The following is a 57296-nucleotide window of genomic DNA, read 5'->3' on the forward strand; positions in this document are numbered from 1 at the left end:
TCAGGTGCTCTTTCTGCCGCGCAGAAGAGCGGCGCGGATCTGTTCGTTCTTGCTGAGCACGGGCGTGGGAACCGGCGCCGGCTCGGGCGCCTCGACCTTGGCGCTCTGTTTGAGGCTCAGGAAGCGCTTCTGCGCGACCAGCCGGTCTTCGGCCGACAAGGGTTCGACCGGTTCGCCGTCGATGTTGTGGCGCATGGAATCGGGCTGGGCGCTGGCGAAATAATAGCGCCGGCAATGGACAAAGGCAGCGGTCGCGCGCCGGAGCGTCGTTACACCGGCCTCGGGCTTCAAGAGCGGACGCAGCTCGTTGAAGAGGCCGACGGCGAAGGGAAGAACGGGATCGCCGGGCTTGGTCGGAAGCACGCCGACCGGCCGGATCAACATGCCGTTGATCGCGTTTGCCTTCTCCACATCGAGCTCGGTCGCCGCAATCGGCCCGCGGCTGATCTTCCAGGGTTTGTCCATGCATCCTCCATAACGGCCGACTATGATGGTATCTTGACGGATAGGGGCAATAGCGGTGCGGCCTGCATATTGCTAGCCCCGCTGCAAGCCTGCGACGAGACGCCGTGTCCCGCGGATATAGGCCCGCTTTTCTCGGCCGGCCATTCTCTATTCAATCAATTTTATCGCCGATTATGCATTGACCTCCAGCATCGATTACACTTCTTATCCGCGCCCAAGATCAGTGCCGGCCGCGGGGGAGGATATATGCGGGTTTTCTCGAGCATCGATGAGCTGCGCCACACGCTCGATGCGCTCAAACGCCAGGGGCGCAATGTCGGCCTCGTGCCGACGATGGGGTATCTTCATGCCGGTCATATGGAGCTCGTCGCGCGCGCTCGGGCCGAAAACGACATCGTCGTCGTCTCTATTTTCGTCAACCCGTTGCAGTTCGGCCCGGCCGAAGACCTCAGCAAATACCCGCGCGATCTGGAACGGGATGCCGCCATGCTCAAACAGGCCGGCGTCAATTTCCTCTTCGCCCCCGGCGTCGAGGACATGTATCGGCGCCCCATGAAAACCGTCGTCGACGTTCCCGATCTCGGCCGCGAGCTAGAAGGCGCGGTTCGCCCGGGGCATTTCGCCGGCGTTGCCACCGTCGTCTCCAAGCTATTCAACATCGTGCAGCCGCAGACAGCCTATTTCGGCCAAAAGGACTACCAGCAGGTCGTCATCATTAAGCGCATGGTGGAGGATCTCGCCGTGCCGGTGCGGGTGATATCGGTGCCGACCGTCCGGGATGCAGACGGCCTGGCATTGTCGTCGCGCAATGTCTATCTCAGTCCGGAGGAGCGGCGCGCGGCGGTGATCGTCCCGCAGACACTCGACGAGGCGGAACGTCTGATTGGCGATGGTCTAACGGATGCCAAGACATTGGAAGCCAAGCTCACGGAATTTCTCGGACGCGAGCCTCTGGCGAAGCCCGAGGTCGTCGCCGTCAGGGATGCCGCGACCCTTGAGCCGGTCACCTCAATCGGCGGGTCGGTCGTCGTGGCGCTCTTTGTCCGGGTCGGCTCGACGCGCCTTCTCGATAACCGGGTGATCGGCGACAACAGAACTATCGGCGGGCGAAACCAGTCGGGAAAGGGAGTGACGAAATGAGCGCCATCGGATCGCAGAAGCGCCTGACGCCGCCCCGCATCTCAGCCATGAAGGGCGGCAAACCGATTGTCTGCCTGACCGCCTACACCACGCCGATGGCGCGGCTGCTCGATGAGCATTGCGACCTGCTGCTGGTCGGGGACTCGCTCGGCATGGTCCTCTATGGCATGGAGACCACCATCGGCGTCACACTCGATATGATGATCGCCCACGGCAAGGCCGTGATGCGCGGAGTCGCGAAGGCCTGTGTCGTCGTCGACATGCCGTTCGGCAGTTACCAGGAATCGAAAGAGGTTGCCTTCCGAAACGCCGTGCGCATCCTGCAGGAAACCGGCTGCGACGCCGTCAAGCTGGAAGGCGGCGAGGAGATGGCCGAGACGATTGCCTTTCTGACGAAGCGCGGGATCCCGGTCATGGGGCACATCGGGCTGATGCCGCAGCAGGTTCAAACCGCTGGCGGCTATCGTTCCGTCGGGCACTCAGAACACGAGACGTCGAAAATCCGGCGCGACGCCCATGCCATCGGCGGCTCGGGAGCCTTCGCCGTCGTCATTGAGGGCACCGTGGAACCGCTCGCGCGCGAGGTGACTGCAGCCATGCACATACCGACCATCGGCATCGGCGCCTCTGCCGCTTGCGACGGCCAAGTCCTAGTCTCTGACGATATTCTGGGGCTCTTCAACGATTTCACGCCGCGTTTCGTCAAGCGTTACGACGAACTCGGCAAGAGGGTCGCGGATGCCGTCGCCGCCTATGCAGAGGACGTGCGCTCGCGAAAGTTCCCGGCAGCCGACCATACGTTCAAGCGACGGCCGTAAGACGAAGGCTCTGGCCGCTTATCGCTCCTCAACCCTTTCCAGCAAGGGAAGGTCTCGGGGCGCCAACGGGGACAGCCAAGTCCGTCACCCGCCGCCATACTGCTCGCGCATCGTCTCCGCCGACCGGCGCACCGCCTCGCCAACCTCCTGCAACTGCTTGGCCATCGGCGTGGAATTGCGCCACACCATGCCGATGGTTCGCGACGGCTGCGGCGACGGAAAACGGGAGATCGAGACGTGGGCCGAGCGCGTTTCGACGGGAACGGCCATTTCCGGGATCAGGGTGACGCCGATGCCGGCGCCGACCATCTGGACGAGCGTGGAGAGCGAACTGCCTTCCATGATTTCCCGCGGGCGGGCAGGCCCGACTTTGCAGAATGACAGAGCCTGGTCGCGGAAGCAGTGCCCCTCTTCGAGCAGCAGCAGCCGCATTTCGCGCAGCGCCTCGCGCTCGGGCACTGGCTTGTCGCCGTCCTCGTGGCGCCGGACCAGCACGAACTCTTCCCTGAACAGCTCGAGTTCGGTCAGCGAAGGTTCAGACACCGGCAGCGCGACGATCGCCATATCGAGCTGGCCCTGCGCCAGTTCATGAACCAGCTTGCCCGTCTGCGTTTCGCGCACCTCGATCTGAATTCCGGCGAAGCTTTTGTTAAGATCGTTTATAACAGTAGGCAGCAGATAGGGCGCAATCGTCGGGATGATGCCGATGCGCAGACGCGTGAGGAAACTGTCGCGCGAGGCGCGGGCAAACTCGCCGAGCTCGTCGACGGCGCGCAGGATGTCGCGAACGCGCAGCGCAAAGGTCTGGCCGAAGGGAGTGAGCTTCACCTCGCGGGCGCTGCGCTCGAAGAGCTCACTGCCCAACTCCTGCTCAAGTTCTTTGATCTGCATGGAGAGCGCCGGCTGGGAGATGGCGCAGGCATCGGCGGCACGGCGAAATCGGCCGTCTCTTGCCAAAGCTTCAAAATACCGCAGCTGTTTCAGGGTAAGATTTTTCATAAGCCCAGCTTATCGCAGCAATCAGTAAATCCAACTTAAATTTATTAAACGGTTCCGATATGAAGACTGCAAGGGAGAGAGTGGGGCGCTAGCTCGGCTCATCTTTTTGAACCGCAGACAGATCACACAATGAAGGAGACGATCATGGACAACCCCACTGACACCGCAGGCAAATGTCCTGTGGCCCATGGCAATACGCCGCGCGGCCGAGCCAACCGTGACTGGTGGCCGAACCAGCTGAACGTGCAGATTCTTCATCACAATTCCGGCCGCGCCGATCCGCTCGGCAAGGACTTCGATTATGCCGAAGAGTTCAAGAAGCTCGATCTCGACGCGCTGAAGAAGGATCTTCACGCGCTGATGACGGATTCGCAGGACTGGTGGCCGGCCGACTTCGGTCATTACGGCGGCCTCTTCATCCGCATGGCCTGGCACAGCGCCGGCACCTATCGCATCACCGACGGGCGCGGCGGCGCCGGGCAGGGTCAGCAGCGTTTCGCGCCGCTGAACAGCTGGCCGGACAATGCCAACCTTGATAAGGCCCGCCGTCTGCTCTGGCCGGTCAAGCAGAAATACGGCAACCGCATCTCCTGGGCCGACCTTCTGATTCTCACCGGCAACGTCGCGCTCGAATCGATGGGCTTCAAGACCTTCGGCTTCGCCGGCGGCCGCGCCGACGTCTGGGAGCCGGAAGAGCTCTACTGGGGTCCTGAAGGCACCTGGCTCGGCGACGAGCGCTATAGCGGCGAACGCCAGCTGGCCGAACCGCTTGGCGCCGTGCAGATGGGCCTCATCTACGTCAATCCCGAAGGCCCGAACGGCAATCCTGACCCGGTCGCTGCAGCGCGCGACATTCGCGAAACCTTCGCCCGCATGGCGATGAACGACGAGGAAACCGTGGCACTGATCGCCGGCGGTCATACCTTCGGCAAGACGCATGGCGCCGGCGATCCGTCCTTCATCGGCGCCGAGCCGGAAGGCGGCGCGATCGAGGACCAGGGCCTCGGGTGGAAGAGCTCTTTCGGCACGGGCGTCGGCAAGGACGCCATTACCGCCGGCCTCGAGGTTACCTGGTCGCAGACGCCGACCAAGTGGAGCAACTACTTCTTCGAAAACCTTTTTGCTTACGAGTGGGAGCTGACGAAGAGCCCGGCCGGGGCGCATCAGTGGCGGGCCAAGAACGCCGAAGCCTCAATTCCGGATGCCTATGAGCCGGGGAAGAAGCATGTCCCGACGATGCTGACCACGGATCTTTCGCTTCGCTTCGATCCGATCTACGAAAAAATCTCACGCCGCTTCCTGGAGAATCCGGATCAGTTCGTCGACGCTTTCGCGCGCGCCTGGTTCAAGCTGACCCACCGCGACATGGGACCGAAGGTGCGTTACCTCGGCCCTGAAGTTCCGGCAGAAGACCTGATCTGGCAGGACGTAATCCCGGCCGTCGACCATCCCCTCGTCGACGACAAGGACATTGCCGAACTCAAGGCAAAGGTTCTGGCAACCGGCCTCACCGTGCAGGAACTGGTCTCGACCGCCTGGGCCTCGGCCTCGACCTTCCGCGGCTCCGACAAGCGCGGCGGCGCCAATGGCGCGCGCATCCGCCTTGCTCCGCAGAAGGATTGGGAGGCCAACCAGCCGGCCCAGCTCGCCAAGGTGCTCGGCGTTCTCGAAGGCATCCAGAAGGACTTCAACGCCGCCCAGACGGGGGCTAAGAAGATCTCGCTCGCCGACCTGATCGTTCTCGCCGGTGCCGCCGGTGTCGAGAAGGCGGCGGCAGCCGGCGGCAACGCCGTCAGCGTGCCCTTCACGCCGGGCCGCATGGACGCGTCCGAAGCCCAGACCGACGCGCATTCCTTCGCCCCGCTCGAGCCGCGCATCGACGGCTTCCGCAACTATGTGAACGGCAAGCGCCTGCAGTTCATGAAGCCGGAAGAAGCGCTCGTCGACCGCGCCCAGCTCTTGACGCTGACCGGACCCGAGATGACCGTCCTCGTCGGCGGCCTGCGCGTGCTGAAGGCCGGCAACCCCGAGCATGGCGTGTTCACCTCGCGTCCAGAAACGCTGACGAACGACTTCTTTGTCAACCTGCTCGACATGGCGACGCAGTGGGTTCCGGCCGCCGGAAAGGAAGGCGTCTATGAGGGCCGCGACCGCAAGACGGGTGCCGCCAAATGGACCGGCACCCGCGTCGACCTGATCTTCGGCTCGCACTCGCAGCTGCGCGCCTTCGCCGAAGTCTACGGCCAGGCCGACGCCAAGCAGATGTTCGTCAAGGACTTCGTCGCCGCCTGGAACAAGGTCATGAACGCCGACCGCTTCGACCTCGTCTGATCGGTTCCGCCAATTTTGCCCGGGCGCGGCTTCGGCCGCGCCCGGTCTTTTTGCGATTCCTCGGGGTGGCGACGACCGTCGAAGCTTCCGATCCTCCCGCACCTGTTGGTGCGGCGCGGGCACCACCTCAATTAACCAGTTTACGAGTGACTGGTGAGGAGTGCGGGGTTGGCCTCCGCCATTCTCTCCAGCACCGAAGTTTCCCGGCGCCAGCTCCCGATCGTTCAGGCCGTCGATGCAGCATCGCAGACTTCTAGCCACGACCGACCTCACATGCGATAGGTAATGGATACATTTGGAGGAGTGGACATGAACGGTTTGCAAGGCAAAGTCGCGGCCATTACCGGAGCTGCCTCGGGCATTGGATTGGCGTCGACAGAAGCGATCATCGCGGCGGGCGGTACCGTCGTGATGATAGACCGGGACGAGGCGGCGCTGGACGCGGCCTGCGGCCGGCTGGAGAAAGGGCGATCGCGCTGCCGCTCGACCTTCTCAAACCCGAGGATTGCGCCGGCCTGCTTGACGGCATTCTCGCCAAGGTCGGTCAGCTCGACATCTTCCACGCCAATGCCGGCACCTATATCGGCGGAGATCTGGTGGATGCCAACCTCGATGCGATCGACCGCATGCTCAATCTGAACGTGAACGTGGTCATCAAGAACGTCCGCACGGTCATGCCCCACATGATCGAGAGAGGGACGGGAGACATCATAGTGACCAGTTCGGTGGCGGGCCAAGCCGCGGTTCCATGGGAGCCGGTCTATTCGCCTTCGAAATGGGCGATGCATTGCTTCGTCCAGACCATGCGGCGGCAGCTCCTGAAAAATGGAATCCGCGTCGGATCCGTCTCGCCAGGCCCAGTCAGCAGCGCGCTGCTGAAAGACTGGCCGGAGGAAAACCTGCGCAAGGCAAAAGAGGCGGGCGCGTTGATCGAACCGCGAGACGTCGCCGAAGCCGTGCTCTTCATGCTGACCCGACCACGCAACGTGACGATCCGCGACATGGTGATCCTGCCGAGCTCCTTCGACATTTAGCTTGAGCGGGAGGCAGAGCGCACTCCTTCCGCATAAGCTGACTGCGGGAGGATGTGGACAGGGCGTGCCGTGTGGGTGCCACACGGCACCGTATCCACTTTATCCTGAAGTCCGAAAGCGGAGTCTCGAAGAACACGCCGAAACGCCGCTGAAGCTCTCTTGGACCCTTGGCCGCCAATGCGGCGCGGATCTCCCCGGCTGCCAGCGCATCCTCGCGCTCGCAACCGACGGCTGGGAAATCCGCCCTGTATATACGCGACACGCGCGACGCTTCTGCAAGAAGCCTTTCCACTAACGAGGTACAATACCGAAAGGCGAGAGCGTCAGCAGATCGGGATCATCAGTCGCCGTCGCCTTCGCCACCTGGGCATGGCTCATGCTGTAGCCGTAGGCAAGGACGCGCACACCGTCGATCATGAAGAACTGCGCCTGGTCCAGGCCGGGCCGCAGCGCGCCCGTCACGGTGACGGTCTCGTACATTCTCTCGAGATGCAAAGGTTCCTGCGGAACGACACGCACCAGCTGGTTCGGTGGAGGGGAGGGCATGTGGCTGCAGGCTCCAGCCCAGGGCACCAGCATGAATTCGTAGACAAGGTCGCCGTCCTGGTCGATCGGCAGGACGAAGCCCGTCAAGTCGACCGGATGTCTCTCATCATGCCAGGCAAGTGTTTCGCCCTGCGGAGCGCTGACCGCCTTGCCCGACAGCGGCACTGTCGCCTTGGCCTGATCGGCCGGACGCAAAGCGCTCCAGAAAATGGGCCGCGCTGCAGCGAAGGTGTCGCAAACCGGCCATGCGAAACCGAATGCCAGCATCGCGAACGTCAGGAAAAACGGTCTCAGCTTCATCATCGCATCTCCTCGGGCCGGTCGCTTGACCGCCCGCCACTGCCGCACGGATGCTACTCCCGATCCCGCTCGCCCATCCATCCGCCGAGCTCCCTATGCCTGTTCGCTGTAGGCGATTGCCGGCCGAGCAGCTCGGCGGCGATCGGCGGCAGCGAGGCGGTCTCCGTAAACCCGGTGGACCCAAGACGATTGCGAGCGGCTTTGACGGCCTCTCGCCGCCGAGAATAGTCTGCCAGCCTATTCATGTCATGCACTTAACAACGATTCGCACCGTCATGTCTGGCTCACGGATTGGCCCATCGCGAATTGGAGAGGGCGCCGATTTCGTCATAGCTGAACAGGGCTCTTCGGTTGTCCTGCTGGCGCAATTGAAACCAGTCCAGCGTCCGGGCGCGAAAACTCAGGACGCCAAAACGCGCCTTCCCCTCCGCTTCGTCGCGAGGCTCCGGCAATTCGCCCATGGTTTCGAAGGCGCATTCATCTCCCGGCGGCCCGCCGGTATAAGTCATCCGCGTCCGGTTGGGCAGCTTTTCCCAAGCTGCCCCGGCGCTTTCGCTTCCGGGGCCATGGCGTTCGACCGTGCCTTGAAGCCGAAGCTGCAGCCGGGCCTGCGGGCAGAAGCCGAGCACCGTAACTTGAGGATTTACCGAAAGCTCCAGCCATTTCGGGCTACGCGTATCGGTATGAAATTCAAGGCTGCGCGTCGCTCTGTCCGCCCCCCGCAATACCACCATGCGTGCCTGCGGCCTATCTTCGACGTCGACCGAGCAGAGGTTCACATAGCGGAAACCCGACTGTGGACCTGCCTCAGCCGTTTCGAGTTCCGCCCATGCCGAGGCGTCGATGTCAGTGAGATCCACCGGCGGGCCTCGCTCAGACGGAACGGGCGATGCCGCCGTCGACGCGGATGTTCTGGCCGGTGATGTAGCCCGCACCCTCCGATAGGAGGAAGGCGATGGTGGCGGCGATTTCCTCGCTCGTGCCATAACGGCCCATTGGAACGCTGTCGCGCCGCTCGTCGGCGGCGGGCAGGCTGTCGATCCAGCCGGGCAGGACGTTGTTCATGCGGATGTTCTTGGGCGCGTAGCTGTCGGCGAAGATCTTGGTGAAGCTCGCCAGGCCCGCACGGGCGACCGCTGACGTCGGGAACATCGGCGAAGGCTCGAAGGCCCATGCCGTCGAAATGTTGACGATCGCGCCGCCGCCCTGCGCTTCCATGATCGGCGTCACCAGCCGGGTCGGCCGCACGGCGCTCAGGAAATAGACCTCCATGCCCTTGTGCCAGTCCTCATCCGAAATTTCGAGGATTGGCGCGCGCGGACCGTGACCGGCGGAATTGACCAGCGCATCGATCCGGCCCCATCTTTCCATCGCCAGAGCGACGAGTCGCTTCAGGTCGTCGTTCGACTGGTTCGAGCCGGTGACGCCGACGCCGCCGAGTTCGTCGGCCAGCGCCTCTCCCTTGCCGGAGGAGGAGAGAACGGCGACGCGATAGCCGTCGGCTGCAAGCCTCCTTGCGGCTGCAGCGCCCATGCCGGACCCGCCGGCGGTGATGAGAGCGACTTTTCCTTCAGACACTGAGAACCTCCGATAGCTGATTTTGCACAGCATTATGACAGATGCCGGCGGGACTTTCGCGCGAGAAAGAAAGCTGCCAGACTGTAGAAAATCTACTGGATATGCCGATGACCCAATCCCGCCGCATGCTGCCGCCTCTGAATGCCCTGCGCGCCTTCGAGGCCTCGGGACGCAGGCTGAATTTCCGCGCCGCCGCCGAAGAGCTGGGCGTCACGCAAGGAGCGGTCGCGCAGCAGGTTCGGGCGCTGGAAGACCAGCTCGGCCTCAGACTGTTTCAACGCCTTGCCCGCGGCCTTGCGCTGACGCCCTACGGCACGGCCTATCTGGCGGACTTGAGCCGCGCCTTCGATACGCTTGCCGAAGCGACCGGGCGGCTTCTGGACCGGCCGGAGACGGTGACGATCAGCGCCACCCCCACGGTCGCTACCAGGCTGTTGATCCCGCGGCTCGCCGAGCTCTCTGCCGCTCTTCCCGACATCGATCTGAGGACGGTCGCGACCGAGGCGCTCGCCGATTTCGACCGCGACCAGGTGGATATCGCGGTGCGCCTCACCCGCCCGCCTTTTCCGGCAAACCTGCAGGCGCAGATGCTGTTTCGCCAGGAGCTGGTCGCGGTCGCAAGCCCGCATCTGGTCAAGGGCCTGACCTTGCCGTTAAGCGTCGAAGAACTTCGCAAACTGCCGCTTCTGCATGACTCGCACGATCACTGGCCGGTATTCCTGCGCACACGCGAGATGCTGCCCGGAGCGGCCTTCAACCATACGACACTGGCGCTCGACGCCGCGCTTGCCGGCCAGGGCGTGGTCCTCGCCTGTCGGGCCTTCGTCATGGCCGATCTCGAAGCAGGGCGGCTGGTGCGGGCGACGGATGCGACGGCGACCATCGGACCCGATTACTTCCTCGTACGCAAACGCTCGTCATCGCCGCGAAAGGCCGTCGATGCCGTCTGGGACTGGTGTGCGGCGCAGTTGTCGCTGCCGCCGGCTTCGTCGTCGGGTAGAGAGCACCATGGACGATGATATCGAAGACTTGAAACGCATTTACGACCGCTTCAATGCACGGGATATTGATGGCGTGTTGACCTTGCTTGCCGAGGACGTCGCCTGGGCCAACGGGATGGAGGGCGGTCACGTCCACGGGCACGAAGCGGTTCGCGCCTATTGGACCCGCCAGTGGGCGCTGATCAATCCCCACGTTGAACCGGCGGGCTTTCACCGGAGTGCTGACGGCGCGATCGTCGCTGACGTTCACCAACTGGTCCGCGATCTCCAGGGCACGCTTCTTCAGGACAAGATGGTCGGACATGTCTTCCGCTTCCGGGAAGGCAAGATTGCTCGCTTCGACATCCAGGACGTCTCCTGACGGACGGGGCTGAGTCATTAAATCGCAAGGGGGAGTAACAGTCGGGCGCGGCAGACCGGAAAGCCAATGAAGCTATGCCGGCATCTGCTCAGCGGTATCAGTTTAAACTGCCAGGTGCGGCACGCCCTGTTGTCACGCCAGCAACACCTTGCCACCCGTGCGGAAAGGCAGGGCGGAGCGCAGCGCCTCGCCGATCTTTTCCAAGGGAAACACCTCCCGCACCTCGGTCGCGATCGCCGTGGAGGCGATCTGCGCCGCGACCTCGGAATACGCGCGCTGAACGTCGCCCATCGCCTCGGAATGGACCCACTCCCTGAGGTGGCAGAACGAAAAGACAATGTCGGGATGGGAGGCCCAGAACGACGGCGGGATGCTCTCACCCGAAAGCAGACCATAATGCAGGAAATGCCCGCCGGGTCTCAACGCATCGGCGAGAACCGAAGCGCGCGCGCCGCCGACGCAGTCGAGCACTGCGTCGAGCCCATGCCGGTCGGCCAGGCCGGTGACGAGATCGCCGTCCGCTCTGTCGACGATGATGGCCTCGGGCCGGCCACGCAGACGCGCGAGAGATTCTTCGCTACGGACGATTGCGATCGGTTCCACGCCAACCGCATTCGCCATGCCGATCAGGATCGATCCGATCGAAGAGGCGGCGGCGTTAATGGCGATGCGCATGCCGGGTCTCAGCCCGATCTTCTTATGCAGCATCAGCCAGCCAGTCATCGGGTTGACGTAGCTGGTCGCGGCCTCGAAGTCGGAAAGCGCATCGGGTACGCGAAGGCACCAGCTCGGATCGGTATCCTTGAATTCCTGCCACCCGCCGGCGCTGCGCACCGGCAGCACGCGCGCTCCCGGCACAAGTCCGTGCACTTCCTCGCCGCACGCCTCGACCACCCCGAAGGCTTCGAAGCCGGGGATGAAGGGCAAGGTCGTGCGGCCCTTATAGGCGCCTGAGATGGTGATGATATCGGAGGGATTGATCGAGCGCGCCAGCAGGCGGACGCGAACCTGGTCGCGCCGCAGCGGCGCCAGTTCGGCCTGTTCGATCCCGACGACCTCCTCGGCCGGCCCGAATTTTCGCACGACCGCCTGATATTGCATTTGCATCCCCCACACAGTCGGTTAGAACACGCCGTCGAAATTTCGGTGATCGAATGAGCGTTGACGACAGACCTTTAGCATCGTTCCGGGTCTCGATGCGAGACATCGACATTTATGGTCATGTCCACAACTCGGTTTATCTCGATTATTGCGAGGATGCGGTCGTCGAGTTCCTGCGCCACCGGGAGATCCTCAGCCACTTCCGCCACACCACCTCGGGTGTGGCTTATCATGTGAAGAAGGCGGAGATCACCTTTCACAGCCCGATCGATGTCGACGATATCGTCGAGGCGAAGGTCAAGGTCGAGAAGATCGGACGGTCGAGCCTTTCCTTTACGATCGAGCTCTATCGCCAGCGCGACGGCGCCCATTGCGCCTCGGCCGGCCTCGTCTGGGTCTGCGTCGGCCTCTCCGACAGCCGCCCGACGCCGATCCCGGAGGCGACCAGGGCCGCCTTGTCGCGGGGCTGACCATGCCGATCCATAGAGAGCTGTTTCGACACGCCACGGAGAGACCGGAAAAGCCGGCGGTCGTGATCGACGGCCGATCGCTGAGCTATGGCGAACTCTATAGCCGCGCCGGCGCGATCTACCGGTTTATCCAAGCGCTTCCGCGCTCGAACCACCGTTCATTCGATCTGCCCGGCGTCGAGAAGCTTGTGGCGGTCAGCCTCGGCAATCACATCGGCTTTGCCGAATATTTCGTCGCCGCCACCGCGCTGGCGAATGCCTGCGCTGTCATCGATCCGATGATGCCGGCCGAAAGGATCGAGCGCATCGTCGAGCGGCTGGCGCCTGACCTGCTCGTCGTCGACGATGCCGCGAGCCCGAGCGCCGAGATCGGCCGCAGTCTCGGTATTCCTGTGATCGTCGCCGGCGCGGAGCCCTTTGGCCTCGCTGCGACGGGAGACCGCCTTCCGGCCGATGCCGACGGCATCTTCCTGATCGGTTTTACCTCGGGCACGACAGCCGAGCCGAAGGCCTATTACCGCTCGTGCGAGCAGTGGCGCCGGAGCCTTGAGCGGGGGCGTCTCGTTTTCGAACTCCAGGACGCACCCTCGACGCTGTGCCCGGGAGCGCTCGCGCATGGGCTCGCGCTTTATGCACTCGTCGAGGCGCTCGATGCCGGAGCGACCTTCCATTCGGTGGGGAAATGGGATGCCGGAGCGGTCGCGCAGATTCTGTCTTCCGGGATCGAACGGCTGGTCGCCGTGCCCACCCATGTAGCAGGCATCGCCCGGGCATGGGCGGGCGAGCCGATGGAGTCCTTACGCGACGTGCTGACCGCCGGCTCCAAGCTGAACCTCAGCGAGGTCGAATCCATGCGCCGCCTTTTTCCGAAGGCGCGCATCCGGGAATATTACGGCGCCTCTGAGATCGGCTTCATGACCGTCTCGACGCTTGCCGGCGGCGCGACGGATTTTCCGATCGACCGAGTCGGGCAGGCCTATCCCGGCGTCGAAATCTCCATCCGCGACCCTGAGGAAAACGACGTCGGCGCCGATGTGCCCGGCACCATCTTCGTCAACAGCGACCTGATTGCGAACGGCTATCTCTGGGGCGACGACGGTCAGGCGTTCCGCGTTACCCCGGTTGGCGCGACGGTCGGCGATCTCGGCGAGATCGATGAAAACGGCATGCTGCGGGTGATCGGCCGGGCAGGCGGCATGATGATCACGGGCGGCAACAACGTCTATCCCGCCGAGGTCGAGAGTGCGCTGAAAACCTGCCCCGGCGTCGAAGATGCCGTCGTCTTCGGGCTGCCGGACGCCTATTACGGCCAAAGAATCGTCGCCGTCGTCTCGGGCGAGACGACGGATGCGAAAATGCTCGCCGAGCATTGCGCAGGCAGGCTTGCAAGGTTCAAGATCCCCAGGCAGTTCCACCATATCGGCTCCTGGCCGATGACGAGCAGCGGCAAGATCGCGCGCGGGCAGGTGGAGGCATCGGTGATTTCGGGAGATGGTCTTGTCCTACGCCTATCAGCCTGACGAGGATTGGCAGCCGGTCGTGGTCGCCGCCTACCGCACGCCGATCGGCCGGGCCTTCGGCTCGCTTTCGACGGTTGCGGCCGAAGATCTGCTTGCCCCGATCATTCGCCGGATCGTCGCGGAAACGGGCGTTGCGCCCGATGCCATCGACGACGTGCTGGTCGGCAATGCCGCCGGCGGCGGCGGCAATATCGGCCGGCTGGCGGCGCTCAACGCCGGCCTGCCGATGGCCGTCCCCGGTGTCGCCATCGATCGGCAATGCGGTTCCGGCCTAGAAGCGATCATCCTGGCCGCCCGGCTGATTCAGGCGAAGGCGGGTGCCTGTTTCCTCGCCGGCGGCGTCGAAAGCGTCAGCACCGCCCCATGGCGCGTCGAAAGGCCGAAAGCCAATTGCGCCCTGCCGCGCTTTTACGGACGCGCGCGCTTCTCCCCCGAAACGATCGGCGATCCCGAGATGGGCGTCGCCGCCGAAAATGTCGCTCGTCAATTCGGCATCTCGCGCCAGCGGCAGGATGAATTCGCCCTGCGTAGCCACAGGCTGGCCGTCAAGACGGCCGAGGCCGGCCTCTTCCGGCCGGAGATCGTCGAGATCGCCACCGCCGGCGGCTTGGTGGAGCGGGACGAATGTCCGCGCCCGACTACCTCGCTTGAGGCCCTCGCAAACCTGAAGCCGGTCTTCCTCGTCAATGGCTCCGTGACAGCAGGCAATGCTTGCCCTGTGAATGACGGCGCCTGCCTGGTGCTCGTCATGAGCCGCGACATGGCCAGAAGCCTCGGCATCGAAAAAGGCCTCGCTTTCATCGACAGCGCCGCCGCCGGCGTTGATCCCAACCTCCTCGGCATCGGCCCGGTCGCCTCGACGGATAAGCTTCTGCAGCGCCAGCCCCACCTCTTGCTCTCGAAGATCGACGCCATCGAATTCAATGAGGCTTTCGCGGCGCAGGTTCTGGCGTCGCTCGATCAGCTGGATATATCAGCCGACGCGGTCAACAAGGAGGGCGGCGCCATGGCGCTCGGCCATCCCTTCGGCGCCTCCGGCGCGATCCTGGTCACCCGGCTCTACAGCCAGCTCATCCGCGGGGATGGCCGGAGGCCCGCCGCCACCGGCCTCGCCATGATCGGCATTGGTGGCGGCATCGGGCTCACTGCGCTTTTCGAGGCTGTCCGCCTTTTCTGAGAAGAGGCTGTCAGGCACGTGCGCTGCCGGCTTCAATCCTCTTGTGAGCTGGCTCGGTCGATATTGGAAACCACGGCGGCTCCGGCGCGGCGAGGGCGCCCGCGATCTGATCCCGAAGCCACACGCTCCCGGGGTCGCGATCGAAACGACGAAGCCAATACATGGTGACATCCATTTTCGGCGATTCCATCGGGGGCATGAACACGTCGAGCATCAGCCGGCCGGTCAACATGCGGGCGAAATGAACCGGAATGCTTCCGAGCATCTCGCTCGCTTCAACGGCAAGAGCGACCGCGTGAAAATGCGGCACCGTGACCATGACGCGCCTGGCAAGACCCAGGCGTGCGAGGGCGGGATCGATCGTCCCCATCCTGCTGCCATCGGCCGAGCGCAGGACGTGGGGAACAGCGCAGAAGACGTCCGCCGGTATGGTGTCTCCTGGAGAAACGCCATGGCTGGCAAGGAGCGGATGTCCTCGCTTGGCAATGCATACCAGCCATGATTGGAACAGCTTACGGCTCATAATCCATTCAGGCGGTTCGAGCGAGCGATCAATAACGATATCAGCGCGGCCGTCACGCAGCATCTCGAAGACTTCCGACGAAGCATGATCGATCATCTGCAGGGTGATGGAGGGCGCCGCTTTGGCCACGCGTGCAGCAAGCGGCGGCATCAACAGCGAGGAGAAGTAGTCCGATCCGATCAGCGTGAAGGATCGGGTTGAGGTAGCGGGGTCGAAGGCAGCATTCGTCGCCAATGCCTCTTCCATGCCGGCCAATGCTTGTCTTATCGGTTCACGCAGCTCAAGCGCCCGCGCGGTCGGCATCATCTGATTGCCTTCCCGGACAAACAATTCGTCATCCAGCAGCGCACGCAGTCTCCCCAACGCCGAACTCACGGCCGGCTGGGACAAGCCGACACGCTCGCCGGCCCGCACCGTCGAGAGCTCCGCCATCATGGCGTCGAATACACGCAGCAGATTGAGATCGAGGGCTGAGAAATTCACGGACTCAATATCCCTTATATGATCATTCAATTTCCGTGCATCTGCTTCCGGCGATAGTTTTGGACAGCAGTATAAAACTCTATTCCATTCAACCTCGGAAGGAAATTGCGATGAACATCGCTGGGGGCATCGGGCGGACCGTAAGCTGGATGGACACGGCCTACACCATACATGTGGGGCGATTTGAGAGCGGCGGAATTGTCGGCGTTTTTGAAGGCACCGTGCCTGCCGGCGGCGGGCCGCCCGTCCACATCCATCACAATGAGGACGAGGTGATCCATGTGATCGAAGGCGATTACGAGTTCTGGCTGAACGGCGAGATCGTTCGGGTTCCTGCGGGCAGATCAATTTTCCTACCGCGTGGCGTGCCGCACACATTTCGGGTGGCAAGCGCGTGTCCCGGACGCAACCTCACCATTCTGACGCCGGGCGGCATGGAAGAATTCTTCATCGAGGCCGCTGTGCAGGCTCCACGTCTGCCGGAGCACATGGATCGGTTGCTCCAGCTTGCTGAACGTTATGGCATCGAATTTCGCGGGCCGCCGGATTGGGACACCACACGGGCCCCGTGACGACGACATCCTGCATCAATGATTGCAAAATGCGCCGGATCGCCTCTCCGGCCTGCCCTACCGAAGCCAACGCTTGAGCGCCTCCGTCTTCGTCGCGACGGCACCGAAGGCCGCGGGCTTGCGCGATCGTGATGACATCGTCGGCTTCGGTTATCTCCGCCCACGGCACGTCCGGCCGATGCCGGATGACATCAGCCTTCTCCACTCCGGCGGCACACCTCGACCGCAGATGAGTTGCGCTACTGCCTTGGCATAGGACGACAGCGACCGAGAGAGAATGGTTCGAGCTCCCGATCCGGCGCATTCTCTTGGCCGTCGGCTGTGGTCGGCCGCGCCGGAAATCCGCGTGGCGATTGTCCTCATGTCGATTAGTCGCCTGCCCTGCTGAACAGGCGGTTTGCGACCCATCTTAAAATCAACAGAGGACATTCCTCGTAAAGGACAAGGGAGATTACCATGAAGATCGTCGTTATCGGCGGGACCGGCCTCATCGGCTCGAAGACGGTGGAAAGGTTGCGCAGGAAGGGACACGACGTTTTGGCGGCCTCGCCCAATTCCGGCGTCGACACGATCACCGGCAAAGGCGTCGCCGAAGCACTTGCCGGCGCGCAGGTGGTGCTCGACCTCGCCAACTCGCCTTCGTTCGAAGATCAGGCCGTGCTCGAATTCTTCCAGACTTCGGGCCGCAACCTGCTCAAGGCGGGGGCTGCGGCCGGCGTGAAGCACCACATCGCGCTGTCGATCGTCGGCATGGAGCGGCTGCAGGGCAGCGGTTACATGCGCGCCAAGATGGCCCAGGAACAGCTGATCAAGAGCTCCGGCATTCCCTATACCATCGTGCACTCCACCCAGTTCCATGAATTCATGGCCGGCATCGCCCAGTCGAACACGGTCGGCCAGACCGTGCATCTGTCGCCGGCATATCTTCAGCCGATCGCCTCGGACGATGTCGCCGATGTCATGGCGGACGTGGCGCTCGCAGCACCGGTTAACGGCACGATCGAAATCGGCGGCCCCGAGAAAATCCGCCTGACCGATATCGTCACGCGCCTCTTCAAGGCGACGAACGATCCGCGCCAGGTGATGACGGATCCGCACGCCCGCTATTTCGGCGTCGAGCTCGATGACACTTCGCTGGTAACCGGTCCCGATGCCCGGCTCGGCAAGATCCGCTTCGACGACTGGCTGCGCCAGCAGCCGCCCCAGAAAAAGAGCGCGTGATATCGACCCGGCGCTTGTCCACCCACTCCTGGAGCGGCTCAGCTTTCACGCAGCGGAGAGCCGCCCTCAGCAATTGATTTCAGAAATTCCAGACGAGACCGCTCGCACTTTCCTGGAATTACCCTAGCAACCGAGGAGACCAGACATGCTCAGGAAAATCATCTCGGCGGCGGCCTTTGCGCTTGTCCTTGCCGCCGGCACTCAGGCTGACGCCGCTGGCGGCAAAGCCAAGGTGACCGTCGTCTTTGACCAGAAGCTGCCCAATGTTTCCGGCAAGAGCATGAAGGCCGTGCTGGTGGAATATGAGCCGGGGGGCCAGTCGCCCGGCCATACGCACCCGAAGTCGGCCTTCATCTACGCCACCGTTCTCGAAGGGGCGATCACCAGCAAGGTGAATGACGGGCCGGAGAAGATCTACAAGGCCGGCGAGAGCTTTCCCGAATTTCCCGGCGATCATCACGCCGTCAGCAAGAACGCCAGCAAGACAAAGCCGGCGCGCCTGCTTGCGGTTTTCGTGCTCAATACCGACGAGACGGAACTGACGACCGACGACAAGTAACCTCGTCCTCGATGCCCGGTGCCGCCGGGCATCGATTCCGTGCGCCGCGTCAAACAGCCTGCAGCGCCAGCTCCAGATCGGCGATCAGATCATCCGGATGCTCGATGCCGATCGATAGCCGGATTGTCGATTCCAGCACGCCAATGCGCTCCCTGACATCGGCCGGCACGCCGGAATGCGTCATGGCGGCGGGGTGGCTTGCGAGCGACTCCGTGCCACCGAGGCTGACGGCGAGCTTGAAGACCTGCAGCGCGTTCAGGAATTTGAAGGAGGCCGGCTGGCCGCCGCGGATATCGAAGGAGAAGGTCGAGCCGGCGCCGGTGCATTGGGCGGCGAAGGTGCGGCCGGAGGGCGAGTCCGGGTCGTGATAGGGAAGATAATGGACCTGCTCGACCTTCGGATGATCACGCAGGAAATCGGCCACCGCCCGCGCATTGCTGTTCGCCCGCTCCATGCGGAGCTGCAGTGTTTCGAGCGACCGGCCGAGCATCCAGCAGGAATGCGGATCAAGCTGCGTACCGATCGCGCCGCGCAGCGCCTTGACCTGCTTGATGACAGCCTTGCGCCCGAGGACAGCGCCGGCGATCAGATCGGAATGGCCGCCGACATATTTGGTCAGCGAATAAAGCGAGATATCGGCGCCATGCTCGATCGGCCGCTGGAAGACCGGCCCGAGCAGCGTATTGTCGCAGACGACGACCGGCACGTGCCCCTGCCTTGCGCCGATCGCATCGGCCATCCGCCGGATCATCGCGACGTCGACGAGACCGTTGGTCGGATTGGCGGGCGTCTCGATGAGGATGACGGAAACGCGGCCCTTGCCGACCGCCTCATCCGCCGCCTTCTGCACCGATGCCTCGCTTACGCCATCGGCAAAACCGACCGCGGCGACGCCGAAATTGTGGAAAGTCTTTGCCAGCAAGGTTTCCGTGCCGCCATAAAGCGGCTGCGAATGCAGGATCGCATCTCCCGGCCGGACGAAGGCGAACAGGGTCGTGGCGATCGCCGCCATGCCTGAGGAAAACAGCGCACCGCTTTCCGTCCGCTCATAAACAGCGAGCCTGTCTTCGACGATCTCGCTATTCGGATGATTGAAGCGGGAATAGACGAGGCCGGCGCCCTTGCCCGCCGGCGGCTCGCGGCGGCCGGAGACATAATCGAAGAAATCCTTGCCATCCTCGGCGGAGTTGAAGACGAAGGTGGAGGTCAGAAACACCGGCGGCTTGACCGCCCCTTCCGAAAGTTCGGGATCGTAGCCGTAGTTCAGCATCTGCGTTTCGGGATGCAGCGCATGATTGCCGATATGGGTTTTGGAAGGATGCGGGGCGGTCATGATCGTCTCCTCTGTCGAACCTGCCGAAGGACAGGATACATCAAATCGAGGAGCAGTCATCGAGACTGCTCAATTAAGAGTGGAGCATAATGTCGTACCAAGAACCGCTCACACTTTTCGGCCTCGTGCTCAGACGCTCAACTCACGATCTCGCCTAAGGTATCGGCGACATAGGCGCCGCGCGCACCCATCGGCAGCGGGTGGCCCGTCGTCGTGTCCCGCGCCGTCTGATGCTCCAGCTCGGCATTGAGCTCCGCTCCGACGATGAGAATAACCACGGAAAGCCAGATCCAGATGAGGAAACCGATCAGCGCGCCGAGCGTACCGTAGGTCGCGTCGTAATTGGCGAAATGCTCGAGATAGAAGGAGAAGCCGAGCGACATGCCGGCGCAGGCGAGCGCGGTCAGAACCGCACCCCAGGTCATCCACCGGACTCGCGCGGGCTCGCGGCTCGGACCGAAGCGGTAGACCAAGGTTACGGCGACGACGATGACAAGCAGAAGCAGCGGCCATCTCAAGAGAAGCGCCATATGTTCCTTGAACTGATCAAGCCAGAGATAGGAGAGTACGACAGGCATCACGCCCATGAGCGCTACCACGACGACCGCGAAGACCACGGCGCAGAGGGTGAAGCAGAGGCCGATCAGGTTCAGCCGCACCAGGCTGCGCTTCTCCGTCTCCTCATAAGCGACGTTCATCGCATCGAAGATCGCCAGGGTGCCGCTATGGGTGCTCCACAGCGCAATGCCGAGACCGACGAAGAAGGTGATGCCGAGCGTGCTGTCGCGTTTCTCCACAAGCGCCTTGAGCTGATCGGCAAGAAGATCGAAGGCCCCGGGCGGCAGGAGGATGGCGAGCTCGCGAAGATGTTCGGAAATGGTGATCGGATCGGCCACCAGGCCATACAGCGAGACCAAGGCCGTCAGGGCCGGGAACAGCGCCAGGAGCAGATAGAAAGTTACGCCTGCGGCAATGAGGGTGACCCGGTCGTCGAGGACCTCATGGAAGACGCGCCAGAACACATCGCGAAGGCCGCTCATCGGAATGGCCTCGGGCGTCGCCGCACTGCGCCCATGATCGTCACCCGACAAGGCGACCGCGGCAGAAGGCGCCTGCGAATTGCGCTGCCTTGCCTGCAGCAACACAAACGCGCCCACAGCAGCCGCCATCATCGCCGCAGCGAGCGGATATCCCTTGAGGCGGAGCACATCAGCCATTACCCTATCCTCCGATTTGCTTCGGGGATAACGCCGGGTGCCGCTAAAGGATGCAAGCTGTTGCTTTCTTGCGGAGATTTCCGGTGAGGGGAGGGGGCCGCTGCGGCCAAGAGCGCCGCGACGGCGATGCCTGGCTCCAACTCCCGATATTATAAACAGATGATTTTATTAAATTTTAATCAGCCTACGGAAGCAAAACCGGCTTTTGGTTTCGCTACCGCAGCACAGGGCTATTTTGGGACTGTCGCGGGCATGGCGACTTCGCGGCGCCGGAAGCGGCAGATTCGGCCGCCAGACGCCCCATCGAAAGCGATTTCGTTCCCCGAATTCGCCGCCGTCTTCGCACTGGCGCTTCCTGGAGACCGGCAGAAGCATTCGCGGAACCGCCTGAACGACAAACCTACCGATGCATTTGCCCTGTCTCACCCATAGCGCCGACGGCAATGGCCGACAATAGCCACCCCCGTTGTCCACGGCAAAGATTGGCCCCGGTCGGCATCGGCCGGCTTTCTCATTCAGAACGCTGTACGATCGCACAGCGTCCGTACCCGGGCGCCAGTCCGCCTTCCCGCTCCATCCACACACCCGGATGCAACGCTGCGAAGGGAGAAATGGGCACCGCCTCTGGAGACCGGCGATCAGAACGCGGCGCCGATTTGCTGCCGACACTCCCGACCGCCACTGATGGCTCGGACCACCATTCACTGCGGGCGGCAGATGCCGCCAGGCGTATCGCCGGCTTTCCCCGTAAGTTCAGCGGCGGACAGACCGGCTAATCAGCATTGGCAGCCGTAGGCCTCCTGCGCATTCGTATCATCTGCCCGACATCGTCATCATATCGATCATCCGGGAACTCGACGCTCCAGACGAGACGGCGCAGCGACTCAGGAGAGATGCCGCTATACCCAAGCTCCTCCAGACGAAGCAGAAGCAACAAGTGGTCGACAACGACGATTAGCCTGGCGTAGGCGCCGAGCTGATACAACACGGGACGCATCGCGGCATAGGATTTGAAGCCGAAAGACGCGGCGATCGCCTCATCAAGATGGGATGACTTGATATTGGGATATTGACCCCGCAAGGCTTTCTTGAAAGTGGCGACGTTCGAAGGCGAGAACCTGACAGATGGGTTCAGCATATGACGATCCAATGTTCCGGCCGAAGTCTGCCGATTACACTTCGACCTTGGTGAACATGGTCGTCGAGAAACTCTGCACGCCCTTCAACCCGGCAGCAGGTTCGGATGGGCTTCCTAGCCGAGACATTAACCTGCGGACGCTTCTTGCTCAAGACATGGATCGACCTGTGGATCGCGTTGCCATTGGCGGCGGCTGCATGGCTTCGCGGACTGGCATATCGCTGTCCGTTGTCCGCGGACAACCAGCCGATCGGGCCTGGATTGTGCCAGCTCATGCCGTGTCCGAATTAAGACTCTGCCTCAGAATGAGCCGACATGGCGGCACTTTCAATGCGCGGTCCCGCCGCCCTCGTCTTCCGCATAGGCAATTACGATGTCGCTCAGTTTCGAAGTTTAGCTCAGAGGCAGCTAGCGACTGCGCCGAAAGGGGCAGCCGAGGTAAAGTCGCACTTGAGCGAATAGAGCGTGCTCTTCGACCGGCTCTATTGTGTGGACTTCATCCCAAGCGATCGCGAGTTGGAGATCCTGGAATTGCAGCCAGAGCACACGATGTCGTTTGATGCCGTCATAGCAATAGTCGGAAACTCGTCTCTCCTGATCGAACACCTGCGACGGAAGCGAGCATTGATCAGGCATAACCTCGAGCAACTGCCATATGAGGATCTCTCCAAATGGTTTCGATTTTGGTTCGGTCCGGAGGATGAACGGCATGACCCAACCGCGGAGCTGTCCGAAGCAATCCATTCGCCGCCGCTCCTCCCGACGCCTTCTGAGTTCTGCAGGCACTCGAACAAGCCGGAACCAGCAGGTCGAGAGCCGAAGCGAATAACTCGTCTGACGGGTTCATCACCTAAGCCCGCATGCGGACCTCCTTCGCACGACGCCATTCAAATTGGAGCCCGCGCCAAAAAGCACATGTCGCTACGTTGTCCGCGGACAACGCCGCGCCCAAGTAGACAGGGAGCTGCGCCGCACCACTCTCCCGTCCGCAACATCACCTGTGCGATATTGGCGCAGCCTTCGGCTTGAATTCGCCGCATTGCGGCACTACCTCGTAACGGCCGAAGCGCTGCCCCTCCTAGCTGCTTTGGTCCGATGGACAGCACTCCTCCTCCCATGCTGTCGGTCACTATCGAAGCCCGGCGCACTCTCCCGCGCCGGGCTTCTGCCAGATGGATATCGCACCCGTCAGCCCTTCGAGGTCTCGCCGGGGCGCATCAGGGTGAGGCTCTCGTGGGCGCCGCGAAACCCTCCAATGCCTCTCGTCGACCGCGGCACTCACCAACGGACGTCGGCCGCGGCATCCTCCACCATCCATCATGCTGAGGTGCGCAGCCCGCAGGGCGGAGCCTCGAAGCACACGCCGCAACGCCGCTCCTTGCATCTACTCGACGCGACACCCACCCTACGCCCCCTTTGAGGACGCTTGAGCGCCGGCGCGATAGTCTCACTTCTCATGAGACGCAGCGCCCTAACCGACAACGAACAAGATGAGCAAAAAGCAACCGAGGTGACGAATGAACAGGCTTGCGCAATGCCATTGCGGATCACTCCGCGCAGAGACATCAGGCGATCCGCTCACGGTGAGCATCTGCCACTGCCGCGATTGTCAGCGCAGAACGGGCGCCGTGGCCGGAAGCGGTGCGATCTTCGCGAAGGCCGAAGTGATGATCGAGGGAGATCGCAGGATCTTCGAGCGGGACGCCGCGCAAGGGCGCAAAGTGCGTTTCCACTTCTGCCCGAACTGCGGCACGTCCGTGTATTGGGAGGGCGATTTCAATCCCGACCTCTGCGTCGTCGCCGTCGGCGCCTTCGCCGACCCGGCATTTCCACCGCCACTGGTTTCCGTCTACGAGGAGTCCAGGCATGATTGGCTTCAGCTTCCCGATGGGATGAAGCACGCGCAACGCGGGCTGGTTTCGGCAGCGGCTGCGGACAAGGAGCAGGGCAGCGGCTAGCGGCCTTGGTGGCCGTGCGCAACGCGGGCAGCTCCTCCTCGGCAGCCCGTGCGGAGCGTGCGGCAACACCGCTCCTTGTCATCTGACACCTGCGCACCCGCCCAGCCCTTCGAGGCGCCTCAGGGAGAGACTCTCTACGGTGCCGGTCTCCGCACAAAATCATCGGGCGCCCGCCATCGGCTACGGCCCTACCCAAAGCCCTCCAAGGCGCGGCATCCCCCCGCCGAAGGCCGACGCCTCGAAGGACACGCCGAAGCGCCGCTCCTTGCGTTCAATCAACGCCGGCGCCCTCGCTGCTCTCCTGAGTAACAGTCGATATGCCCGATGATTTTTTACAGCAGCCGCCGCTCATCTCAGTCCATGGGAGAGTTCCTCGTCGCCCCACACAAAAGTGACAATAACTGCATGTCGTGAGAGGGCGGAGAAGTAAAGGAACTAAACCGTAACATTACTTCCATTTTGATATCAAAGCTGAACAAATCAAGGTGTTAGTCCTCAACACCAGCGCAAGCCTCTTGCCGCTCAGCCGGCATCACCACCCCCGTCCCCCCGCATTAAACTCAAGAAAATCCGCTTCGATGCCATCTCTGAAGATGACGCCGTGTTCAGGCATTTCGGAAAACGCTGGTCAGCGGCTGATCCTGGGAGACGATGCCGGCGGCAAGGCGGTTACCAACATGGCAACGTTTGACGATCCTTTGAGACAACCAAAGGAAGCGACGGCTTTTCGAAACCGCGCTACTCTTTATGATCTCGTGACACCGACCAAATCGGCACCGCCTCTTAATCATCCACTGCAGTGACTGCGAGGTTCGAGAAGTCAGCTGTGAATAGGGAAGACAGCCCGATGAAGCTATTCATTCTCCTCTTGGGCTTTCCCGGCGTCGGAAAGCTGACGATCGCGAGAGAACTAAGTCCGCTCCTGACTGCAAAGGTTATTGATAACCATTGGTTCAACAACCCGATACTGCGTCTGCTTGACGATGACGGAACCACGCCTCTCCCGAATGGAATATGGGAATATACCGGAAGAGTTCGCCAAGCCGTCCTGGATGCGATCGTCGCCTATGGTCCTCCTTCGGCGAATTTCATTTTCACGCATGCCGGCATAGAAGGTGATGAGCGCAGCAATCGCACGTTCCAGCAGATTGCCTGCGCGGCCCGAGAATGCGAGGCGCTGCTGGTCCCCGTGAGGTTGCTCTGCGACGAGGAGGAGTTGGCACGTCGCGTTGCCACACCGGCGCGTCGCGATCGGTTGAAGTCGATTGATGCACAGGCATCGAGGGAGAAAAGCAGAAGAGCCCAGGTCCTCGCTCCCCAACACCCGTTTACGCTGAATTTGGATGTCACCTCAAAGACGGCGGAAGCAAGTGCAGCAGCCATTCACTCCCATATCTTAAGGATGACAACCACCGATCTCGGTTCGCTCTAGGGCAGCGGTGTCGTTGCCCCGCCATAACCACCAATCCTCAACATCCCTCACACCACCAACCTCCCCTGCCGCTCAGCCAACGTCACCTCCGCCCGCGTCCCGGCATTGAACTCCAGAAAATCCGCCTCGATGCCGTCGCTGAAGATCACCCCGTGCTCCGGCATTTCGGAGACGATGGTGAGCGGCTGGTCCTTAGAGACGATGCCTGCGACAATGGTGGTGCCGGTGGTGCGGCTGGGGAAGGGTTCGCGGACGAAGTAGCGCAGGTAATCCGCATCCCAGGCGAAGGACATGTCGATCGTCCGGTCGGCTGGCTCGAAACCCAGCGCGCTCGCTGCTCCGAGCCAACCTGAATAGAGGCTCTTCAGCCAGCCCGTGGAGCCCATGCCTGTCGAGACGATGATGCCGCTCGAGGATTGGTGTTCCCAGCGCTCCTCGGCCTGCAGGATATAACGCGCGGAGACATGGCTTTGCGGGCCGATGAAGAGATCATTGACCGCGTGGATGACGGCGCCGGTGTTGAGCGTCGCCTTGGCCATGCTGACATGTTTGATCGGCCGCTTATTTTTCAGCGCCTCGCCGATCACTCTCGGAAGGCTCTTCGGGTTGAAGGGCAGCAGCGGGCCGTCCCAGCGCTTGGGGTCGGGGTTGACGCCGAGGACCGGCTGCCCGTCGAGATATTTGAGCGTGTTGGCGACCAATCCGTCCTGGCCGAGCACGACGACGACATCGTCGGGAGCGAAGATGAAGCTCGAGAGGTACCGGCGGTCGAGACGCTGGACTCGGGCGACGGCACGCAGGCTTGCTTCCACCTCGTCGATGGCCGTTTCGTATTGTTTCTTCTCGGCGAGATAATCGCTGAAGTCGGCGCCGAGATGCTCGACATAGAACTGCGCCTGCTGCACGGTGTTGAACCGGGCGATGAGTTCGTCGAGCCGGGTCGGCCTGACGACCAGGATGATCTTGCGTTCGTCAGAGACCGGCACGGTCCTTGCCCTCCTGCGGCTGCAAGATCTCCCTGAGAAGATCGGGCGAGACGTTCAGCTGGCCAATCTTCGTCGCATTGTCTGCAAGGTCGCGGAAGGCGAGCGCCATCAGCTGGCCCGGCTGCATGCCGACCGAGGCGAGCGCCTGCAACACTTTCGGATCGGCCTGTTCGAAGGATTTCATCATCGCCGTCAGCGCATAGGCCTGGGCGTCGGCCTCGGCCCGCGCATTGGTCGCCGCCAGCGTCACCAGGTCACGGTTCTGCTCTTCGAGCGCGATCTTGCCGGCCATTTCTTCCCGGCGGATCTGCAGCTGCCGTTCCTGCACGGCGCGTTCGGCCTCCATCTGGGCTTCGCGCACCTGCCGTCTCTTGTTCTCCAACGTGATCTCGGTGGCGATCTCGTTTTCCTTGATCGTCCGCTCCTGCTCGATCGCGGCGTTGCGCCTGCTATAGATGGCTTCGTCGGCCTGCCGCAGCAGGGCTTCACGGGCATGTGCTTCCAGCGCCTTTGATGTCTCGGCCTTCGGCATGACGGCAAGCAGCGACAGGCCCAGAATCTCCAAGCCAAGCGCCTCGATCGTCGGATGCACCTTGAGGGCGTCGGCCACGCCGGCGACGAGCGCCTCGCCCGAAGCCAGAACCTCCTTCAGCGACAGCGTCTGCACCTCGGCGCGCATCGCCACCTGAACGCGGTCGATCACGCGGGTCGAAAGCTTCTGCGGGTCCTCCGAGACATAGTGGCCCCTGCGGTCGAGCGTGAAATTCAAAAGTGCCGCCGTGCGGCGCGGCTCGGCGATGCGGTAGGTGATCTGCCCCTGCACCGTCACCTCCTGGAAGTCTGATGTCACCAGAGGAAAGATGAAAGGATCGTTGACGCTGGCCGTCGGGACGAGCACGAGGGAGCTCGAAGGGGAAAAATGCCAGAAGGCAAGGCCGGCGCCCTCGCGAACGGCCTTGCCGTTCTGATATTGGATGACGTATTGCGTGGGTTCCGTCTTGATAAAGCGCAGTCCGAACATATCCGTTTTCCTGTTCCTGGCGCGAGCCCCTCGCTCGTGTCGAAAAAGAGAAAACATAACTTAGTGACAAATGTCAACTAACTTAGTTGAAGATTTACACTAAGGCTGAGGCATGCTATCTTCCCACCATGACAACACGCGACAATGACGCCTTCAAACCGATCGCGACCGTCGATCTCGCCATTTTCTCCCTGGCGCCGGCTGGCCTCTCCGTGCTGCTCGTGCGCAGGACAAGCGTCCCCTTTGCCGGCGACTGGGCTTTGCCCGGCGGCTGGATCCATATTGATGAAGATGCGGATCTGGAGGCTGCGGCGCGGCGGGTTCTGAAGGAAAAGACCGGCGTCGAAACGCCCTATCTCGAACAGCTGCAAACGACGGGAAGCCGCGATCGAGACCCAAGAGGCTGGAGCATCAGCATCGTTTACATCGCGCTGCTTTCGGCCGATGATGTCGCAAAGCGGCAGGATGCGCTGGCCGAGAAGGCCGAATGGCGACCGATCGAAGGCGAGGGCGTCGGCTTGTCCCTTGCTTTCGACCATGCGTCCCTCCTCAAGGAGGCGCTCGGCCGCATCCGGAGCAAGGTCGAATATTCGAGCCTGCCCGGCCATCTGCTGCCTGTCCGTTTCACATTGAGCGAGCTGCAATCGGTCTATGAGAGCCTTCTCGGCCGTAAGCTCGACAAATCGGCCTTTCGAAAGCGCATGGCGGAAGCCGATTTCCTGGAGCCCGTCGAAGGCGAGATGCGCCGGGCGAGCAATCGGCCCGCCCAGGTCTTCCGCTTGAAGGACACCCGGTCGCTGGTGCTCTTCGACCGCAGAATTTGATCTCTGCATCCTGAGGGATCAGGCGTTAAGACGCTGCTGCGTCTGCCGGTCGAAGAGACGAGCAACGTCCGCGTAATAGATGCCGTAGAAGGAGTCGCATATGAGAGGGCTCGATGGTGGCGGTTCGTCCGCTCTGCGCTTCGTGCTGATCATGGGAGTCGTCAATCTTTTCGGCGACCTCACCTATGAAGGCGGCGCGGCGATCAACGGTCAGTTCCTTGGAATGCTGGGGGCGAGTGCCGCTGCGATCAGCATCATTGCCGGCACAGGGGAATTCCTTGGATATGCGCTGCGGCCCGTCGCCGGCTGGATCGCCGACCGGAGCCGCGCCTATTGGGCGGTTACCTTTGCTGGCTACGCGATCAATCTCTGCGCCGTACCTGCAATGGCACTGGCCGGGAGCTGGGAGCTTGCGGCGGCCCTGATCATTGCCGAACGGGTTGGCCGTGCCATGCGCAAGCCGACGGTCGAGACAATGATTTCCTATACCACCAGCGAACTCGGGCGAGGCTGGGCCTTCGGCCTCAATACCGCCCTCGACGAGGCGGGGGCGACGCTGGGGCCATTGATTGCCGCTCTCATTTTATTCCTGCGTGGCGACTATCGAACCGCCTACGCCCTGCTAACCATTTCTGTTGTGCTTGCAATCATGGCACTCATCGCTGCGCGGCTGACGTTCCCCGTTCCCGAGCGATTGGAGCAGGGCCGCACCGCCACGGCGAAAACGCTAGGCCTGCCGTACTGGCTCTACATGGGCGCCGGCGCGCTCTTTGCGGCCGGGTTGCTCAGTTACGAGCTCGGAGCATACCATCTGGAGCGCACTCGGACCGTCCCGCCTGAATGGATCCCGGTGTTGCTTGCCTTCTCCACCGGATCAGGGGTGGCTGCCAACCTGATCCTCGGCAGGCTTTACGACTGGTCGGATAAGGTGGCGCTCACTGTGGGGATCGTGCTGTCTGCTTGCTTCGCGCCGGTTCTACTCCAGGGCGGCTTCGCGATGGCTGCCATCGCAATGCCATTGTGGGGCATCGGTTACGCAGTGCAGGACACGCTGATGAAGGCGATCATCGCCGGGTTGCTCCCGGAAGGGCATCGGGGTCTGGGGTTCGGCATGTTCTATTCGGCCTATGGTGGAGGTTGGCTGCTGGGCAGCGTCGCAATGGGATTGCTCTATGATCGCTCGACGCTTGCGCTTGCCGCGTTCGTCGCAGCGGCGCAGCTTGCATCCCTTCCGATCTTTCTCCTGGCTCGAAGGGAAGCGCGTCGGGAGACGCGGTCAAAACGGTCGCAATAGTCCCATGCGAGATTCTGAACCTGCGCAGCTTCGCGACCGTCGCTAGGCATAAGCACTTCGCGGCTCAGAATCATCGGGGCAGAGCAGCGGGGGAGTGTTCGCGGCGGTTTCTTGGAAAGGCACGCGTGAAAATCGCCATCCACGGAGGGATCGAAAATCGCTCCTCTCTAATGCTTCATCATCAAGGGAAGTCTCGCGTGCGACAGCAGGTAGCGAGTGACGCGGCCGAGAAGCAGTTCGAGGAAATAGGCATGCTTGAAAGCGCCGATCAGCAGGCAGGTTGCGCCGACGGAACCCGCGAAATCGAGAATGGCCTCGGCAACCGGACGATCCTCGGAGCGGATCGCGACAATGTCCCCTTTCAAGCCGAGCTGCGTAATCAGTTCCCTGGCGGTAAACTGATAGCTGCCGTCGGGCTTGTCGTTGACGCACAAAACGGTGACTCGCTCCGCCACCGCCAGCCAACGTCTTGCCGCGACGATGGCGGCTTGTGCATGCCCGTGCGGCTTCCAACCGATCAAGACATGCTGCAGGACATGGCCGGAATAGCGGCCTGCAGGCGGCACGAGCACGAGCTTGTGTTCGTTGAAAAGCAGGTCGTGGAACGCATCGCGGGCATCCATGTTGCCGTGGCATGGGGTGACGACGAGTGCACTCTCGTGGCATTCCGATGTGACGCAGCGGCCGAGATCACCGCGACAATCATCAAGCAGCAGCTCGCTTCGGCTCGGATTGGCCTCTTTCCAGTTCTCGAAGACGCTTATCACCCGCTCAAGGCGCTGCTGTGGCGAACCCTCGTTCATGTCTCGCAGCATCTGCAAGTCGATTTCTTCGGGCGCAGCCACCATCCGTTCCGGATCCGCACCGACATGGGCGGCCGCCATGCGGCCATTGACGGCTTGAGCGGCGTCTACCGCGATATCGAGGCAGATCCAAGCAGTTGCCGCGTCGGGCAGCAAGGCGATGACGTCAGCGTGACGGGTCAACTCGTGGACCCGCCGGGCCAAGATCACCGCGGGTGGCAACGCTTTTGTGTCGCGGCCGTTTGAAGGTGAGGTGTTCATCAGGACCTCCGTTCGCGATGCTCCCGCATCGCTCCTGGTCCAATCCGAAATTCAGCTTGATCATACGCCCGCGCCTGGCGGCCCGCAACACGCAGAGGCTTGAACAGATCGGTGCGAGACGGGTGGTAGCCCCATGCTGTGATCGCTGCCACAGGCTGTCCCGGCAAGGTCTTCACCGAAGCTGGCGGCCGTCCTTCATCCTCGTTTAGATCAAGCGTTCAGACGCTGCTGCGTCTGCTGGTCGAAAAAATGGACCTTCGATGTTTCGAAGGAGAGCTTCACTCGCTGTTCCGGCGCGAGCTCGACACGTTCGCGCACGACCCATGTCAATTCTCTGCCGTCGACTTCGACGGCGACATGGGTTTCCGATCCCGTCGGTTCGACCACCTTGACTACGGCATCGGCGCCGGTCTCGCCGCCGAAGGCGATGTCTTCGGGACGGATGCCGATCGTCACCGGCCGGTTTGCCGAATTGGCCGGAGCCCGCGAAAGCTTGACGCGCGGACCGCCGTTCAGCGCCAGCGCCGGGCTGCCGGCGTTGGCGATGCTTCCTTCGAGAAAATTCATGGCGGGCGAACCGAGGAATCCGGCGACGAAGATGTTGCGCGGCTTATCGTAGAGTTCGAGCGGGCTGCCGATCTGCTCGACGCGGCCGCCATGCAGCACGACGATCTTGTCGGCCATGGTCATGGCCTCGATCTGGTCGTGGGTGACGTAGACGATCGTCGTCTTCAGCCGCTGGTGCAGTGCCTTGATCTCGGCGCGCATCTTGACGCGCAGCTTGGCGTCGAGGTTGGAAAGCGGCTCGTCGAACAGGAAGACCTTCGGATCGCGGACGATCGCGCGGCCCATGGCGACGCGCTGGCGCTGACCTCCGGAAAGCTGCGCCGGCTTGCGGTTCAGCAGCGGCTGCAGGCCGAGAATTGCGGCGGCCTCGCCGACCTTCTTCTCGATCTCGGGCCGCTTGGCGCCGGCAAGCTCCAGCGCGAAGCCCATATTCTGAGAGACTGTCATCTGCGGGTAGAGGGCGTAGTTCTGGAAGACCATCGCGATGTCGCGATCCTTCGGCTGCAGATCGTTCACCACCCGCCCGTCGATGCTGATCTCGCCGCCGGTGATGTCTTCGAGGCCGGCGATCATGCGCAGCAAGGTCGATTTTCCGCAGCCGGAGGGGCCGACGAGAATGGTGAATTCACCATCGGCGATCTCGACGTCGACGCCGTGGATGATATCGACCGGGCCGAAGGATTTCTTGACGTTTCTGATGCTCAAGCCAGACATGTGGGATCTATCCTCTATCGCTTCCTGCGCACGCGCAGCGCCTGGAACGGCTTGCGCGGGATTTTGACGCCGAAGGCGGCGTCCGGCTTGCCGCCGCGCACGACCGAGCCGTGGCGCGTCGGATGCGGAACGGGTGCCGCCACCTTCTCGGCCGGGGTGATCGTCATCTCCCAGGTGTCGATGATGTCGACATCGTAATCGTCGCCATCGACGGGCAGGCCGGTGGACCAGACGACCGGCTGATGCTCGCCGAAATAGATCAGGCGGAAATCGCCGTCGCCGTCACGCGCGCCCGACACGCGCGACCAGGGCCATTCACCGATGACGCCGAGCGGCTCGAGGCCGTGCTTGACATCCGCCTCCAGCAGATCGCGCAGGAAGCCGATCCGTTTCCACGCCTCGCCGCGCAGCTCGCCGCCCTTGGCCCACCAGATTAAGTCCTCCGGATGGGAATAGGTCTCGCCGTGGCCGGCATAGCCGCCGCGCGCCATGGTGATCCAGAAGCGGTGCACGAGTTCCCCGGCATGGAGATTGCCCCAGGACTGCAGGATGTCGCCCTCATATTCGGGCTCGTCGTTGATGACGGGCTTGCCATAGGCGTTGCGCCATTCCTGGGTGCGCTTGACGTCGGGGTTCTGAATGCAGGTGTGGGTGACCCACGGCTTACGGTGATCGAAATTGGCCGTCACGTCGCCATTATGGATGGAGCGCAGATGCTGGTAGGGATCGTTTTCCTCCAGGATGTGGAAGTAACGGTCCCACTGCTCCATCGGCTTGGTGTCGATCAGGAAATCATATTCGTTGGCGAGCGACCACCAGACGTTCCGGTAGGCGGCAAGGCGCGCGGCGAGATATTCGACATAGCGGAAATCCTGCTCGGCCGACATGTCGGCATAGCCCCAGCGGTCGTAGGGATGGAAGATGATGATATCGGCTTCGATGCCGAGGTCGCAGAGCGCCGCCACCTGCTGTTCGAAATGCCGGAAGGCGGCGGGGTTCGGGCGGTCGAAATCTTCCTTGCCGTCCGCGCCGCGCTCGAAGCAGGCGTGCAGCGGCTCATTGACGTTATAAGGATAATCCTTCGGAAAGACGCCCATGCGCATCTTGTTGAAGCGCGCCTTCTTCAGCGTTTCCAGCGTCTGCTTCTGCATCTCGAGCGGCTGGTGCGTCCAGGCGTAGCAGGTCGTTCCGAAGGAGAGGAACGGCGTGCCGTCGGCATAGGCGAAGTGGAATTTGTTGCGCACTCGCACCGGGCCGCGATTGCCGGCCGACGGTACGGTCGCGGTCAAGGCGCCGGTCTTACCGTCGAGGGCTGCGGTCTTGGAGCGCGTCCTGAACGACCACTCGCCCTCGCTGTCGGGCATGAAGCGGATGCGATAGGTGCCGTTGCCGTCATAGAAGCCCGGCACCCGCACTTCGCGGCTCTTATGGGTGAAGACGGCATCGAATGCCACGTCGAGATAGGGATTGCCGCCGGCCGGCCCTTCGAAGGCGGCCTCGAACACGCCCCATTTTTCGACTGCTGCATCGGACATTCTGTCTCTCCTCGTAAAATGATTTCGCGATCAGCCCTTGACGGCGCCGGAGGTGAGGCCGGAGACGAAGTAGCGCTGGAACATGAGATAGACGATCGTCGCCGGAAGCACGGTCATGACGATCGCGGCATTGAGCTGGCCGTAATTGCTGGAGAACTGCCCCTGGAACGACATCAGGCCGAGCGGCAGGGTCCACATGTGCTGGTCCTGCAGCAGCACCAGCGCCATGGCGAATTCGTTCCAGGTGGAGACGAAATCGAGGATGAGCAGCGCGGCGAGCACCGGCAGGCAGACCGGCAGGAAGATCCTGCGGAAGATGGTGAAATGGCTTGCGCCGTCGATGAGGGCCGCTTCCGAAAGCTCCTTCGGAATGCTCCTGAAGAAGCCTTGCAGGATGAAGACCTGATAGGGCACGCCGAAGGCGATGTAGGGCAGGATGACGCCGGGATAGGTGTCGATCAGCCCGAAGGAATTGACGAGCGTGAAGAGTGGCGCCAGCATCACCTGGAAGGGGATCATCGTGCCGAAAACGACGAGAAGCAGCAGCGCCTTGCTGATCTTCAGCTTGATCTTGGCCAGCGCATAGGCGGCCATGGCCGAGAGGAACAGGCCGAGCGGCACCTTGATGACGGTGATGATGACGCTGTTGAGGAAGGAGTTGGCGAAATTGCCGCGGCTCCAGGCAGCGCTGTAATTGTCATAGGCAAGCTCGGTCGGCGGCATGAAGGCGCCGGTGCTCGTCACCGCCGCCGGCGTCTTCAACGAGGTGAAGACGATGAAGATGAAGGGCGCGACCCAGATGAGGGCCACGAGAACGAGCGCGATCCAGAGACCGATCAGGACGGGGTCGCGTTTCATCGACGACGGCTGGACGTCGGCATGCACGGTCGCGGTATCGCTCGGCACTGCTGTCACGATTCGACCTCCTCATGCCTCTGGGTCCATCTCAAATAGGGGATGACGACGGACATGGTGATCAGCAGCAGGACGACGGAGATTGCCGCGCCCCGGCCGAAATCGAAGATCTGCATGGCCTGGGTGAAGGCCCAGAGCGCCAGCATCTGGGTGGATTGGGCCGGGCCGCCGCCGGTCAGGCCATAGACGATGTCGAAGGCCTTCAGCGACGAGATGATGGAAAGAACGAGAACGATGGTGATCGTCGGGCGCAGCGCCGGCAGCGTCACATGCTTGAATACGGCCCATCGGCCGGCGCCGTCGATGCGCGCCGCCTCGACCAGCGTCTGCGAGACATTCTGAAGGCCGGCCAGGAACAGCACCATGGAGAAGCCGACCGTCTGCCAGAGATAGGCGACGAAGACGGAGTAGAGCGCGATATCCTTGTTGCCGAGCCAGTCCTTGATCCAGCCTTGCATGCCCCAGGAGGTCAGCAGCTGGGCGAACAGGCCGAAGAAGGGATCGTACATCCACTTCCACATCGTGGCGACGGCGATCGGCGCGATGATGACCGGCAGGTAGAAGATCGCCCGCAGGCCGTTGCGGCCGAAGATCTTCTGGTTGAGGCTGAGCGCTAGCAACAGGCCGACCAGCGGCGGGAAGATCAGGCTCACCAGGGTCCAGATGACCGTGTTACGGAAGGCGACCCAGAAGACCGGATCACGCGTGAAGATCGCCGAATAATTGGCCATGCCCACGAACTCCCGGTTGGCATCGAGCCCGTTCCACTTCTGGAAGCTCAATATGACGACGTTGAGCATCGGGTAGAGCGCGAAGACTGCGTAGATCGCCAGCGCCGGCACCAGCAGGATGGCCGCCTGCATGCGCGGATCGTGCGTCGATTGTCGAAGTGACATGCTTTCCTCCTACAGCGCCGCGCGTCCTTCAGACGCGCGAAGGACGCTGTAGCGCTTTGAATCTGCGCATCGTGCTTTGCGAAAATCGATTCCGATTTTCGCGCCGATGCGCCGGCAGGGCCTTTGCAGCCGGCTCGCGAAAGAAGGTGCCGGCCGATCAATATGGTCGATCGGCCGGCGCTTGGGAGGAATCAGGTTCTGCTGGCGATGAAGCTCTGCAGCTGCTTGGCCGCCTCGGCCGGCTCGGTGTTGCCGGAGGCGACATCGTTGATGACGCGGAAATATTCCGTCGTGACATCGAGCGGGAAGGCCTGATCGCCGTTCATGTAGACCTTGCCGTATTTCTGGAAGATGCCGAGCCATTCCGCCTCAAGCGGCTTCTGGTTGGAATATTGGACGTTCTTGTTGACGGAGGTCGAGCTCAGCTGGCCGAGCAGATCCTGCTGCACCTTGGTCGACAGGAAATAGTCGAGGAACTTGGCGGCGATGTCGGGATTCTTGCTCTTGGTGCTGATGTAATTGTACTCGGCGAAGCCATAGAGACGTTCGGTATTGGTCGGGAAGGGGAAGATGCCGTAATCGTCGAGATTGCCGCCGGAACCGTTGAGCTGGCTGACCAGCCAGTCGCCTTCGAGCATCATCGCCGCGCGGCCCGCGGTAAAGAGGCTGTAGGACTGCTTGTTGTCGATGCCCATGAAGGGCTGCAGCGTATAGTCCTTGGTCCACTTGGCGAATTCGGCGAAGGCGTCCGTCGCGCAGGGCTCCTTGGTCCAGTCCAGCGTCATCGCCTTCAGCGCGTCGTGCTTCTCGGCACCGCACTTGGTTTCGAGGATCACGTCCATCAGGCGCATGACGTGCCAGTTGACCGTGCCGCCGAAGGTGAAGGCGGGAATGCCCGCGGCCTTCAGCTTTTCGGCGGCGGCGAGAAGCTCGTCATAGGTCTTCGGCTCTTCGGTGATGCCGGCCTGTTCGAAAAGCTTCTTGTTGTAGTAGACGGCTTCGCCCTTGAAGGTGAAGGGAACGCCGTGCTTGCCGCCGGGATAGAGATCGGCGAAAGCGGCTGCCGACGGCAGCAGTTCGTCGGTCCACTTGTATTCGGTGTAATACTTGTCGAGGGGCAGGGAGAGACCGGCCTTCACATATTCTCCGCCAAGGCCGAGGCCCGCCCAGCTGAAATAGATGTCGGGGCCCTTGTCCGAGCCGGCAGCGACGCGCAACGCCGTCTTGTGCTCGTCGACGGCGCGCTGAACGATCTCGACATGCGTTCCCGGGTTCGCCGCTTCGAAATCCGTCGCCACCTTCTTCAGCGCGCCGTTGGCGGCGTTGTTGTCGAAGTTGAGGGTCCAGAGCGTGATGTCTTCGGCAAGAACCGGCGTCGCGGCGAAAGACGCCATGGCGATCGTGACGATGCTCGCCGTCTTCAATTTTGCGGATAGGGTCAGCATTACCGTCCTCCTCTTGATAAGCCGGCCCCTTGTCGCAGATGATCATTTACATGTCAACTGGTATGATGAGCTAACCATCACGATGCTGTGCGAATTTCGCGATGGAAGCGATGACGATCGCGGCCGATGCCGCGCCGGGATCGATATGGCCGATCACCCGTTCGCCCAGCCGCGACGCCCGCCCCTTGGCGGCCGTCATGTCCCGGGTCGCTTCGCAGCCCTGGCGCGCCGCCCGCTCGGCCCGATCGAAACATTCGTGGAGGGAAGTTCCCGATGCCAAGGCATCAGACGCCGCATCGGCCGCGGGCTTCCAGGCATCGACCATGGTCTTTTCGCCGGGTTCGGCCTTGCCGCGCTCCTGAATGCCTTGCGCCATCGCCGCGAAAGCGCGCACAAACTCCTCGTCGCCGAGGTCCGGCCTGTCCTTGACGGCGGCGCCGGCGCGCATGAAAGCGGTCGCATAGAGCGGGCCGGAGGATGCGCCGACCGCGTTCAGGAATGCCTTTGCCGCCGCGTTGAAGGCGGCCGTCGGCGCGGCCTGCGCGGGGTCGAGTGCTGCGACCGCCTTGGCAGCGGCCTCACAGCCGGCATCCATGGCAAGGCCGTGGTCGCCGTCGCCGATCGCCCCGTCCAGCTCGCAGAGATGGTCGCGATGCGCCGCGATATCGGCGGCGATCAGGGCAAAGAGATGCTGCACGTCTTTGGTCGTGATCACAATCGATCACCTCCTGAACATGGCGCAATCGCAGGGATGGTCGATCAGCCGCTGAAGCTCGTCGTCGAGATGCATGAGCGTGATGGAGGCGCCGGCCATTTCGAGCGAGGTGCAGTAGTTGCCGACGAACGATGTGTGGATGACGAGCCCGGCTTCATCGAGCCGCGCCTTGACGCGCCGCATCATGATGTAGAGTTCCATCATCGGCGTCGAGCCGAGCGAATTGACGAGCACCGCGACGCGGTCGCCGCGTTCCGCCTTCATCTCCCGGAGAAGATTGTCCATCAGCTCGTCGGTCACCGCATCGGCCGGCTTCAGCGGCCCGCGCGTAACGCCGGGCTCGCCGTGAATGCCCATGCCGATCTCCATCTCCTCCTCGCCGATCAGGAAGTTCGGCTTCAAGGTCTGGGGCAGCGAGCAGGGCGAGAGCGCCACGCCCATCGTATAGGTGCGCGCATTGGCATGGCGGGCGGCGCGCTCGGCCTCGTCGAAGGAATAGAGAAGATCGCAGGCCGCACCGGCGGCCTTGAAGATGAAGACATTGCCGGCCACGCCGCGCCGCTTCTCCCTCTGGTCGGCTGGGGCGGACGCGACATCGTCAGTGGTCAGAACGGTGCGCACCGCGATGTTGTCGAGCGCCAGCATTTCCGCGGCCATATCGAAGTTCATGACGTCGCCGGCATAATTGCCGTACATGAAAAGCACGCCGGCGCCGCCGTCGACAGCCATGGCGCAGGCCATGATCGGATCGGGCGGCGGCGAGGCGAAGACATTGCCGATCGCGGCGGCATCGGCGAGCCCCTTGCCGACATAGCCGAGGAAGGTCGGCTCGTGCCCGGAGCCGCCGCCAATCACCAGCCCGACCTTGCCCTTGCGCGGGCCGTTTCTGGCAATGATGGCGCGCGGCATGCCGTCCACGGCATAGAGGTGCTCGGGATGCGCCGCGAGAACGCCCTGCAGCATCTCATCGACGGCATCCGCGCCTGCATTGATAAGCTTCTTCGTCATCACGCCGATCCTCCCCAGAACGAGCTCCCACTGCATAGATGCGGCGGGCGGGCCAGAGGTCAATCCGCCAGCGGCAAGGCAACAGTCGCAAACGGCGCCAGCCGCAGCTCTTCGGCCAGTGCGCTGCCGCTGACCCTTCGTTCTTCGCCTGCGAGATTGACCACGTAGAGCTTGGCGCCAGCGGCATTCCTTGCGACGAAAGACAGCACTTCGGAGAGCGAGGACGAGATGCATTCCTGCCAGGATGCACCCGCAAGTGCCGACAAGGTCTGCACCGTGTTGAAGAGCGGCCGCCGCCCGCCTTGCTCGATCGGCTCATCGGAACCGGCGATCAACCCGAAAGGACCGGTCAGCGCCGAAAGCGTCAGGCATTCGAGATCGGCATCCAGCACCCGGATCGCATAGCCGAGCGCGAAGGCCTCGGCGAAGCGGCCATTGTGGCGGGGGTCGCGGTTGGCCATCGGAATGCGCCCGCCGGCCGGATTGTCCATCGTGCGGCTGCCATAGGGGTTCTGCCGCATCGGGATCGTCGACGGGCCGATGCGATAGGGCTTGTCGCCGTAGATCGCGCGCACGGAGCGCGTGATGAAGGGCAGCGCCTCCAAGGTCTGCATGACGCTGAGATCGTCGGCCGCATGCACGATGGGGTTGGTGCAATGGCTGACGAAATCAATCTCGCCTGCCGGCACGGGCTTGCGATTGAGCTCGGTGAAATAGCTGAGCATCCCGCCGCCGATGCGGATCCCGGGGAAGGCGGCGCGGGCCGCAGCATAGACCTCCTCGAGGGGAGGGCAGTCCGGCCATTTGCTGCCGGGTGGCGTCGATTGCCGGTCGACGGAAGGCGAGATCAGGATCGCGTCCGGTTTGAATCCCGCCTGCTGCATCTGCCGGGCGATCCCGGCTGCCTCGCCTGCCGGCGACGATTTGCAGGGGAGCGCGATTTCCAGCGTCGAGCGACCGCGATGGAGAGCGGCGATCGCCGCGAAGTTTTCCAATGCGTCGGGGCCATGCCCGGCGTCGGGATCGAAATGGAAGAGCAGCTCGCGAGGCGCGATCTCCGCCAGGAGGGATCCGGCCGCCAGTGTCGCCTCGGCCTCCTCGGGGGTCACGATCACGCCGATATCGGGCATGGTGCCGGTCCGCGCGCCGCGTTCGAGCCTTATGGCTCCGCTCTGCGTCGCGACTGACGGCGCGACGGAACGGCTGATATCCGTGATGATCAGCGACGTCTTCTGCCGGACGGGCTGGTTGGCCGGTATGTGGTAAGGCCAGGGCAAAGCGAGCGGCCTGACATAGGTCTTGTAGGAGGCATCGGACCAGTTGCGCTGGTCCTCCATTTCGAAGGTGTCGCCCTCCATCCGGCATTCCGCGGTAACGCCTGGCATGACCTGATGGGTGATGGCGCGCATGTCCTTGAAGGGCTGCCACGGCTCGATGACATTAGGAAAACGCGTCGCCGCGATCTGGCCGTCGACTTGTTCGACCGCCGCCGGCGAACCGGCGACGCCGACGATCGGATGCAGGATGCAGAAGCCGCAGCGATTGGTCTCGAAGCCGGTCCCCGAGACGGCTTCGGCCTCGAAATCGAGCCGGTCGCGATATCCGGTGATGCGGACCTCTATGGAGAGCGTCGTCGCATCCGGCCCCTCGCAGCGGGCGAGATAGGCGACCTCGAAACGATCCTCGCTTTGCTCGATCCTGAGGTCGGTGATCTCAGGGCTGTAGGTGCCCCAGTCCCGGTCGCGGACGAGGTAGGAAATCGCCCGCAGCACCTCGACGCCATCGTAGCGGATCGTGCGGAGATTGCCGTCGGCGAGATCGGCCGTCAGCTTTCCCGCCGTCAGACGGACCGGCGGCCTTTCCGCAGCGCGGGTGCCGTAAAGCTGGAACGCATCGGCGGTCATCGCAGCAGAGCCCGGATATCGATCGTCTGGCCGCGCGCGGCGCTGTCATAGGCGGCCTCGACGAGGGCGAAGGTCTTCAGATTGTCGGCGCCCGAGGTCGAGTGCTCCGCGCCGCGCCTGAGCTGATCGACCCAATGCTGCTCGATCGCAAAGACGCTCTCCTGGATGTTGTGCCAGGGCCGCGAGGCCCAGGACAGCAGTTTCGGCGCGACATCCATCCTGGTCGTGCCCTTGCCGTTGGTGATCTCCAAGCCGTAGCCCTGGCTGAGGCGGATCGTGCCTTCGGAGCCGTCGAGCTCGATCAGCGTCTCGGGGAAAGGCTCCTTCGACAGCCTGGTGGCGTAGCTGACGTCGACGACCGAGGTGGCGCCGTTCTCATGATCGAGCAGGATGGTCGCGACATCCTCACCCTTAATCCCAGGGTTGACCCGCTTCGTGCGGGCCGTCAGCGCGCTGACGTCGCCGAGGATATAGCGGGCGATATCGAGCGTATGGATGCCGAGATCTTCGATGATGAAACGCTCGCCTTCGGCGAGATAGGGCTGGCCGGAAAAGACGTCGTAGCCCGAGCGGAAGGAGAAGCGGCCCCAGAAGGGCGTTCCGATGGCGCCGGCATCGAGCGCCTTGCGCACCGCCTGGATCGGCGTCTGCCAGCGGAAGTTCTCGTGCACCATCAGCGCCACGCCGGCAGCGCGGCATACCTCGACCATCGCCTTGGCATCCGCCAGCGTCTTGGCGAAAGGCTTCTGGCAGATGGCGGGGATCTTATTCCTCGCGGCCATTTCCACCAGCGCACGGTGGCTCTGAACCGTCGTGGCGATATCGACGAAATCGAAACCGCCATCGCCAAACATCGCCTCGGCATCCCTATAGCGCCGCTCGATGCCGAACTGATCGCCGACGAGCTTCAGCCGCTCGGGATCGCGGTCGCAGATCGCGACGATCTCGGCACCGTCGACATCGTTCCAGGCATGCATCTGGTTGATCGCAAAGAAGCCGCAGCCGATCAACGCGCCTTTCAATCCGGTCATGTCAACCTGCCTTTGCCATCTGCATGAGGGTGACGCGCTGCTGCAGGCGGCGCTGCGCCTGGTCGACGACGACGGCGATGATGATGACGAGGCCCTTGATGACCATCTGCCAGAAGGAGGAAACGCCCATCATGACAAGCCCGTCGGAGAGGATGCCGATGACGAAGGCGCCGATGATCGTGCCGCCGATCGTGCCCCGCCCGCCCGACATCGAGGTTCCGCCGAGCACGGCTGCCGCGATCGCATTGAGCTCGAAGCTTTCGCCGGTCGCCGGATGGGCGGCCATCAGCTCCGAGGAGATGACGACGCCGACGATCGCCGCGCAAAGGCCGGAGAACATGTAGACGAAGATTTTCACGAGATCGACGCGGATGCCGGACATGCGCGCCGCCCGCTCATTGCCGCCGACGGCGAAGATGTGGCGGCCGATCGGCGTCGAGCGGGCGACATAGGCGGCCGCGAGCGCCAGCACGATCAGGATCCAGATCGACACCGGCAGGCCGAGAATGCGGCCCGCGCCGAAGAAGTCGAAACCGGTCGTGGCATATTCCGGCCGGCCGACAAGGTTCGGAAAGGTCTGTCCATCAGACGACAGCAGCGCCAGGCCGCGGGCAATATAAAGCGTGCCGAGCGTGGCGATGAAGGGCGCGACGTTGAGCTTGGTGATCAAGAGACCGTTGATGAGCCCGATGACGAGGCCGATCGACAGCGTGATCAGCACGATCTCGAAGAGGTTGAAATAGATGGTGTAGCCGATCGGCAGCTCGATGCCGTAGAGGATCAGCCCGCCGGCGACCATGCCGCAGAGCCCGACGATCGAGCCGACCGAAAGGTCGATGCCGCCGGTGATGATGACGAAGGTCATGCCCATGGCGAGGAAGGCGTTCAGCGCCACGTGCTTCGACATCAGGATCATGTTCGCCGTCGAGGTGAAGTTCGGCGCGAAGATCGCGAAGAAGATGATGACGGCGAAAAGCGCAATGAAGGTCCTGAGCTTCATCAGCGTCAGAAGCGCCGAGCCGTTGGCGCCCTTCGGCGCAAGAGTTGAGGTAGCCGCCATCATGACGCGAGTTTCCCTTGATGTCCGTGTCCCTTGGCCGAAGCCGCGATAATGGCGTCTTCCGTCGCCTCGTCCCGATCGAAGACGGCGACGAGCTGGCCATTGCTCAAGACCGCGATGCGGTCGGATAACGCCATGACCTCTTCGAGGTCGGAGGTCGAAAAAAGGATGGCGAGCCCGTTTGCCGCCAGCCGCCGCATGGTGCGGAAGACGTCGGCCTTGGCGCCGACATCAATGCCGCGGCTCGGCTCGTCCATCAGCAACACCTTCGGATTGGTCATCAGCGCCTTACCGATGACGACCTTCTGCTGGTTGCCGCCGGACATGGAGGTGACCTCGAAATCCGGGTTCGGCGCCTTGATGGAGAGATCGCGGATCGCCTCCTGAATGGCGTTCTTCTCCGCGCCGCTGTCGATATGGAAAAGCCGGGTGAAGCGCGATAGGCTTGCGAGCGTCAGGTTGGAAGCGATGGAGAGCACCTGCACCAGCCCCTCGCGCTGCCGGTCCTCCGGGATCAGCGCAAGGCCGCGGCGGATGCGCCGCGTGGTGTCGCGGGCGCGCACTTGCCTGCCGTCGATGAAGATCTTGCCGGTCGAATGCGTGTGGCGCCCGATCACGCATTCGAAGAATTCGCTGCGCCCGGCGCCCATCAGGCCGTAGATGCCGAGGATCTCGCCCGCCTTGACCGACAGGGAGACATCGTTGACCGCAAGCCCGCCGGTCGGCCGGGGAAGGCTGATGTTTTCGGCGCGGAAGACTTCCTTGCCGATGGAATGGGTGACGGATTTGGCGAAATCCTTGGCGTCCGAGCCGATCATCGAGCGCACGATCCAGCGCGTGTCGATATCGCGCACCATGGCATGGCCGGTGATCTGGCCGTCTCGCAGCACGGTGATGTAGTCGCCGATCCGCATCAGCTCTTCCAGCCGGTGCGAGATATAGACGATCGCCACCCCCTGCGCCTTCAGCTCGGCGATCACCTTGAACAGGATTTCGACTTCGGCCGCCGACAGCGCCGAGGTCGGCTCGTCCATGATCAGGATGCGGGCGTTGAGCGACATCGCCTTGGCGATCTCGACCAGTTGCTGCTGGCCGATCGGCAGATCCTCGACCATCGTATCCGCCTCGATGCCGGCATCGAGACGCCGCAGGAATTCATTGGCCTTCTCGACCTGCGCCTTGTGATCGATGCCGAGCAGGCCGCGGGTGATCTCGCGCCTGGTGAAGATGTTTTCGGCGACCGACATGTTGGCGAAGAGGTTGAGCTCCTGGAAGATCATGCCGATGCCGTTCGCCTGCGCGTCGGCCGGGCTGTCGAAGGAAACGGGCTTGCCGTCCAGGATGATGCGGCCGAGCGTCGGGCGCTCGACGCCGGCGATGATCTTCATCAGCGTCGATTTGCCGGCGCCGTTCTCGCCGACCAGAACGTTCACCGCACCGCGGCGCAGCTCCAGATTGGCGCGCTTGACGGCGACGATGCCGGAATAGACCTTCGACACGTCGTCGAGACGGAGGATGATATCGTCCTGATGTGCGTCTGTCGCCGTCATGAGCCCACCTTCAGTTCCGAAGGTGTGACGAGCGGCAGCTCGCCGCTTCTCGGCAGCGGGAAGGCGCCGATCACCGTCACCGTCTTGCCGGTGAGACCGTCGCGCGGGACGGCGGAGAGGAAGGCGGCATTGGCCTTCTCGTTGAACGCCTTGCCGAACTGCGCCCATTCGATCTGGTTCTTGAACTCGTTGAAATTGACGAAATCGAGCGTGTCGCGCAGTGCGGTGCCGCGCAGCGCCGGGCCGATCTGCACCTTCGCATCGGCCTTGCCGTCGCCATCGGCATCGACGTCGAGCGTCGCCGCGCGCGAGGCGGTATCGGCCGCGACGACCGTGCCGGTGATCTTCACCGCATAGGTCCAAGGCGAGCTGCTCTGCTTGCGCGGATTGCCGTATTTTTCTCCCGCGGCATCGGGACTCGTGGAAACGAGCTGCATGACGTCCTTCAGCTCGCCGGCGCGTTTTTCGAAATAGGGCACGACCTGAGGCTGCCAGATCGCCTCGACCTTGGCATTCGGATCAAAAGCGGTCTTGGCCGCGGCCGCCGCCTTCTCCTCCGCGGTCGGCGTCTTGATGATCTTGCAACCGGGCAGGGCCGCCGCCACGACGGCAGCCAGCAATGCGCCCTTCATTCTCAACATGCGGGTGAACCTCGGCGTCTCGCAAAATGCATTGCGGAGGGCGCAACATTGCACCCTCCGCAATTGGGGCTGATCAGTTCATCAGGGCGAAGGTTTCGAGCTTGCCGGCATTGTCGGCATTGATGAGAACGCAGTCCATCAGCTGCTTCTCTTCCTTCGGCGTCGTTTTGTTCTTGATGTAGGCGTCGGCCTGCTCCACCGCGAGCTGCGCCTGCGCATAGGCGGGCTGCAGCACGGTCGCCTTGATGCCGCCCGACTTGATGGAGTCGCGCACATCGTTGGACCCGTCGAAACCGACGACGATCACGTCCTTGCGGCCGGCGGCCTGCAGGGCTGCGATCGCGCCCATCGCCATGGTGTCATTGCCTGAAATGACACCCTTGATATCCGGATTGGCCTGAAGGATGGTCTCCATCTTCGAATAGGCTTCCGTCTGGCTCCAGTTGGCCGACTGCTTGGCAACCGACTTCAGCTCGGGATAATCGTCGATGACGTCGTGATAGCCCTGCGAGCGGATGCCGGCATTGGTGTCGGACTCCTTGCCGACCAGCTCGACATAATTGCCCTTCTCGCCCATCAGCTTGACGAATTCCTGCGCGCCGAGCTGCGCGCCCTGATAGTTGTTCGAGACGATCTGGGCGACGGCGACGCCGGTCGCATTGATTTCGCGGTCGATCAGGAAGGACGGGATGCCGGCATCCTTGGCCTTCTTGACGGCAGCGACGGAAGCGTCCGCGCCTGCATTGTCGAGGATGATCGCCTTGGCGCCGCGCCCGATCGCCGTATCGATCATTTCCGACTGCTTGTTGGCGTCGTCGTCATGGGTCATGACGAGCGTCTCATAGCCGAGCTCCTTCGCCTTGGCTTCGGCGCCGACGGCTTCGGCCTTGAAGAACGGGTTGTCGTGCGCCGGGGTGATGATGGCGATGAGATCGGCCGCAAAGGCCGGCATGGCCGTGCCGAGCGCCAGCGCGCTGGCGAAGGCTGCGAGTGTCAGTCTGCGTGTCAGTTTCATTCTTTCCTCCCTGTTGTGAATGACGCCCCGTTCTCCCCGGAGCGGTGCCCCGTCTCCGGAGCGGTAGCGGGGGGAGGACTTGCCTCCCCCGGGCCGGTTCAGGTGATGCGCCGGATGCTCTCGGCGATCTCCTGCGGTTCGAAAACTTTCTTCCAGTCGTCGCGCATCAGCGCCGGGATGCCGAACTCGATCGCCTTGTTGCAGGCATCCGAGAAGACGCCGTCGACCTCCTTGAAGATGACCGCGCCGAGCACGTTCATATGGCCGAGCAGGAAATCGCGGGCGGCTTCCGCCGGCACGCCGCGGGCGACACATTCGTCCATCGCCTGGCGCATGATGACGAGCAGCGAGGCGCAAACGGTTTCGGAAAGGCCGGGCTCGAGCATGGCGAGCTGATCGACCGTAACCCGGTGCGAACGCATGACCGGCGCCCAGATGACCTTGGCGATTTCCTCGCCGAGCGCATAGGCGCTTTCGGGACCCTGCATCAGCGCCGAGACGATGTGCTGTTTGGCGAAAAGGCCGCCGAAATGATCCTTCTTGGCCTGCATGTCCGTCTCGTCGTTGAAGATCGGCGGATGGCAGGGATGGGTGACGAAATAGGTGAGGTCGTCGCGCTTCGGCAGATGGCCGGCGAAGGGCGCGGCGGCATCGAGCGCCACCACCATGGTGCCGGGAGCGAGCTTGTCGACGATGCCGGCCGCGACCTTGCCGATCACCGTATCCGGCACGGCGAGGATGACGACGTCGGCGCCGTCGAGCGCGGCATCGATAGGCACGCAATCGAGGCCAAGATCGTTCTTCAGGCGGGCCTTGCCGGCATCGCTCACCTCGACATGGCGCACTTCGAAGCGCGAGCCTTTGAGATTTTTGGCAAGCCGGTATCCCATTTTGCCGCCGGCGCCGAAGAGAGCAATCTTGGTCATGTTTTCCTCACCTTTTCAGTTCTGGATAGGATCATATACTGGTATGATGAGTCAATCACCATATCATTACTTAGGCGCTTAGGCCCCATGTTTTTCCGCATCGAGCCGATCGATCGCCTGCACGTTGCCGGCCGACGGGCCATCGGGATCGAATTCGGAGGCGAGCCAGACGTCGACGATCGATTTCGCCAGTTCCGGCCCGATGACGCGCGCGCCCATGGTGATGATTTGGGCGTTGTTGGATTTCACCGCGCGTTCGGCCGAATAGGTGTCGTGGGTGAGGGCGGCGCGAATGCCCGGCACCTTGTTGGCGGAGATGCACACGCCGATGCCGGTGCCGCAGAACAGGATGCCGCGCTCATGCTCGCCGTCGACGATCGTCTGCGCCAGGCGCTGGGAGAGATCGGCATAGAAGCCGGACTGGCTGAGATCGTGCACTTCGAGATCCGCCTTGCCGGCGAGATGGGCGGCAATGACATCCAGGAGCGGTTTGCCGGCGCTGTCGGCGCCAATTGCGATCTTCATGGCAGTTTCCTTTCACTCGCCGTCTGGCGTGGAGATGAGCGGTCGATCGCCGCGCTGACGCGGCCGAGAATGTCGAGATAGCCTTCGACGGACCAGGCGGAGCGGCCGATGAACAGGCCGTCGATATCTGGCTGGCCGATCAGCTCCTCGCAATTGCCGGGATTGACGCTGCCGCCGTAGAGAACAGGCACCGGGCGGCCGAGAATGGATTTCGCCACCTCGGCGATCTTACCGTGCCGCTCAGAGGCATAATCGGCCGTCGCCGGAATGCCGTTGACGCCGATCGCCCAGACCGGCTCGTAGGCAAGCAGGATCGGAGCCTCGCCGGCCTCGGTGTCGACACCCCGCAGGGCGGCCTCGACCTGCCGCCGCAGCACGGCGTCTGCCCGCCCCTCGTTGCGCTCCTGCAGGGTCTCGCCGATGCAGACCAGCGGCGTCAGGCCGTGGCGGATCGCAGCGGCAACCTTGAGCCCGACGGTCTCGTCGGTCTCGCCGAAATGTTCGCGCCGTTCGGAGTGGCCGAGCTCGACGAGATCGAGCCGGCAGTCCTTGAGCATCAGCGGAGAAACCTCGCCGGTCCAGGCGCCGGCATCCTCCCAATGCATGTTCTGGGCGCCGACCTTCACCGAGGTTTCGGAAAGCACGCGCTTGACCTCGCGCACCGAGGTGAAGGAGGGGATGACGAAGCGCTGCACGCGGGCATCGCGTTCAAGATCCGCATCGGCGAGGCGGCGCGCGAAGGCGAGCGCTTCCTCAAGCGTCTTGTTCATCTTGAAGCTGGTTCCGACCCAGACGACCATCTCAGTTCTTCCTCCCGTCGCGGATCTGCGCGAAATAGCCGTCCGTGCCGACTTGCCCACCTTTCAGCGCGATCTGCAGGCCGTTGGTCGGCGCATAGTCGCCATGCGCGAGGCAGAGCGGCGAGCCCGGCGTCTGGGGCAGCGGCAGCAGTGTCGTCAGCGCGTCGATCTTCAATTGCCGCAGCGCGTGACTCGACGTATCGCCGCCGGCGACGACCGCGCGCGGCAGTGCTTCCTGCTCGATCAGCCTGCGCAGGATCGTACCGAGCGCGCTGCCGAGCTGATGGCGAGCGCCGGGAAGCCGGTCGATATCGGCGCCGCGGTCAGCGGATGGGCCGAGCGCCGTATGGAGGATGACGCTCCGGCCTTCCTTCAGCGTCCGGATACCGGCCTGCACGGCCGCATCCACCGCAGCTTCGCCATTCGAGACCAGCGCGAGCGGATCGAGTGCGATGCTCTCGAAACCGTTTTCGACGGCCGTGCGAATCTGGCGCTCGGTCGTCGGCGAGACGCTGCCGGACACGACGGAAAGCCGCTCGACCGGGCCGATATCAGGAAATTCAGCGCTGCTCTCACCAATCACCCCGGTCTGCCGCCAGGCGCTGAGCAGGGCGTATTCGACCCCCGAGGAGCCGGCGACGAAGCCTCCCGAGCGGGCGGCGACACGCAGCATCTGTCGCCCGGCTGCCGCCTGCGTCGCCTCGGAATCGACATCGAGAAGCAGAATGCCGTCCGGATGCGACGCCAGCTCGTCGATCCGCCGGTCGGCATCGGCCGCGGTGATCGCGACGAGATCGGCAAGCAGCACGGGAAGCGAGGTCTGCTTCGACAGGTGCAGCGCAAGATCCGCCTCATCCATCGGCGTGACGGGATGGCGGCTCATCACCGGATGGCGGTCGATGCGGAAGACGCGGCCCTGATAGGCGGCGAAGAGATTGCCGAAAGCCGTGTAGCGCTTCAATTGCGGCGCGCCGACGATGACGGGCACGATGGATTGCCCGAAACCCGTGCGGCCGATCTCGATCGCCTTGCCGATATTGCCGATGCCGGGGCTGGAATCGAAGGTCGAGCAGACCTTGTAATGACAGATGGCGGCGCCGAGCGATTTCAGCCAGTCGAAAGCCGGCGCCAGGTGCTCCTCCATCCATGCCGGCGTCTCGCTGCGGCTGGTTCCGGCAATGCCGATCGCGCGGCAATGGCTGAAACGGGCAAGCAGCTCCGGCCTGGGAATGTCGAGGAACAGCACGGTCTCGACGCCGTTCGAGGCGAGCGCCTCCATGACATCGGTGGAGCCGGTGAAATCATCCCCGTAATAGCTGACGAGAACTCCATCCATCGCCGTCACGCGCCCTTGCCGTCGCCGAATTTGGCAATCGAGGCGGCAAGCTCCGGATGATCCTTGGCATAGACCTCCAGCGGAATGTCGGCAACCGCCGCCTGCCAGGCCTGCTGCACGGCGCGCACGCCGGCCGCAGGTCCGCCGGGATGGCTGACGATGCCGCCGCCGCAGAGATAGAGAAGATCGACGGTGCGGCCGGTGCGCTCGTAGGTCTCCGGCGCCTGCCCGCCCCACTGGCCGGAGCCCGCGACTGGAAGCGGGCAATCGGCGGCATCGAAGAGCGGCGTGCTCACGGCCTTGAAGGAAGAGACGAAGCTCTCGTCCGGCTCCCAATATTTGACCCGGATGCCGTTGATCTGGAACTGGTCGACGCCGAGCAGCCGCCAGAACTGCTGATAAACCTTAAAATCCATGCCGGCGCCCGGATCGCGCGTCAGCACATCCCAGCCGCTGCGATGCGCATGCAGCACCAGGCTGGAGCGCTTGCGCAGGAAGCTCATGCCGCCAAAGCCGATCGAATTGATGTTGACGACGGCGCAATTGCCGCCGGCCGCAGCGACGATATCGTGGTTGCGCATCATCTCGTCAGGATCGGCATGCGAGATGCCGAAGGCATACATGACCTTCTTGCCGGTCTTCTGCTCGTGATCGAGAATGCGCGGCATGATCGCGGCGACGCGCTCCTTGAGCGGAGAATAGGCCGGGCTCATCAGCTTCTCGTCGTCCTTGATGAAGTCGACGCCCGACTCGATCAGTTCGCCGACGAGTTCCGCCGTCTCGTGCGGCCTCAGCCCCAGCGCCGGCTTGACGATCGTGCCGATGATCGGTCGGCCTTCGACGCCGGTGAGGCGGCGGCTGCCCGCTATGCCGAACTGCGGCCCGGGATGGGCGCTCCGGAAAGCTTCGGGCAGCTTCATGTCGACGATGCGGATGCCGGTCATGCCCTTGATCGAATAGACGCCGCCGATCGCGATGGTCATCAGGGCGGAGAGATCGGTGCCGATCGCCTCCAGCGGGAAGGCGATGTCGACATCGGCGCGGTGAAGCAGCGTGCCGGGCGCGGCCTCGGGCCAGGTCGGATGGCGCGCATCCTCGAGCGGGCGGATCGCCAAAACCCGGGCGGCGACGCGTGATTTCAGCTCTTCCGTCTCGCCGGGAACCGGCACGAAGGTTCCGGTCGACTGGTCGCTGGCGATCTTGTCCGCCATCGTCTCGACGCTGCCGGGCGTTTCGATGCGGTAGGTCAGGGTTATCATCATGAAACGGCCGGCTGCTCCTCTCGCCATGGAGATTATCATGGCGTCAACTCGTGATCTGGTATAATGAGTATTCCAACTGTTGAAAAGCGGAATCTTCGGCGGCGCGAATTTTCAGCCGCGAGCTTTGTTCTCGGCGCGGAAAACTGTTAGGAGGAAGCATTTTGAGCCAGCGAGATCTCATGACCCAACCCATCGAACAAATCGTCCGCCGGAAACTCTCCGACGAAGTGTTTGATCGACTCGAGCGGATGATCACCTCGGGCGAGCTTCAGCCCGGCGACGAAATGCCCTCCGAGCGGGTGCTGATGGAGCGCTTCGGCGTCGGCCGGCCGGCGATCCGCGAAGCCATGCAATCGCTCGCCAACAAGGGTCTCGTCAGCATCTCGCACGGCGAGCGCGCGAAGGTGCTGCGGCTCACGGCAAAATCGATCTTCCGCCAGGTCGATCTCACCGCCAAGATCATGCTGTCGCAATCGGCCGACTCGCTCGAACATCTGAAGAGCGCCCGCATCTTCTTCGAGCGCGGCATGGCCCGCGAGGCCGCTCAGCGCGCGTCGGCAACCGATATCAGCGACCTCAGGGATATCATCGAGCGCCAGCGCGCCTCGCTCGGCCGGGCCGAAGAATTCATCGACGCCGATATGGAATTCCACACCCGCATCGCCCAGATCTCCGGCAACCCGATCTATGTCGCCGTCAGCGAGGCGATGCTCGCCTGGCTGAAGGAATATCACACCGAAATGCTGATCTGGACCGGCAAGGAAAAGTTCACGCTTGCCGAACACGACGAAATCGTCGACCGACTCGAGGCCAACGATATCGACGGCTCGGAGATGGCGCTCCTGAAGCATCTCGAAAGGTCGCGGGCGCTTTATACCAAGTAGCCCGCACCAGACGGTGATCAGCGGCGTAATTTGTCGTCAGCAGCTGCGGAACAATGATGTCCTGACGAGGTTGTGGATGAGCTAATCACGCAACATCCCAAGGAGGATCTCAGGATGCGTATGAAACTCGTAGCAGCTTCGCTCTTCGCGCTCGGCATGGCGACATCCGCTTTCGCCCAGTCCAACCCGGCCCCGGCAGGCGCCACGATCGACAAGAACCAGGCCGATCAGGGCGGCGGTGCGAGCGGCGACATGAAAGCCAAGAAGCCGATGGCCACTGATACCACCACGACCGGCTCAACCACCAGCGGCACGATGAAGATGGACAAGACCAAGTGCCCGAATCCGGTCAATAACTCCGCCAATCTCCAGACGCAGGGCGGCACGAGCAACGCCACCCCGATGGACGAGGCCTGCGCAGCGCATAACAACTGACCGGCTTGCAATGCACCAGGAACCCCGCTTCGGCGGGGTTCGGCTTCGGGAGAGCCTCATCCTGAGGTGCCCGGAAGGAGCCTCTGCCGCATCGGCGTTTAGGATGATGTAAGGAGCCGACCTTTTTCCCGGGGGGTTCGGGCATCCTCGATTTCAGCCCCACCTTTATACAGCCTCCCGCTCCCAAACATTCACCAAAATTCTAGTTGAGATTGCAGCCGCAAGGTGATCCTATCCTCCGCCTGCGTAGCCTTGAGTCCCTCGCCCTTATTCCAACATTTGACCGAGCGGCCCATGTCGATTTCAGATGCGATCTATCGTCCCTTCGAGACCCTGATCCGGCCGCTCGACATTCCTTATCGGCCGCTGCCGTGGAAGGGGCCGGTGACGGTGCTGTTGCATTTCATCTCGATGTTTCGCGGCGTGCTGATTGCACTGGCGCTTTGCTCCGTGGTGTTCGAGGTGATCAACCTGACGATCGTCTGGGGGCTTTCGGTCATCGTCGACGGCGTGACGCAGCAGGGTGCTGCCGTCTTCCTGCGCAGCGAATGGCTGCTGCTGAGCGTTCTCGGCTTTCTGATCTTTCCGGTGATGCCGATCGTATCCTTCGTGCTCAATACGCTGAACTCGCATACATTGGGCATCGCCATGCCGGCCGCCATTCAGTGGCAGGGGCACAAGGCGGTGGAGCGGCAGGATCTTGCCTTTTTCCATGATCTCTATGCCGGCCAGGTTTCCTCGCGGCTGCAGCAGGTCTCCTCCGCCGTCCAGCAGCAAATTCTCGCCGGCTTCCAGTCCATTCCGCGCTTCCTGATGCAGCTGATGGGCTCGGTGATTTTGCTCAGCGCGCTCGCCTGGCAGCTTGCTTTGCCCGTCGTCGTCTGGATCGTGCTCAACGTCGCCTTCACCGCGAGGATCGTGCCGATCTTCGTCGAGCGCTCGCGCCGCACCGCCAAGCAGCGCAGCCTGGTCGCCGGCGCCATCACCGATCTCTACACCAACATGCAGATGATCAAGCAGTTCGCGGCCGAAGACAGCGAAGCAGGCGCGATCCGCCGCATCATCGGAAAGGCTGTGCAGACGCAGCACGCCGAGCAGCGCATCTACCGCTCGTCGGAAGTGACCGTCGTCATCCTCAATACGCTGTTGTGGCTGACCATGCTGGCGATCGGATTTTCCGGCCTCGTCAAAGGCTTCCTCACGGTCGGAGAATTCGTCGGCGCAGTCTATATCCTCAATCGGCTGTCGACGCAGATCTTCGTCTTCATGCAAATGGGCCAGCAGATCTTCCAGGCGATCGGCACGATCAAGGACGCCATGCCCGTCATGACGACGCCGCCCACCATCACCGACCGGCCGGATGCGGCCGAACTCACGGTGCAACAGGGCGAGATCCGTTTTGAAAAGGTGCGTTTCGCCTACAAGTCCGGCAAAGCAATCATCGACAACCTGTCGCTGACGGTGCAGCCCGGCGAGAAGGTGGGTCTGGTCGGCCTCTCCGGCGCCGGCAAGACGACGCTCGCAAACCTGCTCCTGCGCTTCTACGACATCAAGGAGGGCGCAATCCTGATCGACGGGCAGGATATCCGCGCGGTGACGCAGGCAAGCCTTCGCCGCGCGATCGGCGTCATCGCCCAGGATGTCGCGCTGCTGCACCGTTCGGTCGGCGACAATATCCGCTATGGCCGGCCGGTGGCGACGCAGGAAGAGATCGAAAGGGTGACGAAGATGGCAAGCGCCGATGCCTTCATCGCCGATCTCACAGACAGCGAAGGTCGCAAGGGTTACGCGGCTTTCGTCGGCGATCGCGGCATCAAACTGTCAGGCGGCCAGCGCCAGCGTGTCGCGATCGCCCGCGTGCTGTTGAAGGACGCGCCGATCCTGGTCCTCGACGAGGCGACCTCCGCGCTCGACAGCGAATCCGAAGCCGCCATCCAGGAAAGGCTGAACCTCGTCATGGAGGGAAAGACGGTGATCGCCATCGCCCACCGCCTCTCGACGATCGCCAGGATGGACAGGATCGTCGTGCTCGATCACGGACGCATCGTGGAAGAAGGCCGGCCGGAAGAACTGGTCGAACGCATGGGCTGTTTGCCCGGCTCTGGAGGCGCCAGACCGGCGGCTTCATCCCTGAGGAGATCGATTGAGCGGGGCAGGGAACTGTCATCGCTTGACTCATCGGAAAGGGATTGATACCCGTGTGGGTAATCGATAACCCAAAGCGAACCCGTGACTGCTTCACTCAACGACATAGCCGCCCGTGCAGGCGTTTCCGTCAAGACCGTGTCAGGCGCTCTGCATGGCGGTTCGGCGCGCATGTCTGAGGAAACGCGCCGGCGGATCAAGGAGATCGCCGAGGAACTCGGCTATGTCACCAACTTTGCGGCTCGCAGCATGCGGCAGGGCTGGATGCCGCTTGTCGGCCTCGTCGCCGATGACCTGATCACCTCGCCTTTCGCGACGGAGATCATCAGGGGGCTCGACGGGGCCGTGCGTGCTTCCGACATGGCCGTCTTCGCCATGACGCTCGGCGGCCATCGCAGCGTGGGATCGATCCTCGATGAGATGCGACGCTTTCGCCCGCGCGCGATCGCCTATGCCGCCATGTATCATAAGAGCGTCGACCTGCCGCCCGAGTTTGCCGATACCGTCGGGGTGATGATCAACTGCCGGGACGCCAATGATCGAGTGACGTCTCTCGTGCCGGATGAAACCGGCGCGGCGATCGAGATTACCAGCTACCTGCTCGACGCAGGGCGCCGCAATATCGCATTCATCAACCTGCCGGGACTGCTCGCCGGCGAACTGCGTGAACTGGGTTTCCGGCAGGCGCTCGATCACGCCGGCATTGACGGGGCAGGGGCTGTCGTGCTTCCCGCTGTCAGCAAGGCGATCTATAGCGATCGGGCGCATAGCCTCGTGCCCACACATATACATGATCTCATCAACAGCCCGCGGCGTCCCGATGCCATCCTGTGCGGCAACGATCGTGTGGCCATGGAAGTCTACGCCGCGCTGCGCCGATGCGGGGCGACCATTCCCGATGACGTCGCGGTCGCGAGCTTCGACAATCAGGTCGAGATCGCCTCCCGCCTCGATCCGCCGCTGACAACCATGGCGCTGCCGCACCGCGCCATGGGCCGCCAGGCCGCGCAAATCCTGCTTGCCGACCACCGATCCCCGGCCGGGGTGCAGAAACTGCCGTTCCAGTTGGTGGAGCGGGCATCCGTGTAAATTGAGGAAGGCCCATTCAATTGAGGAGGAATTCTAATGGGTAAACGTTTACTTTGGTCTTTTGTTTTGTCGTCGGCACTGGCCGCCACATGGGCTGACGCAGCCGAAAAGACTGCCATTCAAGTCATGCATCAGGGCGATCCCGGTTTTGTCGCCGCCTATGGTAAGGTGGCCGAGCGCTTCGAGGCCGCCAATCCCGATGTCGATGTCCAGTTCATCTATGCGCCGCACGATGCCTATAACGAGAAGTTCAGCGCGGCCGTCATGGCCAAGCAACTGCCCGACGTCATGGAGCTCGATGCGCCGTTCCTCGCCAATTATGTCTGGTCGGGTTATCTGCAGCCGATCAAGCCGCTGATCGACAAAGACCTCCTCGACGACATGACGGAGTCCAACATCGCTCAAGGCACATACCCGATCGACAAGGATCTCTATGCGATCGGCCTGACGGACTCTTCCGTCGTCCTTTACGGCAACAAGAAATATCTCGAAGCGATCGGCGCCCGCATCCCGAAATCCGTCGACGATGCCTGGACGCGAGAGGAGTTCGAAAGCTACCTCGAAAAGCTTTCGAAGCTCGACGGCGTGAAGTGGCCGATCGACACCTTTCGCGGCTACGGCATCAAGACCGAATGGATCACCTATGCCTATGGGCCGATCCTGCAATCGGCAGGTTGCGACCTGATCGACCGCAAAGCCTGGAAATCCGAGGGAACGCTCGACAGCGACGCCTGCGTCGATGCCCTCGCCATGATGCAGAAATGGGTCAAGAACGGCTGGGTCGTGCCGCAGTCGGCCGGCACCAACCAGTTCTTCGCCGAAGGCAATCCGGCCGCACTGGCGCTCGGCGGACACTGGGTCTATGCGGAGGCTGCGGCCACCATGAAGGACAACATCGTCGTCCTGCCGCTTCCCAAGTTCGGCGCAAAGGGCGCGAGCCCGAACGGCACCTGGATCTGGGCGATCACCAAGACCTCAAAGCATCCCGATATCGCGGCCAAGTTCATCAGCTTCCTGCTGAAGGACAAGGAGTATCGGGCCTATGTCGCAAGCCAGTCCGGCTATCCCGGCTTGAAGAGCTTCGCGGCCGAATCTCCGCTCTATGCAAACGGCGGCCCTATGGCGATCGCCTTCGAGCAGGCGTCGAAGACGGCCGTTGCCCGCCCGCCGCATCCAGCCTATCCCACCATCACGTCGGCCTTCATGCAGGCTATCGACGAGGCCTTCAATGGGGGCGATCCCAAGGAGGCGCTCACAACAGCCGCCAAGAAGATCGATCAGGATATCGAGGACAACGACGGATATCCGCCGTTCGGTGATCAGGAATAACAGCCAACGGCGCCAGTCGGTCGAAGCCTTGCGACGTGTCGCCATGTTGCAAGGCGGGACCGGCACTTGAGGCCTGGAGAGGAGGAATGCGATGGTCATGCAACAATCGACATTGCCGTCGACAACAGTGCGAAAGTCTCCGGCGCGCCGGCATGACACGGGACGACTGATGCAGGAAGCGGCGATGCTCGCGCCGGCCGTGATTCTTTTGACTGTCTTTCTGATCGTGCCGTTCTTCCTGTCCTTCTGGACGGCGATGACCAACCAGCCTCTGGTGCCGCGGCCGACGCCCGTCCGGTTCGTCTGGTTCAACAATTTCATCCGCATCTTCCAGGACGATCTTTTCTGGACTGCCCTCTGGAACGTCTCGCGCTTCACCTTCTGGATCATTCCAGCCCAGTGTGGCCTGGCTTTCGCAACGGCCCTGCTGCTGCATCAGAAGCTGCCGTTCCGCAATCTGCTGCGCGGCATGTTCTTCCTACCGGCGATCACGTCGATGGTCGTGGTCTGCGTCATCTGGGGCACCCTGTTCCAATATCCGACGGGACCGTTCAACCAGATCCTCGGCTTTATTTCCGGTGGCGCGATCCAGCCGATCGATTGGCTCGGCGATCCCGAATGGGCGATGTTCTCGCTCGTCGTGCTCTCGGCCTGGCAGGCCTATGGTTTCCAGATGATCGTCTATCTCGCGGGTCTGCAGGGCATTCCCGACGAACTCTACGATGCCGCCAAGATCGACGGCGCGAATGCTTTCCGGCGCTTCTGGCATGTGACAATGCCGGGCCTTCGGCCGACGCATGTCTTCGTCCTGGTGATCACCACCATCCAGGCGTTCAAGCTCTATACCCAGGTCGCCATCCTCACGCAGGGCGGGCCGAAAAGCAGCACCGAGACGGTTGTGCATTACATGGTCCGCGCCGGCTTCGAGGAACAGAAGATGGGTTATGCCTCGGCCGTGTCCGTCATCCTGTTCGTCATCGTTCTCATCATCGCGCTGATCCAGCGCCAGCTCCTGAGGCGCTTCGATGTCTGATATCGCTCTCTCGATCCCAAAGGTCCGCGCGGCGCGGCCTCGTTCCGCCGCAGGGGTTTTACGCATCGTT

At 62.7% G+C, this 57296-nt stretch carries 53 protein-coding genes and 3 pseudogenes (1 of these 56 running past the window's edge); 24 read left to right on the top strand and 32 right to left on the bottom strand.

Annotated elements, in window-relative coordinates; all coding sequences use genetic code 11:
* A complete protein-coding gene (locus tag AMK02_RS25240) occupies nt 1-465 on the bottom strand; it encodes a ProQ/FINO family protein (RefSeq protein ID WP_064807231.1) in 465 nt (154 codons plus the stop codon).
* A 246-nt stretch (nt 466-711) separates the two neighbouring features.
* Between AMK02_RS25240 and panC the strand changes: the two genes are divergently transcribed.
* Complete coding sequence (gene panC / locus AMK02_RS25245; RefSeq protein ID WP_064807233.1) at nt 712-1605, top strand: pantoate--beta-alanine ligase; 894 nt, start codon at nt 712-714, stop codon at nt 1603-1605.
* The gene (gene panB / locus AMK02_RS25250) at nt 1602-2423 is read left to right on the top strand and encodes a 3-methyl-2-oxobutanoate hydroxymethyltransferase (protein ID WP_064807234.1); all 822 of its coding nucleotides are present in this window, start codon (nt 1602-1604) and stop codon (nt 2421-2423) included. The genes panC and panB overlap by 4 nt, the downstream gene beginning before the upstream one ends.
* A gap of 84 nt (nt 2424-2507) precedes the next feature.
* Here panB and AMK02_RS25255 read toward each other — a convergent pair whose 3' ends face one another.
* A complete protein-coding gene (locus AMK02_RS25255; RefSeq protein ID WP_064807236.1) occupies nt 2508-3422 on the bottom strand; it encodes a hydrogen peroxide-inducible genes activator in 915 nt (304 codons plus the stop codon).
* 144 nt (nt 3423-3566) lie between these two features.
* Here AMK02_RS25255 and katG point away from each other — a divergent pair, with 144 nt between their 5' ends.
* Complete coding sequence (katG, locus tag AMK02_RS25260; RefSeq protein ID WP_064807929.1) at nt 3567-5753, top strand: catalase/peroxidase HPI; 2187 nt, start codon at nt 3567-3569, stop codon at nt 5751-5753.
* Between the two features lie 309 nt (nt 5754-6062).
* Nucleotides 6063-6787 (top strand): annotated as a pseudogene (locus AMK02_RS25265) (SDR family oxidoreductase).
* 163 nt (nt 6788-6950) lie between these two features.
* Here the strand turns inward: AMK02_RS25265 and AMK02_RS32640 are convergent.
* The 4 genes and pseudogenes from AMK02_RS32640 to AMK02_RS25280 form a co-directional block, all read right to left on the bottom strand.
* A pseudogene (locus tag AMK02_RS32640) lies at nt 6951-7043 on the bottom strand (type II toxin-antitoxin system VapC family toxin); the annotation flags it as partial.
* A gap of 35 nt (nt 7044-7078) precedes the next feature.
* The gene (locus AMK02_RS25270; protein WP_064807238.1) at nt 7079-7636 is read right to left on the bottom strand and encodes a DUF3299 domain-containing protein; all 558 of its coding nucleotides are present in this window, start codon (nt 7634-7636) and stop codon (nt 7079-7081) included.
* A gap of 281 nt (nt 7637-7917) precedes the next feature.
* Nucleotides 7918-8493, bottom strand: a complete 576-nt coding sequence (locus tag AMK02_RS25275; RefSeq protein WP_064807239.1) for a pyridoxamine 5'-phosphate oxidase family protein — start codon at nt 8491-8493, stop codon at nt 7918-7920.
* Between the two features lie 13 nt (nt 8494-8506).
* Nucleotides 8507-9211 (bottom strand): SDR family oxidoreductase, encoded by a 705-nt coding sequence (locus AMK02_RS25280; RefSeq protein WP_064807241.1) that lies wholly within the window; start codon nt 9209-9211, stop codon nt 8507-8509.
* Nucleotides 9212-9318: 107 nt separating this feature from the next.
* Between AMK02_RS25280 and AMK02_RS25285 the strand changes: the two genes are divergently transcribed.
* On the top strand, nt 9319-10230 hold the full coding sequence (locus AMK02_RS25285) for a LysR substrate-binding domain-containing protein (protein ID WP_064807931.1): 912 nt from the start codon (nt 9319-9321) through the stop codon (nt 10228-10230).
* Entirely contained in the window at nt 10220-10573 is a 354-nt protein-coding gene (locus AMK02_RS25290) for a nuclear transport factor 2 family protein (protein WP_064807242.1), read from the top strand. Before AMK02_RS25285 ends, AMK02_RS25290 begins: the two co-directional genes overlap by 11 nt.
* Nucleotides 10574-10705: 132 nt before the next feature.
* Here AMK02_RS25290 and AMK02_RS25295 read toward each other — a convergent pair whose 3' ends face one another.
* A complete protein-coding gene (locus tag AMK02_RS25295) occupies nt 10706-11674 on the bottom strand; it encodes a zinc-dependent alcohol dehydrogenase family protein (RefSeq protein ID WP_064807932.1) in 969 nt (322 codons plus the stop codon).
* Between the two features lie 53 nt (nt 11675-11727).
* On the opposite strand from AMK02_RS25295, the gene AMK02_RS25300 reads away from it, so the two are divergent.
* The 3 genes from AMK02_RS25300 to AMK02_RS25310 are packed head-to-tail and all read left to right on the top strand — an operon-like array spanning nt 11728 to nt 14841.
* Nucleotides 11728-12144 (top strand): acyl-CoA thioesterase, encoded by a 417-nt coding sequence (locus tag AMK02_RS25300; protein WP_064807244.1) that lies wholly within the window; start codon nt 11728-11730, stop codon nt 12142-12144.
* Between the two features lie 2 nt (nt 12145-12146).
* Nucleotides 12147-13664, top strand: a complete 1518-nt coding sequence (locus tag AMK02_RS25305; protein ID WP_064807246.1) for a class I adenylate-forming enzyme family protein — start codon at nt 12147-12149, stop codon at nt 13662-13664.
* Nucleotides 13642-14841 (top strand): thiolase family protein, encoded by a 1200-nt coding sequence (locus AMK02_RS25310; RefSeq protein WP_064807248.1) that lies wholly within the window; start codon nt 13642-13644, stop codon nt 14839-14841. Before AMK02_RS25305 ends, AMK02_RS25310 begins: the two co-directional genes overlap by 23 nt.
* A 10-nt stretch (nt 14842-14851) precedes the next feature.
* Here AMK02_RS25310 and AMK02_RS25315 read toward each other — a convergent pair whose 3' ends face one another.
* A complete protein-coding gene (locus AMK02_RS25315) occupies nt 14852-15847 on the bottom strand; it encodes a LysR family transcriptional regulator (protein ID WP_064807250.1) in 996 nt (331 codons plus the stop codon).
* A gap of 59 nt (nt 15848-15906) precedes the next feature.
* Between AMK02_RS25315 and AMK02_RS25320 the strand changes: the two genes are divergently transcribed.
* The 3 genes from AMK02_RS25320 to AMK02_RS25330 all read left to right on the top strand — a co-directional run bounded on the left by AMK02_RS25320 (nt 15907) and on the right by AMK02_RS25330 (nt 18199).
* Complete coding sequence (locus AMK02_RS25320) at nt 15907-16419, top strand: cupin domain-containing protein (RefSeq protein WP_237358381.1); 513 nt, start codon at nt 15907-15909, stop codon at nt 16417-16419.
* Between the two features lie 456 nt (nt 16420-16875).
* Nucleotides 16876-17640, top strand: coding sequence for an SDR family oxidoreductase (locus AMK02_RS25325; protein ID WP_064807254.1), 765 nt, complete (start codon nt 16876-16878; stop codon nt 17638-17640).
* Between the two features lie 145 nt (nt 17641-17785).
* On the top strand, nt 17786-18199 hold the full coding sequence (locus AMK02_RS25330) for a cupin domain-containing protein (protein WP_064807256.1): 414 nt from the start codon (nt 17786-17788) through the stop codon (nt 18197-18199).
* A 49-nt stretch (nt 18200-18248) separates the two neighbouring features.
* Here the strand turns inward: AMK02_RS25330 and AMK02_RS25335 are convergent, their stop codons facing one another.
* The 3 genes from AMK02_RS25335 to AMK02_RS25345 form a co-directional block, all read right to left on the bottom strand.
* Entirely contained in the window at nt 18249-19532 is a 1284-nt protein-coding gene (locus AMK02_RS25335) for a cystathionine gamma-synthase family protein (protein WP_064807258.1), read from the bottom strand.
* A gap of 137 nt (nt 19533-19669) precedes the next feature.
* Complete coding sequence (locus tag AMK02_RS25340; protein WP_064807259.1) at nt 19670-20749, bottom strand: YihY/virulence factor BrkB family protein; 1080 nt, start codon at nt 20747-20749, stop codon at nt 19670-19672.
* Nucleotides 20750-21521: 772 nt separating this feature from the next.
* Entirely contained in the window at nt 21522-21899 is a 378-nt protein-coding gene (locus AMK02_RS25345) for a hypothetical protein (protein ID WP_237358382.1), read from the bottom strand.
* A gap of 1505 nt (nt 21900-23404) precedes the next feature.
* Here AMK02_RS25345 and AMK02_RS25355 point away from each other — a divergent pair.
* From AMK02_RS25355 to AMK02_RS25360, 3 genes are all read left to right on the top strand, one after another.
* Nucleotides 23405-23845: a GFA family protein gene (locus AMK02_RS25355; protein ID WP_064807264.1), complete on the top strand. Its 441-nt coding sequence runs from the start codon at nt 23405-23407 to the stop codon at nt 23843-23845.
* A gap of 578 nt (nt 23846-24423) precedes the next feature.
* Entirely contained in the window at nt 24424-24648 is a 225-nt protein-coding gene (locus tag AMK02_RS31500) for a hypothetical protein (protein WP_145924252.1), read from the top strand.
* Between the two features lie 44 nt (nt 24649-24692).
* Complete coding sequence (locus AMK02_RS25360; protein ID WP_064807266.1) at nt 24693-25277, top strand: phosphotransferase-like protein; 585 nt, start codon at nt 24693-24695, stop codon at nt 25275-25277.
* A 47-nt stretch (nt 25278-25324) separates the two neighbouring features.
* On the opposite strand, the gene AMK02_RS25365 is transcribed toward AMK02_RS25360, so the two are convergent.
* Nucleotides 25325-26263, bottom strand: a complete 939-nt coding sequence (locus tag AMK02_RS25365; protein WP_064807268.1) for a hypothetical protein — start codon at nt 26261-26263, stop codon at nt 25325-25327.
* A complete protein-coding gene (locus tag AMK02_RS25370) occupies nt 26250-27284 on the bottom strand; it encodes an SPFH domain-containing protein (protein ID WP_064807269.1) in 1035 nt (344 codons plus the stop codon). Before AMK02_RS25370 ends, AMK02_RS25365 begins: the two co-directional genes overlap by 14 nt.
* 128 nt (nt 27285-27412) lie before the next feature.
* Here AMK02_RS25370 and AMK02_RS25375 point away from each other — a divergent pair, with 128 nt between their 5' ends.
* A complete protein-coding gene (locus AMK02_RS25375; protein ID WP_064807271.1) occupies nt 27413-28108 on the top strand; it encodes an NUDIX hydrolase in 696 nt (231 codons plus the stop codon).
* A 151-nt stretch (nt 28109-28259) separates the two neighbouring features.
* A complete protein-coding gene (locus tag AMK02_RS25380) occupies nt 28260-29402 on the top strand; it encodes an MFS transporter (protein ID WP_237358383.1) in 1143 nt (380 codons plus the stop codon).
* 167 nt (nt 29403-29569) lie between these two features.
* Here the strand turns inward: AMK02_RS25380 and AMK02_RS25385 are convergent, their stop codons facing one another.
* The 19 genes from AMK02_RS25385 to oiaX form a co-directional block, all read right to left on the bottom strand.
* Nucleotides 29570-30466, bottom strand: coding sequence for a universal stress protein (locus tag AMK02_RS25385; protein WP_064807274.1), 897 nt, complete (start codon nt 30464-30466; stop codon nt 29570-29572).
* A gap of 210 nt (nt 30467-30676) precedes the next feature.
* Entirely contained in the window at nt 30677-31747 is a 1071-nt protein-coding gene (locus AMK02_RS25390; protein ID WP_064807276.1) for an ABC transporter ATP-binding protein, read from the bottom strand.
* 14 nt (nt 31748-31761) lie between these two features.
* Nucleotides 31762-33282: a DUF5060 domain-containing protein gene (locus tag AMK02_RS25395; protein WP_064807277.1), complete on the bottom strand. Its 1521-nt coding sequence runs from the start codon at nt 33280-33282 to the stop codon at nt 31762-31764.
* A gap of 30 nt (nt 33283-33312) precedes the next feature.
* On the bottom strand, nt 33313-34140 hold the full coding sequence (locus AMK02_RS25400) for a carbohydrate ABC transporter permease (RefSeq protein ID WP_064807934.1): 828 nt from the start codon (nt 34138-34140) through the stop codon (nt 33313-33315).
* Nucleotides 34141-34193: 53 nt separating this feature from the next.
* Nucleotides 34194-35093: a carbohydrate ABC transporter permease gene (locus AMK02_RS25405; RefSeq protein WP_064807279.1), complete on the bottom strand. Its 900-nt coding sequence runs from the start codon at nt 35091-35093 to the stop codon at nt 34194-34196.
* A gap of 191 nt (nt 35094-35284) precedes the next feature.
* Nucleotides 35285-36538, bottom strand: a complete 1254-nt coding sequence (locus AMK02_RS25410; protein WP_064807281.1) for an ABC transporter substrate-binding protein — start codon at nt 36536-36538, stop codon at nt 35285-35287.
* A gap of 70 nt (nt 36539-36608) precedes the next feature.
* The gene (gene dhaL, locus AMK02_RS25415) at nt 36609-37256 is read right to left on the bottom strand and encodes a dihydroxyacetone kinase subunit DhaL (protein ID WP_064807283.1); all 648 of its coding nucleotides are present in this window, start codon (nt 37254-37256) and stop codon (nt 36609-36611) included.
* Between the two features lie 3 nt (nt 37257-37259).
* Complete coding sequence (locus AMK02_RS25420; protein ID WP_064807284.1) at nt 37260-38264, bottom strand: dihydroxyacetone kinase subunit DhaK; 1005 nt, start codon at nt 38262-38264, stop codon at nt 37260-37262.
* 56 nt (nt 38265-38320) lie between these two features.
* A complete protein-coding gene (gene apnL, locus AMK02_RS25425; RefSeq protein WP_064807286.1) occupies nt 38321-40165 on the bottom strand; it encodes a D-apionate lactonase in 1845 nt (614 codons plus the stop codon).
* Nucleotides 40162-41196 carry a Gfo/Idh/MocA family protein gene (locus AMK02_RS25430; RefSeq protein ID WP_064807288.1) on the bottom strand — a complete coding sequence of 345 codons (1035 nt, stop codon included), beginning with the start codon at nt 41194-41196 and terminating at the stop codon, nt 40162-40164. The genes apnL and AMK02_RS25430 overlap by 4 nt, the downstream gene beginning before the upstream one ends.
* Before the next feature lies 1 nt (nt 41197).
* Complete coding sequence (locus AMK02_RS25435) at nt 41198-42259, bottom strand: ABC transporter permease (RefSeq protein ID WP_004678742.1); 1062 nt, start codon at nt 42257-42259, stop codon at nt 41198-41200.
* On the bottom strand, nt 42256-43806 hold the full coding sequence (locus AMK02_RS25440) for a sugar ABC transporter ATP-binding protein (RefSeq protein ID WP_064807289.1): 1551 nt from the start codon (nt 43804-43806) through the stop codon (nt 42256-42258). The genes AMK02_RS25435 and AMK02_RS25440 overlap by 4 nt, the downstream gene beginning before the upstream one ends.
* On the bottom strand, nt 43803-44447 hold the full coding sequence (locus tag AMK02_RS25445) for a DUF2291 family protein (protein WP_064807291.1): 645 nt from the start codon (nt 44445-44447) through the stop codon (nt 43803-43805). Before AMK02_RS25445 ends, AMK02_RS25440 begins: the two co-directional genes overlap by 4 nt.
* A 73-nt stretch (nt 44448-44520) precedes the next feature.
* Nucleotides 44521-45462 carry a D-ribose ABC transporter substrate-binding protein gene (locus AMK02_RS25450; protein WP_064807292.1) on the bottom strand — a complete coding sequence of 314 codons (942 nt, stop codon included), beginning with the start codon at nt 45460-45462 and terminating at the stop codon, nt 44521-44523.
* A 98-nt stretch (nt 45463-45560) separates the two neighbouring features.
* Nucleotides 45561-46388 carry a phosphogluconate dehydrogenase C-terminal domain-containing protein gene (locus AMK02_RS25455; protein ID WP_064807294.1) on the bottom strand — a complete coding sequence of 276 codons (828 nt, stop codon included), beginning with the start codon at nt 46386-46388 and terminating at the stop codon, nt 45561-45563.
* A gap of 78 nt (nt 46389-46466) precedes the next feature.
* On the bottom strand, nt 46467-46913 hold the full coding sequence (gene derI, locus AMK02_RS25460; RefSeq protein ID WP_004678734.1) for a D-erythrulose-4-phosphate isomerase: 447 nt from the start codon (nt 46911-46913) through the stop codon (nt 46467-46469).
* Nucleotides 46910-47713 (bottom strand): triose-phosphate isomerase, encoded by an 804-nt coding sequence (locus AMK02_RS25465; RefSeq protein WP_064807296.1) that lies wholly within the window; start codon nt 47711-47713, stop codon nt 46910-46912. Before AMK02_RS25465 ends, derI begins: the two co-directional genes overlap by 4 nt.
* 1 nt (nt 47714) lies before the next feature.
* A complete protein-coding gene (locus AMK02_RS25470; protein ID WP_064807938.1) occupies nt 47715-49049 on the bottom strand; it encodes a four-carbon acid sugar kinase family protein in 1335 nt (444 codons plus the stop codon).
* Between the two features lie 5 nt (nt 49050-49054).
* On the bottom strand, nt 49055-50350 hold the full coding sequence (oiaX, locus tag AMK02_RS25475; protein ID WP_189637038.1) for a 3-oxo-isoapionate-4-phosphate decarboxylase OiaX: 1296 nt from the start codon (nt 50348-50350) through the stop codon (nt 49055-49057).
* Between the two features lie 140 nt (nt 50351-50490).
* On the opposite strand from oiaX, the gene AMK02_RS25480 reads away from it, so the two are divergent.
* From AMK02_RS25480 to AMK02_RS25510, 7 genes and pseudogenes are all read left to right on the top strand, one after another.
* Entirely contained in the window at nt 50491-51195 is a 705-nt protein-coding gene (locus AMK02_RS25480; protein WP_064807297.1) for a transcriptional regulator NanR, read from the top strand.
* A 114-nt stretch (nt 51196-51309) separates the two neighbouring features.
* Entirely contained in the window at nt 51310-51630 is a 321-nt protein-coding gene (locus AMK02_RS25485; RefSeq protein ID WP_064807299.1) for a hypothetical protein, read from the top strand.
* A 294-nt stretch (nt 51631-51924) separates the two neighbouring features.
* Nucleotides 51925-53777: pseudogene (locus AMK02_RS25490) on the top strand (ABC transporter ATP-binding protein).
* Between the two features lie 82 nt (nt 53778-53859).
* The gene (locus tag AMK02_RS25495) at nt 53860-54864 is read left to right on the top strand and encodes a LacI family DNA-binding transcriptional regulator (protein ID WP_064807301.1); all 1005 of its coding nucleotides are present in this window, start codon (nt 53860-53862) and stop codon (nt 54862-54864) included.
* Between the two features lie 36 nt (nt 54865-54900).
* Nucleotides 54901-56193, top strand: a complete 1293-nt coding sequence (locus tag AMK02_RS25500; protein WP_064807303.1) for an ABC transporter substrate-binding protein — start codon at nt 54901-54903, stop codon at nt 56191-56193.
* Nucleotides 56194-56284: 91 nt separating this feature from the next.
* On the top strand, nt 56285-57226 hold the full coding sequence (locus tag AMK02_RS25505; RefSeq protein WP_064807305.1) for a carbohydrate ABC transporter permease: 942 nt from the start codon (nt 56285-56287) through the stop codon (nt 57224-57226).
* Nucleotides 57219-57296, top strand: the beginning of a protein-coding gene (locus AMK02_RS25510; RefSeq protein WP_064807307.1) for a carbohydrate ABC transporter permease. Its footprint extends 816 nt past the window's final position; the window shows 78 of its 894 coding nt (coding positions 1-78); its start codon is at nt 57219-57221; its stop codon lies beyond the right edge, outside the window. Before AMK02_RS25505 ends, AMK02_RS25510 begins: the two co-directional genes overlap by 8 nt.

It is taken from the genome of Rhizobium sp. N731, from assembly GCF_001664145.1.
Classification (GTDB): domain Bacteria; phylum Pseudomonadota; class Alphaproteobacteria; order Rhizobiales; family Rhizobiaceae; genus Rhizobium; species Rhizobium esperanzae.

Coding starts and splice junctions, on each gene's coding strand:
- AMK02_RS25300 (WP_064807244.1), top strand. CDS start 11,728: ATGAGCGTTGACGACAGACCTTTAGCATCGTTCCGGGTCTCGATGCGA.
- AMK02_RS25270 (WP_064807238.1), bottom strand. CDS start 7,636: ATGATGAAGCTGAGACCGTTTTTCCTGACGTTCGCGATGCTGGCATTC.
- panC (WP_064807233.1), top strand. CDS start 712: ATGCGGGTTTTCTCGAGCATCGATGAGCTGCGCCACACGCTCGATGCG.
- AMK02_RS25480 (WP_064807297.1), top strand. CDS start 50,491: ATGACCCAACCCATCGAACAAATCGTCCGCCGGAAACTCTCCGACGAA.
- AMK02_RS25325 (WP_064807254.1), top strand. CDS start 16,876: ATGAAGATCGTCGTTATCGGCGGGACCGGCCTCATCGGCTCGAAGACG.
- AMK02_RS25390 (WP_064807276.1), bottom strand. CDS start 31,747: ATGTCTGGCTTGAGCATCAGAAACGTCAAGAAATCCTTCGGCCCGGTC.
- AMK02_RS25465 (WP_064807296.1), bottom strand. CDS start 47,713: ATGGTCGTCTGGGTCGGAACCAGCTTCAAGATGAACAAGACGCTTGAG.
- AMK02_RS25395 (WP_064807277.1), bottom strand. CDS start 33,282: ATGTCCGATGCAGCAGTCGAAAAATGGGGCGTGTTCGAGGCCGCCTTC.
- AMK02_RS25385 (WP_064807274.1), bottom strand. CDS start 30,466: ATGAACACCTCACCTTCAAACGGCCGCGACACAAAAGCGTTGCCACCC.
- AMK02_RS25505 (WP_064807305.1), top strand. CDS start 56,285: ATGGTCATGCAACAATCGACATTGCCGTCGACAACAGTGCGAAAGTCT.
- katG (WP_064807929.1), top strand. CDS start 3,567: ATGGACAACCCCACTGACACCGCAGGCAAATGTCCTGTGGCCCATGGC.
- AMK02_RS25375 (WP_064807271.1), top strand. CDS start 27,413: ATGACAACACGCGACAATGACGCCTTCAAACCGATCGCGACCGTCGAT.
- AMK02_RS25370 (WP_064807269.1), bottom strand. CDS start 27,284: ATGTTCGGACTGCGCTTTATCAAGACGGAACCCACGCAATACGTCATC.
- AMK02_RS25335 (WP_064807258.1), bottom strand. CDS start 19,532: ATGACCGCCCCGCATCCTTCCAAAACCCATATCGGCAATCATGCGCTG.
- AMK02_RS25405 (WP_064807279.1), bottom strand. CDS start 35,093: ATGTCACTTCGACAATCGACGCACGATCCGCGCATGCAGGCGGCCATC.
- AMK02_RS25240 (WP_064807231.1), bottom strand. CDS start 465: ATGGACAAACCCTGGAAGATCAGCCGCGGGCCGATTGCGGCGACCGAG.
- AMK02_RS25470 (WP_064807938.1), bottom strand. CDS start 49,049: ATGGATGGAGTTCTCGTCAGCTATTACGGGGATGATTTCACCGGCTCC.
- AMK02_RS25305 (WP_064807246.1), top strand. CDS start 12,147: ATGCCGATCCATAGAGAGCTGTTTCGACACGCCACGGAGAGACCGGAA.
- panB (WP_064807234.1), top strand. CDS start 1,602: ATGAGCGCCATCGGATCGCAGAAGCGCCTGACGCCGCCCCGCATCTCA.
- AMK02_RS25410 (WP_064807281.1), bottom strand. CDS start 36,538: ATGCTGACCCTATCCGCAAAATTGAAGACGGCGAGCATCGTCACGATC.
- AMK02_RS25330 (WP_064807256.1), top strand. CDS start 17,786: ATGCTCAGGAAAATCATCTCGGCGGCGGCCTTTGCGCTTGTCCTTGCC.
- AMK02_RS25255 (WP_064807236.1), bottom strand. CDS start 3,422: ATGAAAAATCTTACCCTGAAACAGCTGCGGTATTTTGAAGCTTTGGCA.
- apnL (WP_064807286.1), bottom strand. CDS start 40,165: ATGACCGCCGATGCGTTCCAGCTTTACGGCACCCGCGCTGCGGAAAGG.
- AMK02_RS25455 (WP_064807294.1), bottom strand. CDS start 46,388: ATGACCAAGATTGCTCTCTTCGGCGCCGGCGGCAAAATGGGATACCGG.
- AMK02_RS31500 (WP_145924252.1), top strand. CDS start 24,424: ATGCCATCTCTGAAGATGACGCCGTGTTCAGGCATTTCGGAAAACGCT.
- AMK02_RS25440 (WP_064807289.1), bottom strand. CDS start 43,806: ATGACGGCGACAGACGCACATCAGGACGATATCATCCTCCGTCTCGAC.
- AMK02_RS25285 (WP_064807931.1), top strand. CDS start 9,319: ATGACCCAATCCCGCCGCATGCTGCCGCCTCTGAATGCCCTGCGCGCC.
- AMK02_RS25360 (WP_064807266.1), top strand. CDS start 24,693: ATGAAGCTATTCATTCTCCTCTTGGGCTTTCCCGGCGTCGGAAAGCTG.
- AMK02_RS25500 (WP_064807303.1), top strand. CDS start 54,901: ATGGGTAAACGTTTACTTTGGTCTTTTGTTTTGTCGTCGGCACTGGCC.
- AMK02_RS25340 (WP_064807259.1), bottom strand. CDS start 20,749: ATGGCTGATGTGCTCCGCCTCAAGGGATATCCGCTCGCTGCGGCGATG.
- AMK02_RS25430 (WP_064807288.1), bottom strand. CDS start 41,196: ATGACCGGATTGAAAGGCGCGTTGATCGGCTGCGGCTTCTTTGCGATC.
- AMK02_RS25450 (WP_064807292.1), bottom strand. CDS start 45,462: ATGAAACTGACACGCAGACTGACACTCGCAGCCTTCGCCAGCGCGCTG.
- oiaX (WP_189637038.1), bottom strand. CDS start 50,350: ATGATAATCTCCATGGCGAGAGGAGCAGCCGGCCGTTTCATGATGATA.
- AMK02_RS25435 (WP_004678742.1), bottom strand. CDS start 42,259: ATGATGGCGGCTACCTCAACTCTTGCGCCGAAGGGCGCCAACGGCTCG.
- AMK02_RS25290 (WP_064807242.1), top strand. CDS start 10,220: ATGGACGATGATATCGAAGACTTGAAACGCATTTACGACCGCTTCAAT.
- AMK02_RS25380 (WP_237358383.1), top strand. CDS start 28,260: ATGGGAGTCGTCAATCTTTTCGGCGACCTCACCTATGAAGGCGGCGCG.
- AMK02_RS25485 (WP_064807299.1), top strand. CDS start 51,310: ATGCGTATGAAACTCGTAGCAGCTTCGCTCTTCGCGCTCGGCATGGCG.
- AMK02_RS25355 (WP_064807264.1), top strand. CDS start 23,405: ATGAACAGGCTTGCGCAATGCCATTGCGGATCACTCCGCGCAGAGACA.
- AMK02_RS25295 (WP_064807932.1), bottom strand. CDS start 11,674: ATGCAATATCAGGCGGTCGTGCGAAAATTCGGGCCGGCCGAGGAGGTC.
- AMK02_RS25445 (WP_064807291.1), bottom strand. CDS start 44,447: ATGTTGAGAATGAAGGGCGCATTGCTGGCTGCCGTCGTGGCGGCGGCC.
- AMK02_RS25400 (WP_064807934.1), bottom strand. CDS start 34,140: ATGAAACGCGACCCCGTCCTGATCGGTCTCTGGATCGCGCTCGTTCTC.
- derI (WP_004678734.1), bottom strand. CDS start 46,913: ATGAAGATCGCAATTGGCGCCGACAGCGCCGGCAAACCGCTCCTGGAT.